Origin of the sequence: Paraburkholderia sp. (assembly GCF_047605525.1) — a bacterium.
GTDB lineage: Bacteria > Pseudomonadota > Gammaproteobacteria > Burkholderiales > Burkholderiaceae > Paraburkholderia.
In genome coordinates, this window is sequence record NZ_JASGFN010000014.1 from 172,324 (window position 1) to 228,600 (window position 56,277).

52 protein-coding genes (2 of these 52 cut by a window edge) are annotated in these 56,277 nt (G+C 64.9%); 29 read left to right on the forward strand and 23 right to left on the reverse strand.

The window, feature by feature from the left end:
• Positions 1-329: the end of an AraC family transcriptional regulator gene (locus QM685_RS21060; protein ID WP_415118913.1), read on the forward strand. Its footprint begins 637 nt before the window's first position; 329 of the gene's 966 nt are visible here — the last part of the coding sequence; its start codon lies off the left edge, out of view; the stop codon is at positions 327-329.
• Positions 330-345: 16 nt separating this feature from the next.
• On the opposite strand, the gene QM685_RS21065 is transcribed toward QM685_RS21060, so the two are convergent.
• The 3 genes from QM685_RS21065 to QM685_RS21075 form a co-directional block, all read right to left on the reverse strand.
• Entirely contained in the window at positions 346-1,107 is a 762-nt protein-coding gene (locus QM685_RS21065; protein WP_415119038.1) for a molybdopterin-dependent oxidoreductase, read from the reverse strand.
• Positions 1,108-1,148: 41 nt separating this feature from the next.
• On the reverse strand, positions 1,149-1,811 hold the full coding sequence (locus QM685_RS21070) for a cytochrome b/b6 domain-containing protein (RefSeq protein ID WP_415118915.1): 663 nt from the start codon (positions 1,809-1,811) through the stop codon (positions 1,149-1,151).
• 112 nt (positions 1,812-1,923) lie between these two features.
• Positions 1,924-2,553 (reverse strand): hypothetical protein, encoded by a 630-nt coding sequence (locus QM685_RS21075; protein ID WP_415118917.1) that lies wholly within the window; start codon positions 2,551-2,553, stop codon positions 1,924-1,926.
• Positions 2,554-2,755: 202 nt separating this feature from the next.
• On the opposite strand from QM685_RS21075, the gene QM685_RS21080 reads away from it, so the two are divergent.
• Together QM685_RS21080 and QM685_RS21085 are read left to right on the forward strand one after the other, a co-directional pair.
• Complete coding sequence (locus QM685_RS21080) at positions 2,756-3,427, forward strand: heavy metal response regulator transcription factor (RefSeq protein ID WP_415118919.1); 672 nt, start codon at positions 2,756-2,758, stop codon at positions 3,425-3,427.
• Entirely contained in the window at positions 3,424-4,824 is a 1,401-nt protein-coding gene (locus QM685_RS21085; protein WP_415118921.1) for a heavy metal sensor histidine kinase, read from the forward strand. The genes QM685_RS21080 and QM685_RS21085 overlap by 4 nt, the downstream gene beginning before the upstream one ends.
• A gap of 112 nt (positions 4,825-4,936) precedes the next feature.
• Here QM685_RS21085 and QM685_RS21090 read toward each other — a convergent pair whose 3' ends face one another.
• Positions 4,937-6,415 carry a diguanylate cyclase domain-containing protein gene (locus QM685_RS21090; protein WP_415118923.1) on the reverse strand — a complete coding sequence of 493 codons (1,479 nt, stop codon included), beginning with the start codon at positions 6,413-6,415 and terminating at the stop codon, positions 4,937-4,939.
• 227 nt (positions 6,416-6,642) lie between these two features.
• Between QM685_RS21090 and QM685_RS21095 the strand changes: the two genes are divergently transcribed.
• Positions 6,643-7,578, forward strand: coding sequence for a 2-hydroxyacid dehydrogenase (locus tag QM685_RS21095; RefSeq protein ID WP_415118925.1), 936 nt, complete (start codon positions 6,643-6,645; stop codon positions 7,576-7,578).
• A 43-nt stretch (positions 7,579-7,621) separates the two neighbouring features.
• On the opposite strand, the gene QM685_RS21100 is transcribed toward QM685_RS21095, so the two are convergent.
• Complete coding sequence (locus QM685_RS21100) at positions 7,622-8,380, reverse strand: GntR family transcriptional regulator (protein WP_415118927.1); 759 nt, start codon at positions 8,378-8,380, stop codon at positions 7,622-7,624.
• 258 nt (positions 8,381-8,638) lie between these two features.
• Between QM685_RS21100 and QM685_RS21105 the strand changes: the two genes are divergently transcribed.
• From QM685_RS21105 to QM685_RS21135, 7 genes are all read left to right on the forward strand, one after another.
• Positions 8,639-8,980, forward strand: a complete 342-nt coding sequence (locus QM685_RS21105; protein ID WP_415118929.1) for a UxaA family hydrolase — start codon at positions 8,639-8,641, stop codon at positions 8,978-8,980.
• Between the two features lie 96 nt (positions 8,981-9,076).
• A complete protein-coding gene (locus tag QM685_RS21110; RefSeq protein WP_415118931.1) occupies positions 9,077-10,252 on the forward strand; it encodes a UxaA family hydrolase in 1,176 nt (391 codons plus the stop codon).
• Positions 10,253-10,425: 173 nt separating this feature from the next.
• Complete coding sequence (gene dctA / locus QM685_RS21115) at positions 10,426-11,796, forward strand: C4-dicarboxylate transporter DctA (RefSeq protein ID WP_415118933.1); 1,371 nt, start codon at positions 10,426-10,428, stop codon at positions 11,794-11,796.
• An 87-nt stretch (positions 11,797-11,883) separates the two neighbouring features.
• Entirely contained in the window at positions 11,884-12,882 is a 999-nt protein-coding gene (locus QM685_RS21120; protein WP_415118935.1) for an Ldh family oxidoreductase, read from the forward strand.
• A gap of 184 nt (positions 12,883-13,066) precedes the next feature.
• Positions 13,067-15,997: a molybdopterin-dependent oxidoreductase gene (locus tag QM685_RS21125; RefSeq protein ID WP_415118937.1), complete on the forward strand. Its 2,931-nt coding sequence runs from the start codon at positions 13,067-13,069 to the stop codon at positions 15,995-15,997.
• A 40-nt stretch (positions 15,998-16,037) separates the two neighbouring features.
• Entirely contained in the window at positions 16,038-16,820 is a 783-nt protein-coding gene (locus QM685_RS21130) for a 4Fe-4S dicluster domain-containing protein (RefSeq protein ID WP_415118939.1), read from the forward strand.
• 59 nt (positions 16,821-16,879) lie between these two features.
• Complete coding sequence (locus QM685_RS21135) at positions 16,880-17,830, forward strand: dimethyl sulfoxide reductase anchor subunit family protein (RefSeq protein WP_415118941.1); 951 nt, start codon at positions 16,880-16,882, stop codon at positions 17,828-17,830.
• Positions 17,831-17,840: 10 nt separating this feature from the next.
• Here QM685_RS21135 and QM685_RS21140 read toward each other — a convergent pair whose 3' ends face one another.
• The 4 genes from QM685_RS21140 to QM685_RS21155 all read right to left on the reverse strand — a co-directional run bounded on the left by QM685_RS21140 (position 17,841) and on the right by QM685_RS21155 (position 23,442).
• A complete protein-coding gene (locus tag QM685_RS21140) occupies positions 17,841-18,806 on the reverse strand; it encodes a helix-turn-helix domain-containing protein (RefSeq protein ID WP_415118943.1) in 966 nt (321 codons plus the stop codon).
• A 263-nt stretch (positions 18,807-19,069) separates the two neighbouring features.
• Complete coding sequence (locus tag QM685_RS21145; RefSeq protein WP_415118945.1) at positions 19,070-20,065, reverse strand: hypothetical protein; 996 nt, start codon at positions 20,063-20,065, stop codon at positions 19,070-19,072.
• A gap of 217 nt (positions 20,066-20,282) precedes the next feature.
• Positions 20,283-22,865 (reverse strand): adenosylcobalamin-dependent ribonucleoside-diphosphate reductase, encoded by a 2,583-nt coding sequence (locus QM685_RS21150; RefSeq protein WP_415118947.1) that lies wholly within the window; start codon positions 22,863-22,865, stop codon positions 20,283-20,285.
• Between the two features lie 289 nt (positions 22,866-23,154).
• The gene (locus QM685_RS21155) at positions 23,155-23,442 is read right to left on the reverse strand and encodes a DUF3331 domain-containing protein (RefSeq protein WP_233835320.1); all 288 of its coding nucleotides are present in this window, start codon (positions 23,440-23,442) and stop codon (positions 23,155-23,157) included.
• Between the two features lie 339 nt (positions 23,443-23,781).
• Here QM685_RS21155 and QM685_RS21160 point away from each other — a divergent pair, with 339 nt between their 5' ends.
• Entirely contained in the window at positions 23,782-24,876 is a 1,095-nt protein-coding gene (locus QM685_RS21160) for an AI-2E family transporter (RefSeq protein ID WP_415118949.1), read from the forward strand.
• Between the two features lie 41 nt (positions 24,877-24,917).
• Here the strand turns inward: QM685_RS21160 and QM685_RS21165 are convergent, their stop codons facing one another.
• Both QM685_RS21165 and QM685_RS21170 read right to left on the reverse strand, forming a co-directional pair.
• The gene (locus QM685_RS21165; RefSeq protein WP_415118951.1) at positions 24,918-25,790 is read right to left on the reverse strand and encodes an alpha/beta hydrolase; all 873 of its coding nucleotides are present in this window, start codon (positions 25,788-25,790) and stop codon (positions 24,918-24,920) included.
• Between the two features lie 67 nt (positions 25,791-25,857).
• Entirely contained in the window at positions 25,858-26,967 is a 1,110-nt protein-coding gene (locus QM685_RS21170) for an OpgC domain-containing protein (RefSeq protein WP_415118953.1), read from the reverse strand.
• Positions 26,968-27,493: 526 nt separating this feature from the next.
• Here QM685_RS21170 and QM685_RS21175 point away from each other — a divergent pair.
• Both QM685_RS21175 and QM685_RS21180 read left to right on the forward strand, forming a co-directional pair.
• Positions 27,494-28,672: a porin gene (locus tag QM685_RS21175; RefSeq protein WP_415118955.1), complete on the forward strand. Its 1,179-nt coding sequence runs from the start codon at positions 27,494-27,496 to the stop codon at positions 28,670-28,672.
• A 498-nt stretch (positions 28,673-29,170) separates the two neighbouring features.
• Positions 29,171-30,070: a peptidoglycan DD-metalloendopeptidase family protein gene (locus QM685_RS21180; RefSeq protein WP_415118957.1), complete on the forward strand. Its 900-nt coding sequence runs from the start codon at positions 29,171-29,173 to the stop codon at positions 30,068-30,070.
• A 417-nt stretch (positions 30,071-30,487) separates the two neighbouring features.
• On the opposite strand, the gene QM685_RS21185 is transcribed toward QM685_RS21180, so the two are convergent.
• From QM685_RS21185 to QM685_RS21220, 8 genes are all read right to left on the reverse strand, one after another.
• Positions 30,488-30,913 (reverse strand): hypothetical protein, encoded by a 426-nt coding sequence (locus tag QM685_RS21185; RefSeq protein WP_415118959.1) that lies wholly within the window; start codon positions 30,911-30,913, stop codon positions 30,488-30,490.
• A gap of 310 nt (positions 30,914-31,223) precedes the next feature.
• Complete coding sequence (locus QM685_RS21190) at positions 31,224-31,880, reverse strand: amino acid ABC transporter permease (protein WP_415118961.1); 657 nt, start codon at positions 31,878-31,880, stop codon at positions 31,224-31,226.
• 2 nt (positions 31,881-31,882) lie between these two features.
• Complete coding sequence (locus tag QM685_RS21195) at positions 31,883-32,635, reverse strand: amino acid ABC transporter permease (protein ID WP_415118963.1); 753 nt, start codon at positions 32,633-32,635, stop codon at positions 31,883-31,885.
• 89 nt (positions 32,636-32,724) lie between these two features.
• The gene (locus QM685_RS21200) at positions 32,725-33,561 is read right to left on the reverse strand and encodes a transporter substrate-binding domain-containing protein (protein ID WP_415118965.1); all 837 of its coding nucleotides are present in this window, start codon (positions 33,559-33,561) and stop codon (positions 32,725-32,727) included.
• Between the two features lie 62 nt (positions 33,562-33,623).
• A complete protein-coding gene (locus QM685_RS21205) occupies positions 33,624-34,712 on the reverse strand; it encodes an ABC transporter ATP-binding protein (protein ID WP_415118967.1) in 1,089 nt (362 codons plus the stop codon).
• Between the two features lie 23 nt (positions 34,713-34,735).
• A complete protein-coding gene (locus QM685_RS21210) occupies positions 34,736-35,629 on the reverse strand; it encodes an ABC transporter permease (protein ID WP_415118969.1) in 894 nt (297 codons plus the stop codon).
• A complete protein-coding gene (locus tag QM685_RS21215; RefSeq protein ID WP_415118971.1) occupies positions 35,626-36,585 on the reverse strand; it encodes an ABC transporter permease in 960 nt (319 codons plus the stop codon). Before QM685_RS21215 ends, QM685_RS21210 begins: the two co-directional genes overlap by 4 nt.
• Before the next feature lie 5 nt (positions 36,586-36,590).
• On the reverse strand, positions 36,591-37,685 hold the full coding sequence (locus QM685_RS21220; RefSeq protein ID WP_415118973.1) for an ABC transporter substrate-binding protein: 1,095 nt from the start codon (positions 37,683-37,685) through the stop codon (positions 36,591-36,593).
• Between the two features lie 492 nt (positions 37,686-38,177).
• Between QM685_RS21220 and QM685_RS21225 the strand changes: the two genes are divergently transcribed.
• Positions 38,178-39,071: a LysR substrate-binding domain-containing protein gene (locus QM685_RS21225; RefSeq protein ID WP_415118975.1), complete on the forward strand. Its 894-nt coding sequence runs from the start codon at positions 38,178-38,180 to the stop codon at positions 39,069-39,071.
• A gap of 45 nt (positions 39,072-39,116) precedes the next feature.
• Here the strand turns inward: QM685_RS21225 and QM685_RS21230 are convergent, their stop codons facing one another.
• Together QM685_RS21230 and QM685_RS21235 are read right to left on the reverse strand one after the other, a co-directional pair.
• On the reverse strand, positions 39,117-40,199 hold the full coding sequence (locus QM685_RS21230) for a calcium:proton antiporter (protein ID WP_415118977.1): 1,083 nt from the start codon (positions 40,197-40,199) through the stop codon (positions 39,117-39,119).
• A 361-nt stretch (positions 40,200-40,560) separates the two neighbouring features.
• Positions 40,561-40,920 (reverse strand): BON domain-containing protein, encoded by a 360-nt coding sequence (locus tag QM685_RS21235; RefSeq protein ID WP_415118979.1) that lies wholly within the window; start codon positions 40,918-40,920, stop codon positions 40,561-40,563.
• 410 nt (positions 40,921-41,330) lie between these two features.
• On the opposite strand from QM685_RS21235, the gene QM685_RS21240 reads away from it, so the two are divergent.
• Both QM685_RS21240 and QM685_RS21245 read left to right on the forward strand, forming a co-directional pair.
• Positions 41,331-41,960 (forward strand): DNA-3-methyladenine glycosylase, encoded by a 630-nt coding sequence (locus tag QM685_RS21240; protein ID WP_415118981.1) that lies wholly within the window; start codon positions 41,331-41,333, stop codon positions 41,958-41,960.
• 283 nt (positions 41,961-42,243) lie between these two features.
• Positions 42,244-42,585, forward strand: coding sequence for a DUF4148 domain-containing protein (locus tag QM685_RS21245; RefSeq protein ID WP_415118983.1), 342 nt, complete (start codon positions 42,244-42,246; stop codon positions 42,583-42,585).
• Positions 42,586-42,871: 286 nt separating this feature from the next.
• On the opposite strand, the gene QM685_RS21250 is transcribed toward QM685_RS21245, so the two are convergent.
• Positions 42,872-43,315, reverse strand: coding sequence for a CBS domain-containing protein (locus QM685_RS21250; RefSeq protein WP_415118985.1), 444 nt, complete (start codon positions 43,313-43,315; stop codon positions 42,872-42,874).
• A gap of 254 nt (positions 43,316-43,569) precedes the next feature.
• On the opposite strand from QM685_RS21250, the gene ribA reads away from it, so the two are divergent.
• Together ribA and QM685_RS21260 are read left to right on the forward strand one after the other, a co-directional pair.
• Positions 43,570-44,220: a GTP cyclohydrolase II gene (gene ribA / locus QM685_RS21255; protein WP_415119040.1), complete on the forward strand. Its 651-nt coding sequence runs from the start codon at positions 43,570-43,572 to the stop codon at positions 44,218-44,220.
• 23 nt (positions 44,221-44,243) lie between these two features.
• A complete protein-coding gene (locus tag QM685_RS21260) occupies positions 44,244-45,116 on the forward strand; it encodes a VOC family protein (protein WP_415118987.1) in 873 nt (290 codons plus the stop codon).
• Positions 45,117-45,142: 26 nt separating this feature from the next.
• Here QM685_RS21260 and QM685_RS21265 read toward each other — a convergent pair whose 3' ends face one another.
• Positions 45,143-46,060: a LysR family transcriptional regulator gene (locus tag QM685_RS21265; RefSeq protein WP_415118989.1), complete on the reverse strand. Its 918-nt coding sequence runs from the start codon at positions 46,058-46,060 to the stop codon at positions 45,143-45,145.
• A gap of 169 nt (positions 46,061-46,229) precedes the next feature.
• Between QM685_RS21265 and QM685_RS21270 the strand changes: the two genes are divergently transcribed.
• The 10 genes from QM685_RS21270 to QM685_RS21315 form a co-directional block, all read left to right on the forward strand.
• The gene (locus QM685_RS21270) at positions 46,230-47,588 is read left to right on the forward strand and encodes an MFS transporter (RefSeq protein ID WP_415118991.1); all 1,359 of its coding nucleotides are present in this window, start codon (positions 46,230-46,232) and stop codon (positions 47,586-47,588) included.
• 21 nt (positions 47,589-47,609) lie between these two features.
• Entirely contained in the window at positions 47,610-48,350 is a 741-nt protein-coding gene (locus tag QM685_RS21275) for an SDR family NAD(P)-dependent oxidoreductase (protein ID WP_415118993.1), read from the forward strand.
• On the forward strand, positions 48,347-49,180 hold the full coding sequence (locus QM685_RS21280) for a sugar phosphate isomerase/epimerase family protein (RefSeq protein WP_415118994.1): 834 nt from the start codon (positions 48,347-48,349) through the stop codon (positions 49,178-49,180). The genes QM685_RS21275 and QM685_RS21280 overlap by 4 nt, the downstream gene beginning before the upstream one ends.
• Before the next feature lie 16 nt (positions 49,181-49,196).
• Complete coding sequence (locus QM685_RS21285) at positions 49,197-50,084, forward strand: amidohydrolase family protein (protein WP_415118996.1); 888 nt, start codon at positions 49,197-49,199, stop codon at positions 50,082-50,084.
• Between the two features lie 19 nt (positions 50,085-50,103).
• Entirely contained in the window at positions 50,104-51,114 is a 1,011-nt protein-coding gene (locus QM685_RS21290; RefSeq protein WP_415118998.1) for a Gfo/Idh/MocA family protein, read from the forward strand.
• Between the two features lie 75 nt (positions 51,115-51,189).
• Positions 51,190-52,551 carry an MFS transporter gene (locus QM685_RS21295; protein WP_415119000.1) on the forward strand — a complete coding sequence of 454 codons (1,362 nt, stop codon included), beginning with the start codon at positions 51,190-51,192 and terminating at the stop codon, positions 52,549-52,551.
• A gap of 697 nt (positions 52,552-53,248) precedes the next feature.
• The gene (locus tag QM685_RS21300) at positions 53,249-54,004 is read left to right on the forward strand and encodes an SDR family NAD(P)-dependent oxidoreductase (protein ID WP_415119002.1); all 756 of its coding nucleotides are present in this window, start codon (positions 53,249-53,251) and stop codon (positions 54,002-54,004) included.
• 268 nt (positions 54,005-54,272) lie between these two features.
• Entirely contained in the window at positions 54,273-55,511 is a 1,239-nt protein-coding gene (locus QM685_RS21305; RefSeq protein ID WP_415119004.1) for an MFS transporter, read from the forward strand.
• Positions 55,512-55,653: 142 nt separating this feature from the next.
• Positions 55,654-55,893, forward strand: a complete 240-nt coding sequence (locus QM685_RS21310) for a hypothetical protein (RefSeq protein ID WP_415119006.1) — start codon at positions 55,654-55,656, stop codon at positions 55,891-55,893.
• Positions 55,894-55,939: 46 nt separating this feature from the next.
• Positions 55,940-56,277: the 5' end (the start) of a CmcJ/NvfI family oxidoreductase gene (locus QM685_RS21315; RefSeq protein ID WP_415119008.1), read on the forward strand. It continues 493 nt past the right edge of the window; only the first 338 of its 831 coding nucleotides appear in the window; its start codon is at positions 55,940-55,942; the stop codon falls past the right edge of the window.

Sequence of the window (56,277 nt, forward strand, 5' to 3'; positions counted from 1 at the left end):
GGACGCTCGACGTCGATACGCTCGCGTCCGAAGCGGGCATGAGCCTCGCGGTATTTCATGCGCAGTTCAAGGCAGTGACGGCGACTTCGCCGATGCAGTACGTGAAGACCACCCGTTTGCATCACGCGCGGCTGTTGATGGTGCAGGATGGCCTGAACGCGGGCGCGGCCGCGGCGCGCGTCGGTTACGAAAGCGCGTCGCAATTCAGCCGCGAGTTCAAGCGGCTGTTTGGCCTGAGTCCCGTCGACGAGGTCAAACGCATGCGCACCGCTCACGATGCGCCGCCGCGCGCGCAGAAGCCGGTGCCGCGTTACGTGACCGTCGTGTAGGACGGCCGGCGGATAGTCAAAGTCCGCTGAACCAGTTGTAGCCCTGGTCTTCCCAGTAGCCGCCGGGATTCGTATTGGTCACGAAGATCGCCGCGATATGCTTCGGGTTCTTGAACCCGAGCTTGGTCGGCACGCGCAGCTTCAGCGGATAGCCATATTTGGCCGGCAGCGGCTCGTTGCCGAAGTCGAGCGTCAATTGCGTTTGCGGATGCAGCGCGGTCGCCATGTCGAGACTCGAGTAATAGCGGTCCGCGCATTTGAAGCCCACATAGCGCGCGCTCAGATCGGCGCCGATCCGTTCGAGGAAGGTGTGAAACGGTACGCCGCGCCATTGTCCGATCGCGCTCCATCCTTCGATGCAGACATGGCGCGTGATCTGCGAGACCTGCGGCAGTGCGCGCAACTGATCGAGATTCCAGTTGCGCTTGTCGGCGACGAGCCCCGACACTTCGAGCCGGTAGGTCGAGCCGTCGATATCCGGCGCGTCGAACTCCGGATAGAACGCGTTGAACGGGAATGGATCGGTGATGTCGCGCGCCGAATAGGTCGGCGCGAGCTTGTCGCGATTGAACAGCCACGCCTGCACGCGATCGTTCCAGCGCGACATCGCCCACAGCACCTTGTCGACGGAATCGTTGTCCTGCATGTTGCAGCCGGAGAGCATCGCGAGCGCGCCGATCGACAGCGACGAGCGCAAAAACAGGCGCCGCTGCAACTGCTCGATCCGCGGCCGATGATCGGCGAGGCTGAGCCGCGGCGCAGTGGACCGGCGCGGCATGTCGTTGGCATCGTCCGTGGTATCGGGTCGTTTCGGGGCGCTCATGCGCGAGTCCTTCCATGTGCTTCGGGCATCCGCTGCGAGGTACGGCGCGCGCGGCCCGTGAACATCGGCGGCAACGTGCGCGGCACCAGCAGCACCAGCGTCAGATGCACGACGACGAAGCCGACCACGCCGGCCATCGCGACGAAATGCACGCGCCGCGCGAAATCGAAACCGCCGAACAGCGCGGTCAGCCACGAGAATTGCACCGGCTTCCAGATCGACAGTCCCGATGCGACGAGCAGCACGCCGAGCAGCAGCACGAGCAGATAGAGCGCGCGCTGCACCGCGTTGTATCCGCCGGTGTCGTGCGGCAATCTGAAACGCAGCGCCAACGCGGCATCGCGCGCCACGTCGCGGGGGCGAACCGGCAGCAGCTTGCGCCGCAGATGTCCGCTCGCGATGCCGTACGCGAGATACAGCAGTCCGTTCGCGCACAGCAGCCACATCGCCGCGAAATGCCACGCGATCGAGCCGCCCAGCCATCCGCCGACCGTCGCCCACACGGGAAATCTGAACGGAAAGATCGGCGACGCGTTGTAGATCGCCCAGCCGCTCATCACCATGCAGACCATCGCGAACGCGTTGATCCAGTGCGTCACGCGTACGACGAGCGGGTGAACAATCACGAATGGTTGAGGCCTGGTTTGCGGCTCGGACATCGGCATCGGCGGAAAATACAGCGTAAAGGTGCGACAAGCGGTGCGACAAGCCGCGTTCTTTCAGCAGAACGCGGCCGCTCGAATGAGATGCGGAAAGAACGCGCGCGTCGCCTTACATCGGCGGCGTCACGCCATGCTCGCCGGCCGAAATGAAGTTCGCCGCCATCGAGCCATCCGCTTCCTTATGCGCGAACAGCACGACCTTCGCGCCCGGCACCAGCAGCGCGCGGCTGCCCGGTTCCAGGCTGACGATCGGCACGTCCTGCGGAATCACGATCTTCTTCTCGCCGTCCTTGTACTTGACGGTGATCGTGCGGCCGTTGCTGACCACCAGCGAGCCGACCGTGCCGTTCGTCATCGTGCTGTTCGCACCGAGATCCCACGGGCGATGGCCTTCGCCGGAGCCGCGCATGCTGGCCGGGAACACGTGCACTTCGAGCGCCTTCAGCGTGCCGTCGGCTTGCGGAATCGCGGCGGTGCCGACATAGCTGTCCGGCTTGATGTCGTTGACGTTGGCGAGCGTGACGCCGCGAATCGGCGTGTCGGCCGCGAGCTTCACGTCGACGTCCTTGCCGTCGCGCGTGTGGACTTTCAGCACGTCGCCGGCCAGCGACGTCACCGTGCCGCGCACGCCGGTCGGCGCCGCGTTCTGGGCCGAAGCCGCTGACATCGCGGTGAACAGGGCGGCGGCGAGCGCGGGGGCGGCGAGTGCGCGCAGCATCCGCGCGGGAACGATCTTCATGAGGCTGCTCCAGGAAGGGGTAACAGAGGTGAATGAAGGGGTGAACGGTGTGGACAGCCTAGCTCCCGCATCGGCTCGTCAGGGTGACGGCAGGATGACAAAAACGTCATGAATGGCGTGCGGCGGCCACGTAGAATGGCCTTTTCCGTCGCGCGCGGCAGTGGCTCGTCGAGTGGAACAGCAGGCAGGAGCATCGAGCATCATGAGCATTCTCGTCATCGAAGACGATCCGAAGACCGGCGATTACCTGAAGAAGGGCCTGCGCGAAAGCGGCTATGCGGTCGACCTCGCGCGCACCGGCACGGACGGTCTGCACATGGCGCTCGAGCAGGAATACGATCTGGTGGTGCTCGACGTGATGCTGCCCGGTATCGACGGGTGGGAAATCATGCGCGCGTTGCGCGCGCGCCGCGATCTGCCGGTGATCTTCCTGACCGCGCGCGATCACGTGAGCGACCGTATCCGCGGTCTCGAACTCGGCGCGGATGATTACCTCGTCAAGCCGTTTTCGTTTACCGAGCTGGTGTTGCGCATTCGCACGCTGCTGCGCCGCGGCGTGATCCGCGAGAGCGACGTGTTCGAAGTGGCCGACCTGAAGCTCGACGTGCTGCGCCGCCGCGTCACGCGCGAGGGCGTCGACATTCCGCTGACCAACAAGGAGTTCATGCTGCTGCATCTGCTGGTGCGCCGCGAGGGCGAAGCATTGTCGCGCTCGCAGATCGCATCGGAAGTGTGGGACATGAACTTCGACAGCGACACCAACGTCGTCGACGTGGCGATCAAACGGCTGCGCGCGAAGATCGATCACCCGTTCGAGAAGAAGCTGATCCACACGGTGCGCAGCATCGGCTATACGTTCGGCGACGGCGCATGAAACTCTGGACCGAACGCTCGCTGACCGCGCGCACCACGCTACTGTTCGCGCTGATCGCCTGTGTCGTGATCGGCTCGCTCGGCGCGTATTTCTATCACTCCGCCGAGGTGGCGCTGAAACGCCGCGCCGATGTCGTGCTGAGCGGCCGCGTCGAGCATTTCAGCCGGCTCGTGCATGATCTTTATTCGGTTAGCGAATTGAAGAAACGGCCGCTGCTGTTCGAGACGATGCTCGGCGCGGAAGAGGACGTGCTGCTGTTTCGCCGTCCCGGCGAAGCACCGTTCGTCGACGTGAATCCGGCCCACATTGCGTTGCCCGCGTTGCCAGCGGGGCCGGCCGGCAACCCGCAGGATGTCGCCGACATCCTGCAGACGCGTCTGCCCGACGGCGTGCCGGTGCATTGGGCGGTCGCCACGGCGAAAGCGCGCGAGGACGACACCGAAGTCGAGGTGATCGCCGGGCATCCGATGACCCAGGAGATGCGCATGCTGGCCGAGTACCGCAACCGCATCGTGCTGGCGACGCTGATCGGCATGCTGGCCGCGACGCTGCTGGCCTACTGCGTGCTGCGCCGCGCGTTGCGGCCGGTGCGCGAGATCGCGACGCGGGCCGCGCAGATCAGTCCGGCGAATCTCGCCGTGCGTCTCGACAGCGCGGCCGCGCCGCTCGAACTGCGCCAGCTCACGCATGCGTTCAACGCGATGCTCGATCGTCTCGCGGACGGCTACCAGCGCCTGCAGCAGTTTTCCGCCGATCTCGCGCACGAGATCCGCACGCCGGTCGGCGCGCTGGTCGGTCAGACCCAGGTGGCGCTCGCGCAACCGCGCGAGATCGACGAATATCAGCAACTGCTCGAATCGAATCTGGAAGAGCTGGACCGTCTGAGCCATATCGTCGAGAACATCCTGTTTCTCGCGCACGCGGACCATGCCGGGTTATCGATCGAGCGCCAGCCGGTCGATCTGCGCGCGGAACTCGTCAGAATCGCCGACTATTTCGAAGGCCTCGCCGACGAGCGCGGGATGCGCTTCGAAGTCGACGCGGCGGGCGTGGCGTCGGCCAATCCGATGCTGTGCCGCCGCGCGATCAACAATCTGGTCGTCAATGCGGTGCGCTACGGCGCGGGCGACACGGTCGTGCGTCTGAGCGGCGCGCAGGACGACGCGGGCGCGACCGTGACGGTCGAAAACGCGGGCGAGCCGATTCCGTCGGCGCAACTGGACCGTCTGTTCGACCGCTTCTATCGCGGCGACGCGGCGCGCAGCGCCTTCACCGAATCGAACGGGCTGGGGCTCGCGATCGTGAAGGCGATCATGCATCTGCATGGCGGCAGCGCGCGCGTCGTCTGTCCGCTGCCGGGCGTCGTGCGTTTCGAGTTGCGCTTTCCGGGCGCCTGAATTGCGGCCGGCGAGTGGCTGGCCGTGCTGGCGGCGAAGCGGCCGGGTCGAGGGGTATGAAGCGTCAACCTGAGTGAGCATCGAAGCTGAACGCGCCACCTGCGGCACGCGCTCATTTACTCGCCGCATTCGCTCCCAACTGACTCTCGTAGTGCGCGCGCTTTTCTTCATACATCAGCAGATCGGCGCGCTGCACGCCCGATTCGAGCCGGTCGCCGCGCTGGCAGGTGGCCGCGCCCATCGAGAAGCTCAGCGGCGAGCCCGGATAGAACTGGTTGTTCATCTCCACCAACTGGCGGATCGCATCGATCATCGCGGCGCCGCCGCGCTCGTCGGTGTCCGGCATCAGGATCGCGAACTCGTCGCCGCCGATACGCGCCGCGTGGAACGGCGGCTCCATCGCCTTCGCGAGCACTTCGCCGGCGCGCCGCAGCAGCGCGTCGCCGGCCGCGTGGCCGAGCTGGTCGTTCACGCGCTTCAGCCCGTTCAGATCGGCCATGATGATCGTTACCGGCCACGGTCCCTTGCGTTCGAGACGGTTCAGCTCATCGACGTAGAACGAACGGTTGCGCAGCTTGGTCAGCACGTCGTGCTTGCCGAGGAATTCGAGGTACGCCTCGGCCTTCTTGCGCGCGGTGATGTCGGTGAGCGCGACCAGCACGAGATCCCAGTTGTTCTCGTGACCGGGCAGCACCGAGAATTGCAGATGCATGTGCACCTCGTTGCCGTCGAGCGAGTAGTTGAGCACCTCGCGCTGCTGGAACAGCTTGTTGTCCCACAGGTCGATCAGTTGCTCACGGAAATGCGGGCGCATGTCGTCGCGGAATACGTCCGCGAGGCGTGCCAACAGCGTTTTCTTGTCTTTCGCGGCGAACATTCCGAGCGTGTGATGATTCACGTCGAGCACGTGAATTTCCGCCATGCAGCGTTCGACGAACTCCGGATGCACATCGGTAAACACGCGGAAATCGTTGATGCCCGCCGCGCGCGCGCCGTCGAGCAGGCGTTTGACCGCGCTGAAATCCTCGACCCACAGCGACACCGGCGAATGCTCGAACAGGCCGCGCGCATATTGCTCCGCGAGCCCGACACGGTGCCGCGCGCCTTCGAGCTCGGTAATGTCTTCGGTCGACACGAGCACGCGATCCCAGCGCTCCTCGTGACCGGGCAGCACCGCGCCCTTGAGCAGCACGTCGAGCCGCCGGCCGCCGAGCGTGTAGTTGACCGTATGGCTCGTGAAGTGCAACTGGCCGGACCACAACTGGCAGAGCTCCTCGAGATGCGTCTTCAGCATGTCGTCGCGGAACACCGACGCCAGATTGTTCGTGAGCGTGTCGAAATCGGCGGCCTCGAACTGTGTGAGGGTCTGGCGATTGACCTTGATCACGCGGATGCTGTGCGCGCACTCGGCGACCCGGTGCGGCTCTTCGGCGAACCAGGCACGCAGATCGGTCACCCCTTCGGCGCGCCACGTCTCGAACAGCGCGCGTAGGCCGCTGAAGTCCTCGAGCCACAGCGAAACGGGCGCGAGTTCGAACATCCCGGAGTCGTCGTTGATGGGCGCGGCGCCGCTCTTCAGGGTATCCAGCATGAGGTTCTCGGGGTCGGAATTGCGGTATTTTATGCCGGGTTGGCCCCGGCCGAAATGAAAGACTTGCGGCGTGTCGTTTTTGCACAGATGTGTCCCGTGAAATAACGGCTGCGTTCACGTGAACTTGAGCGCGCCCTTTCTGCGCGCGCGGCCGAGCCTTGCTACACTCGATCGCCAAAGGTATCACCCAGATTCCGTCTATTCACGCCATCGGGAAAAACGCCGTCATGAAGCCATCCCTGCTGATCCTGATTCATTTGAACGACGCGAGCCGCGCAAGTGTCGATGCCGAGTTCGACGTCATCTACGCCCCCGAACCGGCGCTGCGCGAAGCCGCGATCGCGACGCACGGCGCGGCGATCCGCGCGGTGCTGACGAACGGCACGACCGGGATGGCCGCCGCCGAAATCGACCGCATGCCGCGGCTCGAACTCGTCAGCGCGCTCGGCGCCGGCTATGAAAACCTCCCCGTCGAGCACGCGCGCTCGCGCGGCATCGTGCTCGTCAACGGCGCGGGCACCAACGATCAGTGCGTCGCCGATCACGCGTTCGCGTTGCTGCTCGCGGTGGTGCGCGACGTGCCGCAACTCGACCGCGCGACGCGCGAAGGCGTCTGGCGCGACCGCCTGCCGTTGCGCCCGCAGGTTTCCAACAAGCGTTTGGGGATCGTCGGGCTCGGCCATATCGGCGCAAAGGTTGCGCGGCGCGCGGGCGGCTTCGACATGGAGGTCGGTTATCACAACCGCAAGCCGCGCGAGGATGCGCCGCTGCTGCGTTATTTCGATAGTGTGGAAGCGCTTGCGCGCTGGAGCGACTTCCTGATCGTCGCGACGCCGGGCGGCGCGGGCACGCGGCATCTGATCGATGAAAAGGTGCTGGCGGCGCTCGGCCCGCACGGTTTCCTGGTCAACGTATCGCGCGGCAGCGTGGTCGATCTCGCCGCGCTGGCCCGCGCGCTCGCCACGGAGGCGATTGCGGGCGCCGCGCTCGACGTCTACGAAGGCGAGCCGGAGCCGCCGCGGGCGCTGCTCGAACTGCGCAACGTGGTGCTGACGCCGCACGTGGCCGGCCGTTCGCCGGAAGCGATCACGGCTTCGGTCGACAACTTCCTGAACAACGCGCGGCGGCATTTCGCGGGCGAGCCGGTACTGACGCCGATCTGAAGCCGTGAACTGAAGCCGTGAAGCACGGCTGCTGATTGCGCCGTTACTTTTCCTCGTCGCGCCCCGCGCGCGTGCCGATGTACTCGTACTCCCCGGTGTTGAGCCGCGAAATCCGCAATTCGACCGCGCTGCGGTGATACGAATACGCGATGCGGCGAATCTCGAGCAGCGGCGCGCCAACCTCGACGCCGAGCTGCGCGCTTTCGAGCGGATTCGCGAGCGCGACGCTCACGCGTTCGTCGGTATCGACGACGTTGATGCCGAAGCCGTCCTGATAGAAGTTGTAGAGCGTGTTCGGCCGGTTGCGCAGCTTGCTTTCCGTGAGGCCCGGAAACAGCGCCTCGGGCACGGTGATATGTTCGATCAGCACCGTCTTGCCGTGCAGCGCGAGTCCGTTGACGAACTGCAGCACGCGCGCGCCGGTTTCGATGCCGAGCACGGCGGCCACCTCGCGCGATGCGCGCGCTTTCCTGAACTCGATCAGCGTGACGACGGGGTAGGCCTTGTCGCCGTCGCGCCGCACGACGCGGAAGAAGCGGAAGAAGTGCCGGTCGCGCTGATGCATCGACACGAACGTGCCGAGGCCCTGATGACGGATCAGGATGTTCTCGGCGCATAGTTCGTCGATGGCTTTGCGCAGCGTGCCGATCGACACGCCGAAGCGTTCGGCGAGGCGCTTTTCCGAAGGAATGCATTCGCCGCCTTTCCATTCGCCGGCCGCGAGCGCGGCAAGAATCGCGCTCTTGACTTCCTTGTACCGCGTGCCGCCCAGCGCGGGCGCATTGATCGCGAGCGTGCTCATGAAAACCTCTGGGATACGCGAGTCGTGCCGCTCGCCATGGTTGAACCCGCCCTGATTCTAAACGACAAGATCATCTGGCACATCTGGATGAATCCCGATCTGTCGGCTCGTCGCGACAGTGTTCGAGTCTTCTAACACATATAGATGACCTAGTTGACATCGGGCAGACCGGCGTCTAATATCAGTTCACCGCGGCGCACTTCGCGGCGCTGCCCCGGCGGGCCCCACACCGCATTCAAATCATGAACGGAGACGCTAATGAGCAATCCCACGGCAGACATCAACGACACCTCAGCAGGCGCGTCGGCTGAGCGCAGGACGATCCACATCGTTCTGCATGAAGCAAAGGACACGGTCGGCGTGGCGGTCGTCGAGGGCATCAAGGCGGGCACGCTGCTCAACGCATGGATCATGGACGACGACGAGATCGTCACCGTGCCGGCGAAGCAGGACATCCCGATCGGCCACAAGGTCGCGCTGAAAGACATGGCCGTCGGCGACACGGTGTTCAAGTACGGTGTCGACATCGGCAAGGTGGTCGCGCCGATCAAGGCCGGCGAGCACGCGCACGTGCACAACATCAAGACGAAGCGCTGGTAAGCAACGGCGCGTGCTTTTGCGCGCATTCCCCGCGCATTCCCGCTGCCCGGCATCGAGCCGCCTCACACTTGCATCAACCCGAACGAGAGAGACACCATGAGCGTGATTGACCTGGATACGACTTTCCGCGGCTATCGTCGCGACAACGGCCGCGTGGGCGTACGCAACCACGTGATCATCCTGCCGGTCGACGACCTTTCCAACGCCGCCGCGCAGGCGGTCGAACACAACATCAAGGGCACGATGGCGCTGCCACATCCTTATGGCCGGCTGCAATTCGGCGCCGACCTCGAGCTGCATTTCCGCACGCTGATCGGCGCGGGCAGCAACCCGAACGTCGCGGCGGTGGTCGTGATCGGCATCGAGGAGGGGTGGACCAAGCGCGTGGTCGACGGCATTGCGAAAACCGGTAAGCCGGTGATGGGCTTCGGCATCGAGCTGCACGGCGATCACGATACGATCCTGCGCGCGTCGAAGGCGGCGAAGGACATGGTGCAGTACGCGACGTCGCTCGATCGCGAGGAATGTCCGATTTCGGACCTGTGGGTGTCCACCAAATGCGGCGAGTCGGACACCACGTCGGGCTGCGGCGCGAATCCGACCGTCGGCAATGCGTTCGACAAGCTATACGGGCTCGGCACCACGCTCGTGTTCGGCGAGACCTCGGAGCTGACCGGCGGCGAGCAGATCGTCGCCGCGCGCTGCGCGAACGACGGCGTGCGCGAGCGCTTCCAGTTCATGTTCGACCGCTATCAGGACATGATCAACCGCTGGAAAACGGACGACCTGTCCGAGTCGCAGCCGACCAAGGGCAACATCGCGGGCGGTCTGACGACGATCGAGGAAAAGGCGCTCGGCAACATCCAGAAGATCGGCAAGAAGTGCATGGTCGACGGCGTGCTCGATAAAGCCGAGGAACCGACGCATGCGGGGCTGTGGTTCATGGATTCGTCCTCGGCGGCGGCCGAGATGGTGACGTTGTGCGCGGCATCGGGCTTCGTCGTGCATTTCTTCCCGACGGGCCAGGGCAACGTGATCGGCAATCCGATCGTGCCGGTCATCAAGATCTGCGCGAATCCGCGCACGGTGCGCACGATGGGCGAGCATATCGACGTGGACGTGACCGGCATCCTGCAACGCGAGCAGAATCTCGACCAGAGCGGCGACAAGCTGCTCAGTTGCATGATGGCGACGATCAATGGCCGCTTCACCGCAGCCGAAGCGCTCGGTCATCGCGAGTTCGTGCTCACGCGTCTGTTCGAAAGCGCCTGACGCGGGCGGCTTTACCGCTCCGGCCCGCCGCGCGTCATGTGGCGCGCGGAGCGGCCCCACATTCCCGGCGCGCGCCGGCACGGAGAAATGGCCGAGACGCCTGCCGTGACCCGCAGATCATGGGCAGGGCGCCGGCTCGACATCTGGCAGCAGCGAGTGGAGGAGACACCATCTTGCGCGTGCTCAAACATCTCTATGTGCAGGTCCTGATCGGCCTTGCGGCCGGCATTCTCGTCGGTCATTTCGCACCCGCATTCGGCGTGCAGATGAAACCTCTCGGCGATACCTTCATTCGCCTCATCAAGATGCTGATCACGCTCGTGATCTTCTGCACGGTTTCCGTGGGCATCGCGCGAATGGAAAGCCTCAAGCAGGTCGGCCGCGTCGGCTTCAAGACGCTGCTGTACTTCGAGGTGGTGACGACGATTGCGCTGGTGCTCGGTCTCGTCGTCGCGAACGTGCTGCGTCCGGGGGCCGGGTTGAACATCGATCCCGCGTCGCTCGACGCGCACGCGGTCACGCATTACGTCGAGACCGCGCACACGGCGTCGTCGAGTTTCATCGACATGATCGTGCCGAACTCGGTGGTCGGCGCGTTCGCGCGCGGCGATCTGCTGCAGGTGCTGCTGTTCTCGGTGCTGTTCGGCATCGCGCTGTCGATCATGTCGCAGCGCAGCCGGCTGCTGATGCGCGGCATCGAGCAGTTCGGCGACACGCTGATGCGCATCGTCGAAATGATCATGCGGCTTGCGCCGCTCGGCGCGTTCGGCGCGATCGCATTCACGGTCGGCAAATACGGCATCGGCACGTTGCAGCAGCTCGGCCTGCTGATCCTGTGCTTCTACCTCACGAGCATCCTGTTCGTCGGCATCGTGCTCGGCGCGGCGGCGCGCTGGGCGGGCGTGGGACTGTGGCCGCTGCTCAGGTACTTCCGCGAGGAACTGCTGATCGTGCTCGGCACGTCCACCACGGAATCCGTGCTGCCGCGGCTGATGGAAAAGCTCGAACGCATGGGTTGTCCGCGCGCGATCGTCGGGCTCGTGCTGCCCACCGGCTATTCGTTCAACCTCGACGGCGCGGCGATCTATCTGACGATGACGTCCCTCTTCATCGCGCAAGCCACCAATACGCATCTGACGCTGATGCAGCAACTGGGGCTGCTGGCGATCCTGATGCTGACGTCGAAGGGCGGAGCGGGCGTGGCGGGTGCCGCGCTGGTTGCGCTGACCGCGACACTGTCGACGCACAACATCATTCCGGTGGCGGGCATCACGCTGATTCTCGGCGTCGACCGCGTGCTCAACGAAGTCCGCGCGCTGACCAATATGATCGGCAATGTCGTCGCGACGCTGGTGGTCGCGCGCTGGGAAGGTGCATTCGATGCGCGCGCGGCGCGTGAATTTCTCGCCGCGCCGCGCGAGGTGCAGGCCGAGGCGTTGGCCCAGCCGGCGCGCAAGCCGAAGCCGGCGCAGGCGGGTCAGCGTGGTCTCGAGGAGCGCGGCTTGCCGGGCGGGGCGGCACTGTTCGAGGAAGGGGCCAAGTGAGGATCGGTGCCGGCGGTCGAACTTGAAGCTTCGCGCCGACAATGACAAAGTGATGCGCTGATGACAACGAAACCAGAGGAAGGTTAGATGGCCCGACTGCTTCCCGATGCGCTCACCACGCTTGCCGTCGACGCGCTGCGCCGCGCGGGCGCGTTGCCGGCGATCGCTGAATCAACGGCGCGCGCGCTCGTCTATGCCGACGTGCGCGGCCTGTCGTCGCACGGCGTATCGCGGCTGCCGATGTACTGCGCGCAACTGCGCAACGGCCGCGTCGATCCGGCCGCGCAGCCGGCCATCGTCGCGGATCGCGGCGCGGCGGTGTTGATCGACGGCGCGGACGGTCTCGCGTATCCGGCCTGCGATCTCGCGATCGCGACACTCGCCGCTCGCGCGCGGCAATTCGGCAGCGCGGTGGCGGGCGTGCGGCGCAGCCACCATTTCGGCGTCGGCGCCGCGCATCTGGCCGCGCTCGGCCAGGCAGGCATGGTCGCGCTCGCGTTCAGCAATTCGCCGGCCGCGATGCCCGCGTGGGGCGGCCGCCGCGCGCTGTTCGGCACCAATCCGGTCGCCGCGGTGTTCCCGCGGCGCAACGGCGATCCGCTCGTGATCGACCTTGCGCTGTCGCAGATCGCGCGCGGCAGGATCGCGCTCGCCGCGCGCGACGGCAAGCCGATCCCCGAAGGCTGGGCGACCACCCGCGACGGCCAGCCGACCACCGACGCGCGCGCCGCGCTCGACGGCATGATGCTGCCGTTCGGCGGAGCAAAAGGGGCGATGCTGGCGCTGATCGTCGAATTGCTGGCCGCCGCGCTGACCGGCGCGAACTTCGGCTATGAAGCGGGCTCGTTCCTCACCGAGGAAGGCGAGCGCTCGCGCATCGGCCATCTGTTCTGGGCGATCGATCCAGGCGCGCTCGCCGGCGACGACACTTATCTGTCGCGCGTGGAAGCGTTGATCGACATGATGCTGATGGACGACGACGTGCGCCTGCCCGGATCTCGCAGGGAGCGTCTCGCGGAGACCGCGCAAAAAGAGGGGGTCGAGATTCCGGATGCGCTGCTCGCGCAACTGGCGGGACGCGCTTGAACCCGTGCAACCGGCCACGCCGATAGCAGCCCGCATCGCTGAAAGCCAAACGGAAACTATCGGCATGCCGGATAGTTTCTCTCGAAAATGGCGATTTCCCTTGTGACGCCGACACGAATAGGATGGTCGATAGATACCGTGTCGTCATCGCTTCGGCACACGGGAACAGCGACGGAGATTGCGCATGGAGCACCACGCCCGCACGCAGAACGAACGGCTCGACGTCAAGACCACCACCTGCTACATGTGCGCATGCCGCTGCGGCATCCGCGTGCATCTGCGCGACGGCGAGGTGCGCTATATCGACGGCAATCCGGAGCATCCGCTCAACCAGGGCGTGATCTGCGCGAAGGGTGCGTCGGGCATCATGAAGCAGTACTCGCCCGCGCGTCTCACGCAGCCGCTGATGCGCAAGGCCGGCGCGGAGCGCGGCAGCGCGCAGTTCGAACCGGTGTCGTGGGACGTCGCGTTCGACGTGCTCGAAAAACGTCTCTCCGCGATCCGCGCGACCGATCCGAAGAAGTTCGCGCTCTTCACCGGCCGCGATCAGATGCAGGCGCTGACCGGACTTTTCGCGAAGCAGTTCGGCACCCCCAACTACGCGGCGCACGGCGGCTTCTGCTCGGCGAACATGGCGGCCGGCATGATCTATACGATCGGCGGTTCGTTCTGGGAATTCGGCGGACCGGATCTCGACAGCGCCAAACTCTTCTTCATGATCGGCACGGCGGAGGATCATCATTCGAATCCGCTGAAGATCGCGATCTCGAAGTTCAAGCGCGCGGGCGGGCGCTTCATCGCGATCAATCCGATCCGCACCGGCTATGCGGCGATTGCCGACGAATGGGTACCGATCAAGCCCGGTACCGATGGCGCGCTCTTCATGGCGTTTCTGCACGAACTGATTGCCGCCGATGCGTGGGATCACGAGTTCGTGCAGCGCTATACGAATGCGGCGGAGCTGATCGATCTCGACGAAGGCAGCGAAAACTTCGGCCTGTTCGTGCGCGATCCCGATCGCCCGGTGGGCAATCCGCTGTTTCCTCAGAATCATCTATGGTGGGACCCGCGCACCGCGCGCGCGGTGCCGCATCATGCGCCGGGCGTGACACCCGCGCTCGACGGCCGCTATACGCTCGATGACGGCAAGCCGGTCGCGCCGTCGTTCGCGTTGCTGCGCGAGCGCGTGGCCGCCTGCACGCCCGAATGGGCCGCGCAGATCACCGGCATCGCGGCCGATACGATTCGCCGTCTCGCCGGCGAGATGATCGAGACGAACCGCCGGCACCGCATTACATTGCCGATCCGCTGGACCGACGCGTGGGGCGAAACGCATGACACCGTCACCGGCAACCCGGTCGCCTTTCATGCGATGCGCGGCCTCGCCGCGCATTCGAACGGCTTTCAGTCGATTCGCGCGCTGGCCGTGCTGATGTCGCTGCTCGGCACGATCGACCGCCCCGGCGGTTTCCGTCACAAGTCGCCGTTTCCGCGCGCGGTGCCGCCATCGGCGAAACCGCCGAACAGTCCCGATGCGGTGAAGCCGAATACGCCGCTCGCCACGGGGCCGCTCGGCTGGCCCGCCGCGCCCGAGGATCTGTTCATCGACGAACAGGGCGGCCCGGTGCGCATCGACAAGGCGTTCTCGTGGGAATATCCGCTCGCGGTGCACGGCGTCATGCATAGCGTGATTACCAACGCGTGGCGCGGTGATCCATATCCGATCGACACGCTGATGATTTTCATGGCCAACATGGCGTGGAATTCATCGATGAATACGATGAAAGTGCGCGAGATGCTCGCCGACAAGCATGCGAACGGCGAGTACAAGATTCCGTTTCTCGTCGTGTGCGATGCGTTCCAGTCGGAGATGACCGCGTTCGCCGATCTGATCCTGCCCGACACGACTTACCTCGAACGCCACGACGCGATGTCGATGCTCGACCGGCCGATCTCCGAGTTTGACGGCCCGGTCGATTCGGTCCGGGTGCCGGTCGTGCCGCCTACCGGCGAATGCAAGCCGTTTCAGGAAGTGCTGATCGAACTCGCGTCGCGCCTGAAGTTTCCGGCGTTCACGACGGCGGACGGCGCGCGGCGTTTTCGCGACTATCCCGACTTCATCGTCAATCACACTACGACACCCGATTCCGGCGTCGGCTTTCTGATCGGCTGGCGCGGCAAGGATGGCGACAAGGCGCTGGTGGGCGAGCCGAACCCGAATCAATGGGAACAGTACGCGCGCAACAATTGCGTATTCCATTACCGCCTGCCCGACACGATGCAGTACATGCGCAACTGCAATGGGCCGTATCTCGACTGGTCCGTCAAGAACGGCTTTCGCAAGTTCAGCGAGCCGATTCTGATCCAGCTTTACTCGGACGTGATGCAGAAATTCCGGCTCGCCGCGCAGGGGCGCAGCAGCGGCAGACAACCGCCCGAGCATCTGCGCGCGCGCCTCGAGCGCTATTTCGATCCGCTGCCGTTCTGGTACGCGCCGCTCGAAAGCGCGGCGACGGACCTCGCGCATTTCCCGCTGGCCGCGGTGACACAGCGGCCGATGGCGATGTATCACTCGTGGGATTCGCAGAATGCGTGGCTGCGCCAGATTCACGGCGAGAACTATCTGTATGTGAATCCGCAAACGGCGGCGGCGAGCGGGATTAGCGACGGCGGCTGGATTTACGTCGAATCGCAATGGGGCCGGGTGCGCTGCATGGCGCGTTTCAGCGAAACCGTCGAACCCGGAACGGTCTGGACATGGAATGCGATCGGCAAGGCGGCGGGCGCGTGGAATCTCGGCCCGAACGCGAACGAATCGCAGCGGGGCTTCCTGCTCAATCATCTGATCACCGACGAACTGCCGGGCCGCAATGAAACGGACGCGCGGCTGTCGAACTCCGACCCGGTGACCGGGCAGGCCGCATGGTACGACGTGCGCGTGCGCATCTATCCGGCCGAAGCCGATGCGCGGCACACGCTGCCGCAATTCGCCGCGATGCCCGCGTTGCCGGGCGAGATAGCGCGGGAGGGCGTGGTGTCGCGCATCGTGCAGACCTATTTCGCGGGACGCGGCGAATTCGCGGCCCGTCTGCGCGGCGCGGCCCGGCGCAAGTAACGGTGACGGCAACGATGGCTGAAACGGCAAGGAGCTTCCGATGACCCAGATGGCACTGGTGATCGATCTGAATGTATGCGTGGGATGCCACGCGTGCGTGACGAGTTGCAAGGAGTGGAACACGTCGGGCGAATCGGGCAGTCTCGCCGACTTCAATCCGTACGATGCGGATCCGTCCGGCACGTTCTTCAACCGCGTGCAGAGTTTCGAGGCCGGCAGTTTCCCCGACACGGAAATGATCCATTTTCCGAAGTCGTGTCTGCACTGCGAGGACCCGCCGTGCGTGCCGGTCTGTCCGACCGGCGCGAGCTACAAGCGCAAGGAGGACGGGCTGGTGCTGGTCGATTTCGATCGCTGTATCGGCTGCAAGTATTGCGCGTGGGCATGTCCGTACGGCGCGCGCGAGATCGACGAAGAGCGCAAGGAGATGACCAAGTGCACGTTGTGCGTCGATCGCATCCATGACGAGAATCTGTCGGAGCGCGATCGCCAGCCGGCGTGTGTGCTCGCGTGCCCGACTTCGGCGCGGCTCTTCGGCGATATCCACGATCCCGACTCGGTGGTGTCGCGCGCGATCAGGGAGCGTGGCGGTTATCAGTTGATGCCCGAGTGGAACACACGCCCGGCGAATCATTATTTGCCGCGTGTGCCGACGACGTCCACGGGTTGCGGCAGCGAAGCGTGTTCCTGCAAATCGACCGGTTCAACGATGGATGATTCCGCGGATGACGCGGCGCAATCGTCGGCCTCTCCGGATTCGCAACTCGAAGCGCAACTCGAACGCGGCGAAGTGCGCCTCGCGTCGATCGCGACGCGCATCTGAACGGCTGAACGACCGAATGATTGAGCGATTGAGCGACTAAACGAAGACGGGGCCCCACGATGAATCCGGCATTTTCCGTAGTGTTCTTGACGACGTTGAGCGGCGCCGCGCAGGGCTTGCTGATTGCGCTCGTCGGTGTGGAGAGCGCGGCGCGGCGCGGCTTCGTCGCGCCGCCCACCGCCGCGTTTTATGTCGCGGGGGCCGCGCTCTCGGTACTGCTGGGTGGCCTTGGCCTGATCGCGTCGTTCTTCCATCTCGGTCATCCGGAACGCGCATGGCGCGCGATCGCGATGTGGCGAACCTCGTGGCTGTCGCGCGAATGTCTGTGTCTGCCCGCGTTTCTCGCCTGTGCGTTCCTGTATGGCGTCGCGCACTGGTTCGGCTCGCCGTGGTCGCTCGCGCTCGGTTGGCTCGGTGTGCTGGCGAGCGCCGCGCTGTTCGTCTGCACCGCGATGATTTATGCATGCCTGCGCTTTCTGCAGGAATGGGCAACGCCGCTGACGCTCGTGAACTTCGTGCTGCTCGGCTGCGCGTCGGGCTTCACGCTGGCGACGGCATTGAGTGCGTGGGGAGCGCCCGCGCTGATGGTCGGACTTGCGATCTGCGCGTGTGTGCTGACGCTCGCCGGGTGTGCGAGCCGTTGCGCGTCGCTCGCGCGCAACGCGCGCTTGCGGCCGAAGTCGACCGTGCAGAGCGCGACCGGTATCCGCAATCCGAAGCTCGTGCAGGTGACGCGCGGCTTTACCGCGGGCGCGTTCAATCTGCGCGAGTTTTTTCACGGCAAATCGGCGCGGACGCTGCGGGGCGTCAAGTGGGGGTTTCTTGCGAGTGCGTTCGTCGCGCCGGTCGTGCTGATCGTGCTCGGCGCCGGATTGCAGCCGATCGGCGCGTCGTTCGCGTTGCTGGCCGCGGCGTGTCTCGTGCAGTATGCGGGGCTCGTCGCGGAGCGCTGGTTTTTCTTCGCGGAGGCGAAGCATCCGCAGAATCTTTACTACGCGAGAGTGGGGTGAGCGGCGGCGGCTAGCCTTCGGTTTCATCGGCGGAGCGCGCCGATCGCCGCGCCGTCCGACGCCGCCCCTGCTCGCGCGCGAAGACAGCCGGGGTACAACCGACGTGACGATGAAATCGCCGGGTGAAATGGCTTTGATCGGCAAACCCCGTCTCCAGCGCGATTTCCGCAAGCGGTAGACTGGTTTCGGCAATCAACGCTTGTGCCCGGCGGATCCGGCACTGCTCGACGAAGCAGATCGCCGTGACGCCCACGGTCCGTTTGAAGAGACGGCTCAGATGAAACCGGCTGACGTTCGCAAGGTTCGCGAGGTCGTCGAGGCAGATCGGCCGGTCGAGATTGTCCTCGATGAATTCGGTCAGCCGGGCGATTTCGAGCTTGCTGAGCGAGCGGTCCAGCGTGCGTTCGGGCGTGCCGAAAGCGGAATAGCTGCGCAGCAGATGCGCGGCCAGTGCATTCGAAATCGAATCGGCGATCAGCACCTGAGCGGGGTGCGTCTCGCGGTTCATTTCCATGAGAAGGCTCTGCGCGAGTTGCTCGATTACCGGGTCGCGTACCAGAAAGACATTGCGGATTTCGACGTGAACGCGATGGTGGCCGAGCTGCCCGGCCGCGCGGTCGACGAGTACGGGCGGAATGCGCAACCTCACAGTCCGTCCTGAATTGCCTTCCCACGTCGAGTCGTAGCCGGCCGGCATGATGTACGAGGTTCCGGCGGCAACCACGCCCCGATGAACGGCCCCGGCGCGGCGCTGGACCAGCGTCGCGCTACCGGACGGGCAGTAGCAGACGAGGTGGTGATCGAGCCCGGCATAGCTTTCGGCGCAATCGAAATAGGGGCGATGAACATCGACTGTCACACCGTTCCAGCCGCGCCCGCGCGTGGTTGCGACAGGTTGCTGCGGACGCGCGTGCAGGATTTCGTCGATCGAGATCAGGGGCGGCCGGCCCGGCAGGCGGCGCGCGGTTTCAGCCATTTCGCCGGCTCCAGTCGCGAGGCCGCCGATGAAATCGCCACGCGGTGCTGTGTGATGGAAAGACGATAATCATCCGCGCCTCCGCCCGATGCGATCCGGAAGTAGGGAACGGCGGTGTCCGCCGGGATACTGATGGCGTAGTTTGGCACAACCGCCGCGGCATTTCCGGTCAGCGCGGCATCGCTGCGAACAGGCGGGCGGCGCACGGTTGACGAACACCACGCGCGCCAGCGGGGTGCCAGGGGAGACGAACGTGGGCAGGCTCAGGAGCCGCGGTGCCTGTCCGATCGCGGCGGCCGTTGCACGACGTTCGTCCACAACTGGCGCAGGCTGTCCACGCCGCCGGCCGTCGAACTCCAGAGCGTCGTATCGCCGACGAGAAGGCCGCCGTTGAACGCTTCCGGGCGTGACTGCAGCAGGGCGTCGAATGTGGTGCGTTCGCGCGAGAACGGATGCGGCGGCGCGCCGTCATCGATGCGCTGCCGCGCCAGCACGTCGAGTTTTCCGATCGCTTCGCCGAGTCGCTCGAGTTGCGGCAGATGCGGATGAAGGTTGAAAGTCGTTACGTTTGCCAGAAGGCTGAATCGGTCGAGTGCCGTCTCCACTTCGATTGCGGCAGGCGATCCGTCCGCATTGACGGCGGGCCGCAGTCCGAAGCGGTTTTCCACCGGCACGCCGAGACCCGCAAGAAGAGAACGCGCGAAGCCGCCGAAGCGTTGCCGCGGCGGAATCGTCCTGTCGCCGTGATGTCGATATTCTTCGATCTGATGTTGCAGACGCTCGCTTTCCGGAAGCTCGTCCGGATCCCCAATGTCGTGGTGCGGGCAGACGAACGCCAGATGGTCGGGGTCGCCGAGGAATGTCTGGAGCGCTTCGACTTCGCGGCGCTCAGCCTTTTGCGCTGTCGAAAACGAATCGAAGCTGATGACGATGAGCGTATCCATGCCGTCGAGAACGTCGGCGCTGAGCGGCGTGAGCGTTCCGTCGTCCGCGACCCGCTCCGTCTGCCGGACTTCGTGGCCGGTCAACCCGGACGCCAGCTCGACGAACGTGGTGAAGTTGCGCTTCATGATGTGATCGAGGAAGCCGGCAATGCCCTGGTCGAAGCGCTGCGGGTCCGCGAACTCATGAAATTGAGGGAAGCCCGTCCGGCGGCTTTCGAAGAGCGCCGGGAAGCGATCTTCGATGACATGGAGCGGCGCGCCGCTCTCGGCCGGCCGGCTCCATGCGTAATAAACAAGGACTTTTCGCTGATTCATCGCGTTTGGACCTCCGGGCGGTGCGGTACGCCGGCGAGTGGCGGACGTGTCGTCGCGATGATGCTCCATCGCGCGGCCAGAATACGGAATCGGCAGCGGCGAAGGATTGCACGGTCTTGCGCGATCTGGAAGGAAATTGCGGCCTGCAACCGGTGATGCGAAGGGTCGCGGGCACCCCCGCGCGTCGTAGCGCAACACCAGGTATTTGCGGCAGGCACTACCCGCATGCCCCGACTTCCCCACACGCGGTACAGAAATCGCATCCATCCTTGCGAATCACCGCATTCGCGCCGCACGAACCGCACTTGCGTCCGAGCATCGTATGCAGCCCTTGCGTGCTGTCCGGCTGCGTCAACGTGTCCGTATTGTCGTCGGGATTCGCCCGGATGCCGAAGTCGGCCGATAACGCCGTCTCCGTTTTCATTTGCCCGCGCGGCCGGCGCGTCAGCATCCGCGACGTCACCTGATTGCCTTCGGCATCGAGAAAGCCGCGTCGATACAGGATCTGCTGGATCGCGAACGCGAGCGCGGCGACTTCCGAATCGTGCCAGCGCGGCGCGCGATGTCCGTCGAGACGCTGTACTTCGCCAAGCCGCACCTGGCCACGATCCCACGACACCTTGCGCATGTCCTGCAGATTGCGCGCGACGAAGCCGCCGCGCGCGGCGAGCGACAGCGAACGCATCGTCGCGGTGATCCACTGTTGCGACTCGTCGCGCTGGCCGGTGGGGATAAAGAACTCGATCGGCCGCTCGATCGTCACGTCCTCGCCGCCGAGGCGTCCGGTCACCTCGATGAACGACACCGCGACGTACAGCGATTTCTTGCCGGCTTGGGTCAGATACTCGACCTTCTCGATGATCGCCGGCAATTCGCCTTTGGGCCGATGATCGATCGCGATACGCAGCGGATCGAGATCGCTGTCGGCGAGCGTGTCGTCGGTCTGTGCCGGCGTGACGCTCAGCACCGCGCCGAGCGTGTCGTTCGGGCGATAGGTGGCGAGGCCTTTCAGACCGCTTTTCCACGCGTCGAAATAGAGGCTTTCGAATGCCGCGAACGGATAGTCGGCGGGCACGTTGACGGTCTTCGAGATCGACGTGTCGACGTACGGCTGCACGGCCGCCATCATGTCGAGATGATCGCGCGCCGACATCTGCAATGCGCTGACGAAATAGTCCGGCAGCCGGTTCACGTCGCCGCCGAGTTCGCGATAGAGCCGGTATGCGTAGTCCTCGACGTCGAACGATTCGCGCCCGCCGTCGGCCATCACCTTCATGCGCCGGTAGGTCCACGAGAAGGCGGGCTCGATGCCGTTCGACGCGTTGTCCGCGAACGCGAGGCTCACGGTGCCGGTCGGCGCGATCGACAGCAGATGGCTGTTGCGGATGCCGTCGCGGCGGATCGCCTGCTGGATCTCGTCGGGCAGCCGCGACGCGAAGGTGCCCGCTTCCAGATAATGCGCGGCGTCGAACAGCGGAAACGCGCCGCGTTCCTTCGCGAGTTCGACGGACGCGCGATACGCGTCGTCGCGCATCAGCCGCGCGATGCGCACCGCGAAGTCGCGGCCTTCCTGCGAGTCGTAGCGCAGCCCGAGCATCACGAGCGTGTCGCCGAGGCCGGTGAAGCCGACGCCGATGCGCCGCTTCGCGCGCGACTCGTCGTATTGCTGCGGCAGCGGCCACAGCGTGACGTCGAGCACGTTGTCGAGAAAGCGCACCTGCGTGCGCGTGCGCCGCGCCAGTGCGTCCCAGTCGAACGACGGCTTGCGGCCCTGCAACTGCGCGAACGGATCGACGACGAAGCGCGTCAGATTCAGCGGGCCGAGATTGCAGCAGCCATACGCGGGCAGCGGCTGCTCGCCGCACGGGTTGGTCGCGCGGATCGTTTCGACGGCGCGCAGATTGTTGTCCTCGTTCATCCGCGAAATGAACACGATGCCGGGCTCGGCGATGTCGTACGTCGAGCGCATGATGCGCTCCCAGATCGCGCGCGCCGGATGCTCGCCGTAGACCCACAGCCCGTCCTCGCGCTGCCGGACGTCGCCGGCCGCGCGCAGCGCGGGCGACGGATCGGCGCGATGCACCAGTTGCCACGGCTCGTCTTCCTCGACCGCGCGCATGAATTCGTCGGTGACGCCGACCGACACGTTGAAATTGTTCCAGCGGCCTTTCGAATGCTTGGCCTCGATGAATTCGAGCAGGTCCGGGTGGTTGCAGTCGAGCACGGCCATCTGCGCGCCGCGCCGCGAGCCCGCGCTCTCGACGGTGCGGCACGACGCGTCGAACACGTCCATATAGCTGCACGGGCCCGAGGCCGACGAACTCGTCGTGTGAACCCGCGCGCCCTTGGGCCGGATCGCGGAGAAGTTGTAGCCGACGCCGCCGCCGCGGCGCATCGTTTCGGCCGCCTGCAGCAGCGCGACGTAGATGCCCGGCAGACCCTGCTCGTCGACGCCCTGGATCGAGTCGCCGACCGGCTGCACGAAACAGTTGATCAGCGTCGCGGCGATGCCGCTGCCCGCCGCGCTCATGATGCGGCCCGCGCCGAGCGCGCCGTGCCGCAGATTGTCGACGAACAGCGCCTCGACCGACGCGCGCAGTTCCGGCGGCTCGGCTTCGGCGACGCCGCGCGCGACGCGCCGGAATACGTCGTCGGCCGATTGCTCGTCGCCTTTCGCGTATTTCTCGAGCAGCACGTCGAGCGAGAACTGCTGCGGCGCGATCAGCGGAGCGGGCGGTGCGGAAATGGAGGAGGCGGGGGATGCGGAAGCCGCGCGGGTTTGCGGCGTGTCTTCTGCCATGATGTGCCCTCGAACGGCGCCACGGCGGGCGTGGCGCAGTGGGTGGAAGGCGCGGCGCTCTGATGCCGGGAGCATGCCGGCTGGCGGCCGGCGCTTGAGCGGGCGCAACGGGTTCACCTTAGCGCACGAGGCGAAGGGCGGCAACCGGGGAGCGTGAGGCCGGCGCCGCGCCGTAGCGCAGCGTGCAATGCCGCGGGGGGCCGGGCATGCGGACGCTACGGGCGCGCGGGCAGTAGGGGAGTCAAGGCGGGGTCAAAGCTGGATCACGGGAGGGGGCGTGGCCCGCGCGTCACGCGGCTTCGAGAAGCGGTTCGAGGATTTCAGCGCAGATCATCGCGGAGGCGTTCGATGGCGCCGGACGTTCCGCCGGCTTGAACACGGCGTCGCCGCGGCGGATCTTGCGGCGCGATACCGCGCAGGTTCCGGACGTATGCGCCGAGCGGCGTCGCCAGCGCTGCTCGCCGTAGTGACAGCGGCCGGGCTCGACCCAGCGGATCACCAGCGTCGTGTCGGAGCGCTCGAGAATTTCGATGCGTACGCCATTGGTACCGTCGAGGGGGATGGACTCCAGGGTCATCATCATCGGCTCCGTATTGTGGACAGCCGAATTTAGTACCGCGCGCGACGGAGAGCCATTGTGCCACCGTTGAAACACTGTTCTGCAATCAGCAATAATCGCGTGTGACAGGCGCGATTGGCTGGAATGACGGCTGATGCAGGCTTTTTATGTGATTTTTTAATAATGCCTATTTTTGCAACGCTGTGTTGCCGCCAGCGCGACGAGAAGTGCTGTCCGTAAAGGGCGCCGGCGCTTCCTTTAAGATGTGCGGATAGTGACGAGCCGAGCCGCAAGTGTAGCGGGTTTGATATTTTCAGGTCGGCTCGCGCGCACATCCTCGAAGAAACAAGGGTTTATATGATTTCGCGCCCTCCCGTCGTTCCTCCCGCTTCTCCCGCATCGCCGTCCGCCGCCGCGGAGCGCCTGAAAAAACAGAAAGCCGCGTCGATTGCGCTTTATATCGGACTCGTGCTGCTCGCGCTGTGGGTGGTGCGCGATTTCATCGTGGTGATCGCATGGGCGGGCGTCGTCGCGATCGCGTTGTGGCCGTTGTTGCACAAGGTCGCGAGCAGCCGCTGGTTCGCCGGCCGCACGACCCTGCTCGCCGCGGTGTTCACGCTCCTGATCGCGCTGCTGGTGGTGCTGCCGGTCGGGCTCGGCATCGGGCAGGCGCTGCACGAGGCACACGAGCTCAACGACTGGTTCAGGAACGTGCAGGAGAACGGCATTGCGATGCCGGGCTTTATCGAGCGTTTGCCATTCGGCGTGCAGCAGATCACCGCGTGGTGGCAGGCCAATCTCGCGCAGCCGCTGCGCGACTCGGCCGCGATGAAGGGGCTGCACAGCGACACCGTGATGACGCTGGGCCGCCATTTCGGCGCGCGCGCCGCGCGCGCGGCGATGGTGTTCGCGTTCATGCTGGTCACGCTGTTCGTGATTTTTCAGGCGGGGCCGCGTCTGTCCGGCTCGTTGCTGAAGGCCGCGCGCAGCGGTTTCGGCGACGGCGGCGCGGAACTGGTCCAGCGCATGGCGATCGCGGTGCGCGGCACGGTCTCGGGACTGGTCGTGGTCGGTGTCGGCGAGGGCGTGCTGCTCGGCGTCGCCTATTTCGTGACCGGCGTGCCGCATGCGGCGCTGCTCGGTTTCGTCACGGCGATTGCCGCGATGCTGCCGTTCTGCGCGCCGATCACGTTCGGGCTCGCGGCGCTGTGGCTGCTCGCGCAGGGTTCGCTCGCCGCGGCAATCGGACTCGCGGTGTTCGGCGCGGTCGTCGTGTTCGTCGCCGAGCACTTCGTGCGGCCGGTGCTGATCGGCAACTCGACGCGCCTGCCGTTCCTGCTCGTGCTGTTCGGCATACTCGGCGGCGCGGAGACGTTCGGCTTGCTCGGCATTTTCATCGGTCCGGCGCTGATGACGGTGTTGATGGTGCTGTGGACCGATCTCGTGCAGTAGTCGGGACCGGAGCGCCGGCCGTTCAGCGCCGTTGTGGCCGATCAGGGCCGGTGATTCGACGGATGCTCCTGCGCCGGCGGCTTCACGCAGTCGAGCGTGTATTCGAGCGCGGCCGGCAGTAGCGCGCTCCACACTTCCCACGTATGCCCGCCATCGATAATGCGCAGCGCCGCCGGATTGCCGGCGCGCCGCAGATGCGTGTATAGCAGCGATGCGTCGGCCTGGATATCGAGGTCGTCGTCGCCGGCCGCAATGAACATCGGCACGCGATACGGCCGGCTCATATAGTGATCCCACTGCGCCGGATAGTTGAGTTCGCGCCAGACGCGCGGATCGAACTGCCGTTCGCCGAATACGCCGACGCGCCGTGCCGCCGACGCGCGCGGCGGCTCGTTCACATAGATCGCCGGGCTCAGCAGCAGCGTGCCGCAGAACAGCGCCGGCTGGGTCAGCGTATAGCGCAGCGCGCCGAAGCCGCCCATCGATACGCCGCCGATCATCCGGCCGCCGCGTTGCGTCGACACCGCGTAGCGCGCCTCGATCTCGGGCAGCAGATCGTCGAAGAACGCGGTTTCCATCTTTTCCTTGCGATCGACGTACCAGTCCGTGCCCCCTTGCGGCATCACGATCACGACGGGCGGGATCTCCCTGCGTTCGATCAGCGCGTCCACGGTGCTTTGCAGATGGCCTCGCGTGATCCAGTCGCCGGCGTCGCCGTTATTGCCGTGCAGCAGGTACAGCACCGGCAGGCGCGGGCCATCCGGCCGGTAGGCGGCCGGCAGATAGATCATATAGCTCCAGTCGCGGCCAAGTGCTTCGGAATGGAAACTGCGGCTCGCGACGGTGCTCGCGAACGCGGGCGCGCCGACGGTGACGGCAAGCAGAACGAGGGCGAAATGGAGAAATCGACGCATGTGAGTGGGGAAGGCCGGCTGGTCTTTTGGTGTATCCGAAGCGGGCCACAGGACACGCTCAGCGCACTCAAGACGATGTCCGAAGCCGCGCGGTAACGAAGCGCCCGACGAAGCGCCTGAACGGTTCCACGCCGAGCGCGACCGCGAACAGCGTGCCGACCGCCGCCGTGTCGGCGAGCAGCCCGAGCGGATAGTTCAGATAGCCGTCGGTGGCCGCATACAGAAGCGAGTCGATCACGAGCGAAATGACCGCGCCGGCGATAAAGCACAACAGCCCCTGACGCCCGATCAAGCCGATCCACGGCAGCCGGCGCGCGATTTTCTTCGCCCAGCCGAGTTCGATCAGATTCGCGGTGAGCCACGCGATCGCGACGAAGTTGCCCGCGCGCAGATACGACAGATTCCGCTTGAGGCTCCCGTCCAGCGGCTCATGCATGAGAAAGAGCTTGTAGTACGCGGCGCCCGCGACCACCGCGAACGCGAGCACGCTGACGAGCCAGCCGAGCCGGTGCGCGCTGATCCGCTGATAGACCGGCTGGCAGCGCGCGAGCACGCCGAGCACGAACATCAGTTGCCATGCGAACGGGTTGAAGTCCCATTGCATGTCGGATGCGGCGGGCAGATATTGGCCGATCGCCGGCGCGCCGGCCCACAGCGCGATGCTGCCGGCGAGCAGCAGCCACGGCTTGCCGCGCGCGAGCGGCAGGATCGCCGGCACCAGCAGCGCGAAGAACGCGTACATCGGCAGCACGGAGGCGAGGTAAGGCTGGCGGCGCAGCAGCAGGATGTCGCGCAGCGCGGCGAGCGGCGTGTCGAGCAGATCGTCGAGATCGGTGGTGGCGAGATTCGGGCCGTCGATGCTGAGTGCGGTGAGCAGCGCGCTGACCAGCAGCATGAGCCCGGCGGTCACGAGAAACGCGCGGTAGATTTCGAGCGAGCGCCGCAGGAAGCGGCTGCGCGCGATCGTTTCGTTGCGCCGCTCGGCGAGGGCCGCATAGGCGGTGGCGGTCGCGAAGCCGCCGAGGAACACGAATACTTCGGCGGCATCGCACAACGCGTACGCATGCAGCGTGACGCGCGACAGAATGCTGCCGCCGATGTGATCGACAACGATGATCAACAGAACCAGTCCGCGGAAAAAATCGAGCTCGATCAGACGGGAAGAAGATTGTTGCATTGTTCGAGTCAAAAGAAGCCCCGTGTGACGGCGCGCTGATCCAGCGCGACGGGCGTCTCACAAGGCTTTTTTAGTATGGAATTGGATGCCGCCGCGGCCGGGCGAACCGTACTGGCATCGTCCGCGACCCGTGTCGCCGCCTTCGGCCGGTTCTGCATGCGCGGCGTCGGCGGAGTGTAAAGATGACCCCCGGTGCGACGCGGAGTTCCGGTGCGTCGCAGCAAAGGCGCTCGATTATATTTCTTTTTGTGACCAATCGGCTGCGAGCGCCGCGAGGCGGCGGCCCATTTACCTGAAGCCGCGTCGCCAAAAAAGGGGGGACCGCACGCAGTGGAGAATTAGCAACATTCTCGAATATCGGCGCATCCTCTCATGGACGGCCAGCCTATGTCGTGTGACGATTTCTGAAACGCGCAGCGCCAACGAAGCAGTCTTCAGCACTGCCGGAAACGTCGGAAATAAAGGGCATCGAGAACAAAGCGGGCGGATCGGGTTATCCGATTACTCGAGGTGCAGGGAGATCATCATGAACAAGCAAGTGTTCGCGCTGGCTGTCTCCGTTGCTGCGTCTGCCGCTTTGGTCGCGCCCGCTCGCGCGCAGACCAGCGTCGCGCTGTATGGCGTGATCGACGAAGGGATCAACTACACGAATAACGTCGGCCGCGGCCATGTCTATGAACTCGCGAGCGGCCTGGCGCAAGGCAGCCGCTGGGGCCTGAAAGGCTCCGAGGAACTGGGCGGCGGACTCAAGGCGATCTTTCAGCTCGAGAACGGTTTCGATCTCAATTCCGGGCGGCTCGGGCAGGGCGGGCGGCTGTTCGGCCGCCAGGCTTTCGTCGGTCTCAGTTCACAGCCCTATGGCACGCTGACGTTCGGGCGGCAGTACGATTCCGTCGTCGATTATCTGGCGCAGACCACGGCCAACGGCAGCTGGGCTGGCGAGCTGTTCTCGCATCCCTACGACAACGACAACACCGACAACACGTTCCGCCTCGACAACACGGTCAAGTACACGAGCCCGTCGATCTCGGGCTTCCAGTTCGGCGGCACCTACAGCTTCAGCAACGACACCGGCTTCGCGAACAATCGCGCGTACAGCTTCGGCGGCCAGTACGCGTACAGTGGCCTGCTGGTCGCCGCGGCCTATCTGCAAGCCGACAATCCGGGCAACGGCTCGAACGGCGCGATCACGACGAACGACGCGGGCTTCGTCGCGACGCGCATGCGCGTGTTCGGCGGCGGCATCACCTATACGGTCGGGCCGGCGACGGCCGGCTTCGTCTACAGCAATTCGAACTATCTGCAGCCGACCGCCAACGGTTATCTCGGCATCGAGCCGCTGGTGCCGCTCGTGCCCGTCACGCCGCCGGGCGTGCTGCTGAATTCGCTGAAGTATCAGAACTTCGAGGTGAACGGCAAATATCAGATTTCGCCGATGCTGTTCGTCGGCGCGCAGTACGTCTACACGATGGAAACGTACGACGCGTCGAACGGCGGCGTGAAGCCGCGCATCCACACGTTCGGGCTGATGGCGGACTACAACCTGTCCAAGCGCACCGACGTCTATCTGCAGGGCGAATATCAGCAGGTCACCGGCGATTCCACGCTGTCGATTCTCGATTACGCGTTCATCCCCGGCACGCAGTCGCCGTCGTCGACGTCGAAGCAGGTCGTGGTGCGCGCGGCAATCCGGCATAAGTTCTAGCGCGGATTTGCGCGGCTGGGCTATGCGCTTTTCTCACCCCCGCGGTGCCTGTCCGCTGTTGCCCGCTGGTCTGCACACCACTTCGCAACGGCCGTTCGCCGCGTCTTACGGCGATTCAAGTTCCAGTCGCGTTGGCCGATAAGGCAACTGCCAGCAATTGTGAATTGCTACCCCGGGACGTAGCGTTTTTGCCTTTGTCCGCGCCGAAAGACCGCGCTGCCGTAACCGCCGAAATACCGTTGGTAAGGTTTGTATCAGTGTGTATGGCGCGTGATGTTTTTATTAAAAGGCACTTTACAATTCCGCGAGAATTTTGATGGGCAATCTGGCCCCAATCCGGTTTTCGCTGAATTTGTCCCGGTTTTAATGCGCCGGCAACGAACATCGACACCCGCACGCGAAGGATCGGACGAGGCTGGCCAGACACGGGATGAGCGCCATACGAGGCGGCGCTACGGCATCCAGCCCGTCCACGAACAGGAGCAGGAGTCGAACAGGATGAGAAAACGTTTCGACAGAACGTTGCAGGCCGGTCTCGCGGGCGTCTGGGTCGCGCTGGCGCTCGGCGGTTGCGCGAACGTCGGGCAGCAGGACGCGCAGAACGGCGCGGCAGTGAGCGCCGTCGCCGCATCCGGCGTGCCGGCGGCGAATGCGGGCGCGCCGGCTGACGCCCCGGCGGCAGCCCCGCAACCGCCGATCGACGCCGACCAGAGCGCACCGCCGAAAACGTCGCCGCCGCTCGTCTATCGCGTCAAGCGCGGCGACACGCTTGCGCGCGTCGCGCAGCGTCATCACTGCAGCGTCAAACAGTTGCAGGCGTGGAATGGCCTGAAGGCATCGGCGCGGCTCAAGCCGGGGCAGGTGCTGCATGTCGCGTCGCCGGAAACGGCGCGGGCGGCTGCTGTCACGTCCACGTCCGCACAGGCTTCGACGCAGACGCCGGCACAGCCTTCGACACAAGCCGCGCCGGCTCCCGACGCCGCCGAGGTTCGCGAAGTCATGCAGGAAACCCGCCGGCATGCGAACAGCGTGATGCTCGCGTGGCCTGCGTCGGGCAGCGTGGTCGAAGCATTCCAGCCGGGTGAAACGCGCGGCATCGAAATCGGCGGCAAGCCGGGCGACCCGGTGCGGGCCGCCGCCGACGGCAAAGTGATGTACGCGGGCACCGGACTGAACGGCTATGGCAGTCTGATCATCGTGCAGCACAACAAGGACTTTCTGACCGCGTATTCGCATAACCGCAAACTGCTGGTCAGGATGGGCGACGTGGTTCGCAAGGGACAGCAGATCGCGGAGATGGGCGACGAAAGCAATTCGCGCGTGTCGGTCGGCTTCGAGGTGCGTCGCGACGGCAAGCCGGTCGATCCGCTGCCGTATCTGCCGCGGGGGCGCGGCTAGGATCGGGCGGTCGTCGCTTCGACCTGTGAAGGGATGAGCATGACGAATAGTTCTCTCCCAGGACGTCCCGCAAAAGCTCACCGTTGTTTTAGTCAGCAAGGCCAGGAAATCTGCTCGGCGGCTCATTCGCGTAGTCGTCCGATCGATGAAACCGCAACGCCGCGCACCCGCACTCTTACGGACCGGGTACGAAATGCCTTCAAACAAGGGGGATTCGTGCTGGCGACGAAAGTCGACCCAGGTCATTGACCCGTCATTCATTCATCGCGACAGATGAACCTCGCGTCAAGCGATGGCGCATCGCCGGCGGGAAGCGGCTTTCTCAACGGTGAGAAGATTCAGGAGCCGGCAGCGCATCCGTCGTCATACCGATCTGATCGAACACGCCGCCGCGCTCGTACCCGGCTTGCTTCCGGTTCACCGCGGATCCGTGCCTGATCCTGGCTGCGGCGCCTGCGCGTCGCGCAACAGTCGCGACACCTCGCCGTGGTAATGCAGGATTGCCGGATCGGCCTGCAACAGCGGCAGATAACGCGGCAGAAAAATATTGTTCGGCTGATCGGGTGAGAACAGCCCGACGACGGCCTCGGCCGTCGCGCGTCGATCGGCGGCTTCGGCTTCCGTGTCGTCGAGAATTTCGTCGACGCTCGCGATCACCGTCGACAGCGGCGAGAGCCAGCGAAACCCCGAACCGTTGATCAGCACCTGCAGGAACGCCGCCGGCGTCACCGGGCCGAATTCCTTTTCGTAGATCGCGCGTTCGTGATCGAGAATCGCCTTGTGCAGTGCGAGCAGCGGTTTGCGAATATCCGAGAGAAATTGAGTGCATTGCGAATCGTTCATCGGCGGCTCCTGCGGCTGAAGTGACTCGACGCAATCGTGCGTCGCAATACGATGCGTGGCGGCGCATCGGCTCGCGCCCGTCATGCCGACGGGTTGATGCGTCGATGGTAACGCATCGGTTGGTGTCGCGGTTCGGGCGCCGGGAGGCGCTATGGGATGTGCGGCGAGCCGAGCCCGTCTTGCAACGCGTATTGGCGCGACAGGCGGAACCAGGCCGGCAAGCCTTCAGCGCTGGTTGAAAAAAACGGCAACCGCACAATGCGCACGGTTGCCGTTTTCTTATCGCTCGCGTCGTGCGTGCGCGCTTATTTCATCGATGCTGTCCCACCTTCTGCCGCTTCTCGAGCACCCGCGCATACCACGTGAGCGGAAAGCACATCGCGAAGTAGATCATCGCGACCATGCCGTAGATCGGAAACGGCCGGAACGCGGCGTTGGTAATCATCGTGCCGGTCTTCGTCAGTTCGGTGAAGCCGATGATCGACGCCAGCGCGGTGCTTTTCACGACCTGCACGAGAAAGCCGACCGTCGGCGCGACCGCGATCTTCAGCGCCTGCGGCCACACGATATAGCGCAACTGCTGGTCGAACGTCATGCCCAGACTCGCGCCCGCCGCCCACTGGCCGCGCGGCACCGCCTCGACGCAGCCGCGCCAGATGTCGACCAGGTACGCGCTCGTATAGAGCGTCAGCGTGACCGCCGCCGCGGTCCACGGCGACACGTCGACACCGAGCAGCGGCAGGCCGAAGAACGTCAGAAAGAGCTGCATCAGCAGCGGCGTGCCCTGAAATACCTCGACGTACAGCACGACGATGCGGCGCAGCCAGGCGATCGGCGACACGCGCAGCGCGAGCAGCAGCAAGCCGACGATCCCGCCGCCGACGAACGCGATCAGCGACAGCAGCACCGTCCAGCGCGCGGCGAGCAGCAGATTGTGGGCGATGTCCCACAGCGTGAATTCGACCATGGTCAGCGCTCCGTCGGCAGCGTGCGCGCGCCGCGCCACATCAGGCGGCTGCGCCAGTTGCGCGGCGCGCTGCCGTTGTCGTTGCCGCGCGCGGCGCGACCCGCGAACAGGCTGCGGCCGCAGCGGTTCAGCAGTTGCCGCAGCACGATCGACATCAGCAGATAGGTTGCGGTGATGATCACGTAACTCTCGAACGAACGGAAGTTGCGCGACTGGATGAAGTTCGCCGCATAGGTCAGGTCGGGCACCGAGATCTGCGACACGACGGCCGAGCCGAGCATCACGATCAGCACCTGGCCGAGCAGCGCGGGAAACACGTTGGCGAGCGCCTGCGGCAGCACCACGTGACGGAACACCTGGCGTCCGTGCAGACCGAGCGCCTGCGCGGCCTGCACCTGGCCACGCGAAATCGAATCGATGCCGGCGCGCACGATCTCGGTTGCGTACGCGCCGAGATTGACGGTCATCGCGAGAATCGCGGCCTGTATTTCGTCGATATGGATGCCGAGGCTCGGCAAGCCGAAGAACACGAAGAACAACTGCACGAGAAATGGCGTATTGCGGATCAGCTCGACATAGCTCGCGACCAGCCAGCGCGCCCACTTCGGCCCGGCCGCCGCGATGCTCGCGCCGGCAATGCCGACGAGTCCGCCGAGCAGCGTCGAGACCGCCGTGAGCCCGAGGGTCACGGCGGCGCCGCGCGCGAGCATGCCCGCATAGAGGCCGAAGCCGCTGAAATCGAACGCGTAGGTCATGGCTTGGCGCTCATCGTTGGATCAGACTCCGGTTATCGCCGATGATGGAGAGAGCCCCCAATCGGGCGGCCACCGTCGGCGCGGGAAAGTTAGAGACTGGCCGGCAGCGGCGCGCGCAGCCACTTCTGCGAAATCGCGTTCAGCGTGCCGTCCTTGCGGGCCTTCGCAATCGTTTCGTCGACCTTCGCCTTCAGGCGCGGCTCGTTCTTGTTCAGCCCGACGTGATCGGGCGAGCTGAACAGCGAGAACTTCTGCTCCGGATCGATGGCCGGATGACGCGCGAGAATCGTCGCACCGACGTCGTTGCCGACTACCATCAACTGTACCTGACCAGAAAGAAACGCTGAAATAGCGCCGTTCGGATCGTCGAAACGTTTGATGTTCGCGGTGGGCGGCGCGATCTTCGTGACGCTCAGGTCTTCGAGCGTGCCGCGCGCGACCGAAATCGACTTGCCGGCGAGATCGCCGGCGTTCTTCACGTGCAGCGATTTCGGGCCGAATACCGCGAGGTAGTACGGCGCGTAAGGCTGCGAGAAGTCGATCACTTTTTCGCGCTCCGGTGTCTGGCCGACCGACAGCAGCATGTCGGCCTTGTGGTCGGCGAGAAATGCCATGCGGTTGTCGCCGGTCACCGGCACGAGTTCGACCTTCGCATTGAGCGTCTTGCCGATCAGGTTCGCGACGTCGATGTCATAGCCGACCGGTTTCATGTCCGGGCCGATCGAGCCGAACGGCGGATAGTCCTCGAACACGCCGATGCGCACCGTGCCGGATTTCGCGATGTCGTCGAGCGCGTCGGCGCGCGCGGTCGACGGCAGCGCGCACAGCGCGCCGAGCGCGGTCATCGCCAGCGTCGCGGCGAGCGTGGCGAGCACGCGGCGTGGCTTCGCGCGGCGGGGCGATTGGAGAGCGGAGCGCTGGTTCATGATCTGTTCCTCTGTCGAAAAGCGTCGTTATTGAATTGAGGTGGGTGCGTGACGTGTTCGGCTCAGTGCGCGGCGCGCGCGGCGATCAGCTTGCACGCGTGCGGTGGCAGTTCCGCGAGCACCGGCATGCCGAGCGCGAGTCCCGGCGTTTCGCGCGGCGTGGTCGCGGCGGTCAGCGTGAAGCCGCTGCAATCGATCGTCGCTTCGAGCGACGCGCCAACGTCGCGAATGAACGTGACGATGCCGGGCAGCCGGTTGGGTCCCGCCGTGTCCGAGGCCGCCTTCACGCAGATGTCCTCGGGGCGGATCAGCAGACGGATCGCGTCGCCGGCCTGCGGGCTATCGGCGAGCGGCGCGCGTGGATTTTGCGCGACCGCGATGCGTCGGCCGCCCGGCAGGCTCACGCCGCCCGCGCCGTCGTACTGGACCGGCAGGATGTTGCCGAGGCCGATGAAGTCGGCGACGAACTCGCTGACCGGATCGCGATAGATGTCGAGCGGCTTGCCGACCTGCGCGATACGGCCTTTCTCCATCACGACGATTTCGTCGGCCATCGTCATCGCTTCGCGCTGGTCGTGCGTGACCATGATCGTCGTGATGCCGAGGCGTTGCTGCAGCAGGCGGATTTCGACCTGCATCGCCTCGCGCAGCTTCGCGTCGAGCGCGGACAGCGGTTCGTCGAGCAGCAGCAGTTGCGGCTCCGACGCGATCGCGCGCGCAATCGCGACGCGCTGGCGCTGGCCGCCCGACAGTTGCGTCACCGGCCGGTTCGCCATATGCGGCAACTGGATCAGTTCCAGCAGCTCGGCGACGCGCTTCGTTTGCCGGTCTTTCGCGACCTTGCGCAGCTTCAGCGGATACGCGACGTTCTGCGCGACCGTCATGTGCGGAAACAGCGCGAGCGACTGGAACACCATGCCGAAGTCGCGGCGATTCGCGGGCAGCCGCGTGATGTCGCGGCCGGCGAAATGAATGCTGCCCGAGGTGGGCGTCTCGAGCCCGGCGATCATTCGCAGCAGCGTGGTCTTGCCGCAGCCGGACGGCCCGAGAAAGCACACGAGCTTGCCGTCGGGCACGCTCAGATCGACGTCGTCGACGGCGTGCACCGTGCCGAAACGGCGCGTCACGGCCTGCAAGGTCAGATGGGTCATGGAAGGCTCCGGCACGGGGGAACTCAAAGCGCGACCCCTTCGTCGCCGATCAGCTTTTCGAGCAGCCAGATCAGCGCGAAGTCGATCGCGACGATGACGACGGCGAAACAGAACACGGTCGGATCGAGCGACGACACCGTGCGGCTGTACAGCCACACCGGCAGCGTCATCGTATCGATGCTGTACAGGAAGAAGGTCACCGTGAACTCGTTGAACGACACGATGAACGCGAACAGCATGCCGGCGAGAATGCCGGGGCGCATCAGCGGCAGCACCACGTCGATGAGCGCTCGGCCGGGGCTCGCGCCCATCACGCAGGCCGCTTCCTCGAACTCCGGGCCGATCGACGCGACCGAGGCCGCGCAGTTCTTCACGGTGAACGGCAGCGCGAGGATCACGTGCGCGATGATGAGCCGAAATACGCCGAGCTCGACCGGCAGCACGTTGAACACCAGCAGCAGCGACAGGCCGAGCATCACGAGCGGATAGACGAGCGGCAGCGCGACCAGTTGCTCGACCACCGGCTTGCCGCGAAAACGGTAGCGGCTCAACGCATAGGCGGCGGGCACCGAAACCAGCGTCGCGATCAGCATCGTCGAGAACGCGACGACGAGGCTCGTCGTGAGCGCCGCGCCCATCGAGAGGGTGTCCGTCGAGTCGGGCGACACGAAGCTGTGCCACGCGGCGCGATACCAGTGCAGGCTGTATGCGTGCGGCGGAAATTCGAGCGTGTCGGCCGCGCTGAACGACATCGCGATCATCGTCAGGATCGGCAGCGCGGTGAGAAACAGCACGACGCCGGCGACCAGCGCGGTCGCGCGGCCGAGCTGGCCGGGCATCGTATGCGGCAGGCGCGGCCAGCGTGGCGTGCGCGGCGCCGGTTGCGGCAGATGCGAAACAGGCAGCGGCGTGCTCATGCGTGAGGCTCCCCGGTCAGACGTTGAGTGCGGCGCACGAGCCGTTGCGACAGCGCCATCACGGTCAGCGTCGCGATCATCAGCACGACGCCGGAGGCGGACGCCGCCGGCCAGTTCAGCAGCGGCGCGACCTGATCGTGGACCAGCACCGCGAGCATCGGCACGCGGCGTCCGCCGAGCAGCAGCGGCACCGCGAACGCGCTCGCGTTGTATGCGAACACCAGCAGCGCACCCGACACGAGGCCGGGCATCGCGAGCGGCAACAACACGTGACGCAGCGTTTGCCAGCGCGTCGCGCCGAGCGTCGCGGCGGCTTCTTCATAGGAGATCGACACCGCGCGCATCGCGCTGGAAAGCGGCAGCACCGCGAGCGGAAACGCGGTCTGAATCAGCCCGAGCAGCACGCCATGCTCGCGATACAGCCACAGCACCGGACGCTCGACGAGTCCGCTCGCGAGCAGCGCGTGATTGAGCAGGCCGGCCGGGCCGAGAATCACGAGCCAGCCATAGCCTTGCAGCAGCAGATTGACGAGCAGCGGCAGCAGCACGCCCGCGAGCAGCAGCCGCCGCGCGAGCCGCGACTTCGTGCGCGCCATGGCGAGCGCGACCGGAATCGCCAGCAGCACCGCGAAGATCATGCTCTGGAACGCGAGCCGCAGCGTCAGCCACAACGACCTGATGAAGTAGCCGTCGACCAGGTCCGCGTAGTTCTGCAGCGTGAAGCTGCGCCATTCGTTGCCGGAGCTGCCGAAGCTCATGCGCAGCACGACCAGCGCCGCCGCGCCGAGCACCGCGAGAAACAGCAGGATCGGCGCGAGCAGCAGCCACGGCCGCGCCTTCGCGAGCGCGGTCGCGGCGGGTTCGGCCGCGGCAGCGGCAACCACGGCGCCGGGCGCCGGGCCCGGTGCCGCTTCGTCCGGCATCATCGCGGCACGCCGCGAGAAGCGCGCGAGCATTGCGGTTACGCCGAGAAGATTTCGGTGTAGCGCTTGATCCACGCCGGCTGCACGGCGGCGAGCGCCTTGTCGTCGTGCAGCACGGCCTTCTCGGCGATCTGTTGCGGGCTCGGCACGAACGCGCGGCTTTCGGCCGGAATCACCGCTTTCGAATTGACCGGACCGTTCAGCACGTCGGCGGCCATCCGGCCTTGCACGCCCGCGTCGAGCGAATGATTGATGAACGCATGGATCAGATCGGCGTCGCCCGGATGCGCTTTCGGGATCACCGTGAACATCAGTTGCGTCGCGAAGCCTTCCTTCATCCCGTAGGTCACGCCCATCTTGTACTCGGGCTTGCGGATCTGGTCCGGGAAAAACGCCGGCGAGTAGATGCCGCCGATATCGAGCGAGCCGGTGCGGAACAGGTCGGCAATCTGGTTCGGGTTCTCGCCGAGCGTCATCACGTGGTCCTTCAGTTGCGCGAGCTTTTTGAAGCCCGGCTCGATGTTCTGCTGCGAGCCGCCGTTCATCTTCGCGGCGATGATCGCGAGGTCGACCGCTTCGGCCCATTCGGGCGGCGGCAGGAACACGCGGCCGGTGTATTTCGGGTCCCACAGTGCTTCGTACGAGGCAGGCGCGGTCTTGACCGTCGCGGTGTTGTAGATCAGCCCGTCCGACCACAGCAGATAGCCGATGCCGAAGCCGTTCGCGCCGGTCCGATATTGCGGCGCGACGTCCTTCAGGTTCGGCAGGCGGTCGAGATCGGGCTTCATCAGCAGGCCGGCGTCCGCGAGACCCGACGCGCCGACGCCGGCGAGCGTGATCACGTCGTAGGTCGGCCGCTCGCCGCTCGCCTTGACCTTGGCGACCATGCCGGAGGTGCCGTCGGCGCGATCGGCGATCACCTTCGCGCCGGTCTTCGCGGTGAAGGTCGCGGCGATGTTGCGCAGCGCGGCCGTGCCGGTATCGTCCGACCACGTCAGGATGCGCAGCGTCTTGCCGCTGAAGTTGTGCTCCTGCGCGCGCAGATTGAGAAACGGCATCGGCAGCGCGGATGCCGCGAGCGCCGTACCGATCGTCTTGATGGCCTGCCTTCTACCCCGTTTGATCTGCTGCATGGCGGTCTCCTGTGTTGAACGCCTATTGCCGATGAATTGCCGTGACCGCTGCCGGATATACCGCGCGTGGATGCACTGTAGGTTTGCCAAAATCCCGCGCCAATCGAAATATGCGCATGGAAGGCATGACGTACGCTCATGGCTCGGTGCCGCGGGATGGGCCGGGACGCGCTCGAGACAGGCGGCGGAACGCATAAGGCAATGGCGCATCCGGGTTAACGTCCATATTTCGCCGCTTCGCGCGGCTTGCATCGAGGTATGAGGAAAGCTCGGTTCTGGTGCGGTTGTCGCGCATTTTTCTGCACCACGCCGGTGCAGCGTCGGCCGGACCGCGCGTTTTCGCGTACGCCATGAGCCGAATGCATGCGGTTGTGCCCGCGCGGCGGCTCGTGTAGAGGCGGCCGATCGCGTATCCTGTCGGCTTGACGGGCAGGGCGGCGATGGGCGCCGTTCATGGCCGCGCAATGATTTTTTCTGATCGTGAGTATGCCGATGCGACGCCTTCCGCCGCTCAACGCGCTGCAGATTTTCGAAACCGTCGCGCGCCATCGCAGTTTCACGCGCGCCGCCGACCATTTGTGCCTGACGCAGGGCGCGGTCAGCCGGCAGATCATCGCGCTCGAGGAGTATTACAAGTTTCCGCTCTTCAAGCGTCACGCGAAGGGCCTGACGCTGACCGCCGAAGGCGAAATGCTGCTGCCGGCCGTGAAGGAAAGCTTCGCGCGCATCGAGGAAATGTCGCTGCGCCTGACGAGGCAGCGCACCGATCTCGCGTTGAAGGTGCCGACCTGCGTGATGCGCTGGATGCTGCCGAAAATCATGCGCTTCCAGTCCGAATATCCGGATCTGCACGTGCAGATCACGACGACGTGGCAGCACGACGTCGACTTCCAGAGCGAGCCTTTCGATGCGGCGATCATCTACGGATCGTCGCCGGGCGCGGACGTGCAGGCGGTATCGCTGTTCGAGGAGCGTCTCACGCCGGTCTGCACGCCGGAACTGCTGAAGGACAAGCCGCTCGATCAGGTGGCCGACCTCGCGCGCCATACGCTGCTGCATCCGACACGCGATCATCGCGACTGGAAGACGTGGCTGGCCAAAGTGGCGGAGACGGACGCGGAGGGCGCCGCCGCGATCGACGCCGGGCTCGGCCCGAGCTTCGATACGCTCGACATGGCGACCAATGCCGCGGCGCAGGGCTTCGGCGTCGCGATCAGCGATCTCGCGCTGATCGACGAGGACGTCGCGGCGCGGCGTCTCGTGCGGCCGTTCGATACGGTGCTGAAGACCGGCTGGCGCTATTACTTCGTCTATCCGGATTCAGTCGCGCAGCAGCAGAAGCTGAATCTGTTCCGCGACTGGATCGTCGAGCATTGGGAGGAGTGAACGAGGCGGCGGGGAAGCGAGGCGGCCGTGCCGTGCCGCCCGCCATCACGGCGCAAACGACAGAAACAGATACGCCGCGAACAGCGACAGATGCACCGCGCCTTGCAGGATCGTCGTGCGTCCGGTGCTGAGCGTCAGCGTGCCGACCACGAGCGTGAGCGCGAGCAGCACCATTTCCTTGCCGTTGATGCCGAGCACGATGGGCTGGCCGATGTACAGAAACACGCCGGCGACGGTCGGAATGGTCAGGCCGATACTGGCGAGCGCCGAGCCGAGCGCGAGGTTCAGACTGGTCTGCAGCCGATCGCCGCGCGCCGCGCGCAACGCGGCGAGCCCTTCCGGCAACAACACCAGCGCCGCAATCACGATACCGACCACCGCCGGCGGCGCGCCCGCGTTCAGCACGGCGTTCTCGACCACCGGCGACAGCACCTTCGCGAGCAGCACCACGGCGACGAGGCTCACCAGCAGCAGCGCGCCGCTGATCAGCGCGTCACGGCCGCTGGGCGGCTCGGCGTGGACGTCTTCGTCGGGCACGTCGGCGAGAAAGTAATCGCGATGGCGCACGGTCTGCACGAACACGAACACGCAGTACAGCACCAGCGACGAAATCCCCGCGAACGCCAGTTGCGAACTCGACAGGATCGGGCCGGCGTTCGTGGTCGTGAAGTTCGGCATCACGAGCGTCAGCACCGACAGCGATGCGAGCACCGCCAGCGCCGCCGCCGCGCCGCGGCTCTGGAAGTCCTGTTCGAGATGGCGGATGCCGCCCACCAGCAGACACAGCCCGACGATCCCGTTGCAGACGATCATCACCGCGGCGAACACGGTGTCGCGCGCGAGGCCGGCTTTTTCGGGGCCGGACGTCAGCATCACCGAGACGATCAGCGCCACCTCGATCACCGTGACGGCGACCGCCAGCACCAGCGTGCCGAACGGCTCGCCGATGCGATGCGCGACCACTTCCGCATGGTGCACGGCGGCAAAGACCGCGGCGCACAGCGCCACGCCGACCAGCGAAAGCAGCAACGCGTTGCCCGGCACCGCATAGGCGGCGCCGAGCACGATCCAGCCGACGAATGGCACGACGAGGGTCCAACGGGGCAAAGCGGTCGTGGGCGAAGTCATTCGGGCTTCCTTTCAATACGGGTAGACGACGGGGCGAGGCTGCGCCAGCTCACTTGCGATGCCGGTACAGACTTAAATTTATACTTTAAGTATGCACGGTAAGTTATTAAATTATAAAGAATAATAACGACGGAACGGAGCACCGCCGTGCCACTGCGAGCACGCGTGCGACAGGCGCCGCGAAGCCCCGGCTCGATATGCGGTCCGGCGGCGAATCATTGTGCAACGGAAGAAGCGGTTACGCGCGCGGTTACGCCGTCGTGTTGTGGCAAAGCCGGTGTGAAGCGATGAACTGGCGCCGATGCCATCCGGCCGGACATCGGCGCCAAGGTGTTTCCCTACAGCAACGTCGGAGCCCGGCTTACTGGCCGATTGCGCGGATCGTCAGCGCATTGCGCACCGACTTCACGCCGGCCACGTTTTGTGCGGTCGTGGTCGCGAGCTCGATCATCGGCTGCTCCGGCACCGAGCCCGCCAGCGTTATCGCGCCGTCGCGGGCGCGCACGGTGATGTTCGACACGTTCAGGCCCTTCGTCTTCGCGAGCGCGCTGCGGACCTTGCGGGACAGCGCACGGTTGGCCGCGCGGACCTGCTTGGCGGTCGGCGCGGATGCCGCCGGCGCGGCCGATGCGGCCGCATCGTTGTTTTGCGCGTACGCGTTGAGGGAGGCGAGAACGACTAGCGCGCCACCGATCATCCTGATTACCGGGAATACTTTCATTCGACTTTCTCCTGTTGTCATCGGTACATCGGTTCCCCGGATGGGGACGATGGTTACACCAGCGGGTACAGCGGGATCCGATCTGAATGGCATGGGTACAGCAGTTCTGCAAATACGCGTGGTATCGAGGTCGAGCCGGCCGCGCGGCGCGCGGGCCGGCAAGCCGAAGAGGTCGCGGGGAAGGTGCTGCACGCCGGTGACACACGATACAACAATTAGTGCCATGTTGACTTCGAGGGGGCGTGAAAGTGAGGCTTCGGTACAACGAACAGGCTGATTGGGGCGGAGCGAGGCGTGAGATTGCCCGTCGATGTGTATTCAGGGCGGCGGTTTCCTTGCGCCGGCTTTTGCCACATGCTTCAGACCCGCGCGAGACGTTCAACGACAAGTTCAGGAAAACCGGACGACGCATGCGAAACGAGCTTCTTCCCATCCGGCCACTGCGCCGCGACGATCTGCCGGTCGACACGATCGAACTGGCGCGCTTCATGGTCGGCAAATACCTGGTTCACGATCTGCCCGAAGGCCGCATCAGCGGCCGCATCGTCGAAACCGAGGCGTATCCGGTCGGCGATTCGACGAGCCATGCGTTTATCGGCCGCCGCCCGTACAACGGCTCGATGTTTCTCGCGCGCGGCCATGCGTATGTGCGGCTGACTTATGGCGTGTCGTACATGCTCAACATGTCGGCCGAGGCGGAGGAGGTCGGCGCCGGCATCCTGCTGCGCGCGATCGAGCCGCTCGAGGGACTGCCGCTGATGGAAGCGCGCCGCCCCGGCGTGCCGCTGCGCGATCTCGCGCGTGGACCAGGCCGGCTGACGGTGGCGTTCGGCATCGGCCAGGCGTTCGACGGCCGCGATCTGTGCACAGGGCGCGGACTGTGGATCGGCGCGATCGAGACGGGGCAGGCGCCGGTCGGCGTGACGACGCGCATCGGGTTGTCGCGGGAGATGCATCGGCCGCTGCGCTTTTTCGAGCCGGGCAGCGCGTTCGTCAGCGGACCGCGCAAGCTGTTGCTGATCCCGCATTCGGGAGCATGAAATCGCGGTCGGTTCGCGAGCGTGGATTCCGATCGTTTCTGAGGTCAGACGTATTTCGGAAACCCCAGACGCAAAGGTTACGATCCCGACAATTGTTACCGTATGCTTTATGCATGACAGATGGATTGATGAAAATCCCCTTCATTATTGCGACGTGAACAATTATTTATCTCGTAATTAAGGGTTTTCCCTCGAAAAGCCGGTGACTAGACTGAAATTAATCGCTTCCACAACAGTGTGACAGGCGATGCAGCAGACAAAACCAGCTTGGAGGTAAGTCATCATGAAATCGCTCTTCAAGGCAGTGGCTATTGCAGCAGCTCTCGCCGCACCGGTCGTATCGTTCGCGCAGTCGAGCCAGCAGCCCGTCACCCGCGCGCAGGTCCGCGGCGAACTGATCCAGTTGGAACATGCGGGCTATAACCCGGCGACGTCGAACGACACGAATTACCCGGGCAACATCCAGGCAGCCGAACAGCAGGTCCAGGCGCAGAATCCGACCGTCGCGCAGACGCAGCCGGCCGCCGATACGAGCGGTTACGGCGCGCCGACGAGCGGTTCTTCCCAGTCCGGCGGCATGATGCAGCCGATGAGCGGCGCGCACGGCGTGTATTTCGGTAATTGATCGCGAACTGCGGGCTGCGTAGCCGTGCATGCTGCAACCTTGCACGCACGGCTTCAAATCACCTGGTGTTTGTTTCAATCGGGCGCGCCGCGCGAACGCACTACCAGCGTGTCGTTCGCGCGCGTTGCATTCCTGTTTGAGGGAACCTCCGCTGCCGCAAGGTGGCTTGGCCCAAGCTCTTCGAGGTTTGGGCTTTTTTGCATCGACTTCTTGCATGTGCCGGGCGCGCTCGATGCGTTAGAGATCCATGCTCAGCGGCTCGGCGAAGGGCATGTATGTGTCCGCGCTAGGGCCGTTCGCCGTGGATATAGAACTCGAGTTGCTGGATGGTGAACTGCTGTTCCGCGATGATGTTCTTCACCAGATCCCCTATCGATACCATACCCACGAGCCGGTCGTTCTCGATGACCGGCAGGTGACGCATGCGCCGCTCGGTCATCAGCGCCATGCAGTCTTCGGTCGTCTGGTCGGGGCGAACGAAGCGCACCGCCTTGCTCATGATGTCGCGCACCGGGGTCGCTTTCGACGAACGATCCATCAGCACCACCTTGCGCGCATAGTCGCGCTCGGTGACGATCCCGGCGATGCTGTCGCCGTCCGTCACCACCAGCGCGCCGATGCCCTTTTCGGCCATCAGCCGGATCGCCTCGTAGACAGAATCGTCGGCGCCGACCGTGTAGACGCCGGAGGGGTTCGGTTTTGTTTTAAGAAGCTGTGCAACGCTTGTCATGGAGCGGCTCCGTTTCGCAATGCAGCACGCCGAGATGGCGCGCCGTCGTGAGGGACAGGACAGGCGATTCCAGTATAGGCGTGACGTGCCCCCGAGGTACACCGGGAATACGTGTGGCGGTTCACACGATGCGTGCCGGATCGGTACGGCCGCGAAGGGGCATCCGCGTGCGTCATGCGGATTAGCGGTAAACTCGCACTCCACACCTTATCCCCGGCCTGACCGGGTTCATGTCAGCCCCCTTGTTTAACGCCATGCTCACGTCTCAGGATTCATCGCCGGCAGCGGACGGCGCCGTCACCGGCGAATGCGTCGTTCTCGATGCCACCGCCACGCTTCCCACGCGCTACGGCACGTTCACTTCCTACGTGTTTCGCGTGGTCGACAGCGGCGCGGAGCATCTCGCGCTCGTGATGGGCGATGTCGCCGACAGGTCGTCCGTGCTGACGCGCCTGCATTCGGAGTGCCTGACGGGCGACGTGCTCGGTTCGTATCGTTGCGACTGCGGCGAGCAACTCGATCTCGCGCTGCGCTATATCGCGGCCGAAGGCTGCGGCGTGCTGCTGTATCTGCGCGGGCACGAAGGGCGCGGCATCGGCCTGTCGAACAAGATTCGCGCGTATGCGCTGCAGGAGCAGGGGCGCGATACCGTCGAGGCCAATCTCGATCTCGGCCTGCCCGATGATTCACGCGAATACGATTCGGCCGCGGGCATTCTGCGCACGCTGAAGGTCACGTCGGTGCGGCTGATGAGCAACAACCCGGAGAAGTTTCATACGCTGTCGAAGCACGGCATTCCGGTGTGCGAGCGCGTCGCGCTGGCGATTCCGATGCGCGAGGAAAACGAGCGCTATATCCGCACGAAGCAGTCGAAGTTTGGGCATTACTTCGACGAGAACGAGTAGTTCTGGATCACGACGCAGACGAAATGGAACACATCTACGCAGACGACGATACAGGCAACCTGATCCTGCTCGAGCACGTCAATCTTCGGGTTCCCGACCAGCTCCTCGCCACCACCTTTTACGTCAGCGGACTCGGGCTCACGCGGGACCCGTTCATGATGACCGGTGTCGGCAATATGTGGATCAATATCGGCCGATCGCAGATTCATTTGCCGACCGGAACGGCACAGCGTCTGCGAGGCAGCGTCGGTCTCGTCGTCGGCGAACTGGATGCGCTCGTCACGCGATTGCAGGCTGTTGCGCCGCTGCTCGGCAACACACAGTTCGGATGGGCCGAACGCGCCGACTACGTCGAGGTGACCTGTCCGTGGGGGAATCGCTATCACTGCCTCGATCCCCGGCGCCGGCCGGCCTCGGTTCCGTGGTCGACGATCGATCTGGGAATGGCCTTCGTCAAGCTCGATGTTCCGCTCGGTAGTGCCGCACAGATCGCCGACTTCTATCGGGATGTTTTCAGCACGCCCGTTGAAGTGAAGGACGAGGACGGGGAGCAGTGCGCGGTGATCGACGTCGGAACGCATCAGCAACTGCTGTATGCGGAAACCCCGGAGACGATCCCGGAATACGACGGGCATCACATCGCGATTTACACCGCCCGCTTTTCCGAGCCTTACGCGCGTCTGGTCGGGCACGGCGTCGCATATGGCGAAGAGCCTCACCAGTACCGGTTTGCCAACATCCTGAATCCGGCGTCCGGCGCGCGTTGCTTCGAACTCGAACACGAAGTGCGGAGTTTGCATCATCCGCTTTACGCGCGCCCCCTGATCAACCGGAATCCGCAACAGACCCAGCGTCACTATCAACCGGGCGCCGATTCGCGCAGCGGCACGTTTTGACGCTGCGCGAGCGGGCGAGGTCTGGATCAGGCAGCGGCGCCTGGGAAACTGCCTATCTGACTTCCCAGTTGCCCGGCGCGCTGATAGATGGCCTTCATTAGCAGCATGGCGCTTCTCGGCGGTGGCGAAAACTTCGAATAGACGAAAGTCGAGATCATTTCGAGGTTCTCGACAAGCGGGCGCACGAGGCAATCTCCCTCTTGCGCCGCGAACTCGTCGACGATGGCGAGTCCCAGCCCGCCTCGCACGAGCGCCAGTGCCTGGTCGGCGCGCGTCACGTCGACCACCGACGTGAGATCGACATCCGCTTGCTGGCAGGCCCGCACGATCACCGTACCGAACGGAATGTCGCGGCGAAACAGAATCATCGGTTCCGCCTGGAGGTCGGCAAGCGCAATGCGTTCTTGCGCCGAGAGCGGGTGATTCGGCGGCAGCACGCAAACCATGCGTCCGCGCATGAACGGTACGACTTCGAGATGCTCGTGCTCGATCGGCATCGAAGTCACGGCGACGTCCACGGTTTTACTCAATACCTCCAGTGGCATTTCCGCCATGAGCGTCGTGTGCCAGTCGACCCGCAGCCCCGGCAGCTTGCGCTTGAGCTCCACGATGGCGGGCGCCACGATCGTCGTGGCGAGCGAAGGGCTGCATGCAACGCGCAACAGGCTCGCCGGGCCGAGTGCGAGCGCCCGCGCGAATTCGTCGACGCGCAGCGCCGACTGGTAGACCTGTTCGACTTCGCGAAAGAGCGCCTGGGCTTCCGCGGTGGGAATCAGGCGGCCTTTGGTGCGCTCGAACAGGCGCAGTCCCAGCGTGGTTTCGGTATGGGAGACGAGCTTGCTGATGGCAGGCTGCGAAACGTAGAGCATTTTCGCGGCCGCGTTGATCGAACCGGTGAGCATCACCGCGCGAAACACTTCCATCTGCCGGAGCTTGAAACGCATGTCCCCCTCGGTGCCCGCACCGGGCGATTAACCAAAAGTTATAGGATAGCTGAAACTCGGCATACGACAGCCAGCCAGCAACTCCCTAGTATCTCCATCGAGGAACGCGCCAGTCTGAAGAGGGCTCCAGAACCCGGCGGCGCGCCCGAAGACCAACGATGGAGACGCGATGAACCCGATCCAGACGCCTCGAGCGCCTGCCACCCAGGCCGCTCAGTCCCGCGAGACCACGGCCGCCGCCGCCCGCACCCGCACCCGATTCGGCATCCTCGCGCTGCTGGCGGTCGGCACGACGATCAACTATCTCGACCGGAGCGTCGCGGGCATTGCGGCGCCAGGGATGAGCCATGACCTCGGCCTCACGCCGGCGCTCATGGGCGTGATTTTCTCCGCGTTTTCGTGGACCTATACCGCTTCGCAGATCCCGGGCGGCCTTCTACTCGACCGTGTCGGCACCCGCTGGACCTATTTCTTTGCGTTGACCTTGTGGTCGTTTTTCACCGGGCTGCAAGGGCTCGCGACCGGATTCGTTTCGCTGCTCGTCATGCGTCTTTTGATCGGCGCGGCCGAAGCACCATGTTTCCCGACCAACAGCCGGGTCGTGGCGGTCTGGTTTCCGCAAAGCGAGCGGGCCCGCGCCACCGGTGTCTACACGTTCGCCGAATACGTGGGCCTCGCGTTTCTCAGCCCGCTGCTCTTCTGGCTCGAACAACGCTATGGATGGCGCGCGCTCTTCGGCATGGTCGGCGCGGTCGGCGTTGCCTTCGGCGCGGTCTGGCTGCTGCGCTTTCACGAGCCGCATCAGTCGAAGCGCGCGAACCGTGCCGAGCTCGACCATATCGCGAGCGGCGGCGGCGTTGTCGACGGCAGCCAGCAAGCCACGCGCTTTCGCTGGTCCGATGTCGGCGCGCTGCTGCGCCGCCGCAGCATGTTCGGTATCTGCATCGGCCAGTTCGCCTGCAACTCGACCAACGTGTTCTTCCTCACGTGGTTCCCGACCTATCTCGTCACCGAGCGCCATATGCCGTGGCTGAAGGTCGGCATCGTGGCCGTGCTGCCGTTCATTGCGGCCTCGGTGGGCACGCTCTCGGGCGGCTGGATCTCCGACGCCATGCTGCGCCGCGGCGTCTCGCTGAACTGGGCGCGCAAGCTGCCGGTCATTTCCGGACTGTTGCTCGCGGCGACCATTGCGCTGGCGAACTATGTCGATTCGACCGCGGCGGTGATCGCGATTCTCTGCGTCGCGTACTTCGCGCAAGGGATGTCCGCGCTTGCCTGGATGATCGTTTCCGATATCGCGCCGAAGGGCCTGCTCGGGCTGAGCGGCGGCATCTTCAACCTGTTCGCGAACGCGGCCGGCATCGTCACGCCTCTCGTGATCGGGCTGATCGTCAACGCGACGGGCTCGTTCGTGTACGCGCTCGCCTTCATTTCGGCGGTCACGCTGATCGGCGCGCTCTCATACCTGTTCGTGGTCGGCGACATCAAACGCATCGTCCTCGCGAATACCGATTCCTCCTGTACCTGAACTTCAAAGGAAATGTTTGCCATGAGTCACACTCTCGACGGGCAGGTCGCGATCGTCACGGGCGCCGCACGCGGCATCGGGCTCGGCATCGCGCGCCAGCTCAAAGCGGACGGTGCGCGCGTCGCCGTCTGGGATCTCGATACCGGCGGCTGCGATGCAAAGCGTCTCGGCTTCACGCCGGATCATCTGGCGTCCGTGGATGTTTCCTCGTATGAGGCGGTGGAGCGCGCATTCGAGGCGACGGTCGCCGCGCTGGGCCAGGTCGATATTCTCGTGAACAACGCGGGCATCAACGGACCGGTGGCGCCGAGCTGGGAGTATCCCGTCGAGACCTGGCAACAGGTGCTGGCCGTCGATCTGAACAGCGTGTTCTACACGTGCCGCGTAGCGGTCCCCCACATGCGCAAGCGGGGCGGCGGGCGCATTCTCAACGTCGCCTCGATTGCCGGGAAAGAGGGCGTGCAGTTCATTTCCGCATACTCGGCGGCAAAGGCGGGCGTGATCGCTTTCACGAAATCGGCGGCCAAGGAGCTCGCTCACGACAATGTGCTGATCAACTGCATCGCGCCCGCGATGGTCGAGACGGAACTGTTTCGCGAAATGTCGGATGAACACATTGTCGCGAGCAAGGCGAAGATCCCGATGGGCCGCTTCCTGCAGATCGAGGAGGTCGGCCGGATGGTGAGCTGGGTAGTCAGTCCCGCATGCAGCTTTACCACCGGCTTTACCTTCGACCTCACGGGCGGGAGGGCCACGTATTGAACCCCGCCGAACATATTGCACGCCCGCTTGCCGTCGCGCATTTGACGGTGCTGGAATACGCGCCCGAGCAGTGGGTGCGTCTCGCGGCCAAGGCGGGCTTCAATGGCGTGGGGCTGCGCCTGCATCCGGCCACGCCGGGCGGGGTCGCCTATCCGGTCACCGCGGGAAGCGAAGCCTGTAGAGCGCTGCGCGATACGCTCGACGGGGAAGGCGTCTCAGTCCTCGATGTTGAATTCGTCCCGATCGTGCCGGATCTCGATCCTCGATCTTTCGTGCCGTTGTTCGAAACGGCGGCATCGCTCGGGGCTTCCTGCGTGAGCGTGTCGGGCGATGACTCCGACCAGCCAAGACTTGCCGCGAATCTCGCCGCGCTCGCCGTTCTTGCAAAACCATTCGGTTTGCGAATCGGTCTGGAATTCATGCGCTGGCGGCATGTGGGCACGCTCGCGCAGGCGCGCGCGGCGATTGAATGCGCCGCGCAGCCTAATCTCGCGCTGGTGATCGACGCGTTGCATCTGTCTCGCGCGGGTAGTACGCCGGATGATGTTGCCGCCGTGCCGCCGGAGTCGATCGGTTTCGCCCAGCTTTGCGACGCGCCTGGTGCGCAGCCGGCCAACGACGAGGAAGCAATACGCGAGGCGCGCACCGCGCGGCTCGCGCCGGGCGACGGCGCGTTGCCGCTCGACGCGCTGCTCCGGGCGTTGCCGTCCGATGTCGCGCTGAGCGTCGAGATGCCCATGCCGTCGCTGCCTGCCGAGTCGCGTATCGATCTGGCGTATCGCGGCGCGCGGCGCGTCGTGGATCGCGCGAGCGCCGCCGCAAAGGTCTGACAGGGAGCACAACATCATGACCGTATTCGACGACGACAAGATCGATTGCCATTGTCACGTGTTCGATCCCGTTCGCTTTCCGTATCGCGACGACACCGCTTATCGGCCCGCGCAGCAGGAGGTGGGCACGCCGACGCAGTTCGTGCGCGTCATGGACGCCTATGGTGTGCGCCACGCACTGCTGGTCGGCCCGACGAGCGGATATCGGACCGACAACCGCTGCCTGATCGACACGCTTGAAACCTGGGAAGGACGCTTTCGCGGCGTGGCCGTGGTCGACAACGATATTAGCCGCGGCGAGCTTGCCGCGTTGCGTCGCACGGGCGTGGTCGGGGTGGCGTTCAATCCCGCGATGGAGGGCATCGACCTCGTGACAGGCGCGGGCCCTCTTTTTGGGTTGCTGGCGGATCTCGGCATGATCGCCCAGGTGCAGGTGAGCGGCGACCAGATGAGCGCGCTGGGTCCGTGGCTCGCGCGGCAGCCCGCGGCGATCGTGGTCGATCATTGCGGGCGCCCGAACAGCAAGGACGGGATTGGCCAGGCGGGCTTCGACGCGCTGTTGCGTCTCGCTCAGAGCGGCAGGGTGAACGTCAAGCTTTCGGGCTGGCAAAAATACTCCCGCGCGCCGCATCCCTACGAAGACACCTGGCCCTACGCGCACGCGCTGTTGCGCGCATTCGGACCGGAGCATTGCGTGTGGGGCTCCGACTGGCCGTTTCTGCGCGCACCCGAGCGGCTCGACTATGGCCCGCTGCTGACGCTGTTCGAGGCGATCGTGCCTGATGCGGCGATCCGCGGACAGATCCAGTGGGACACGCCGCGACGGCTGTTCGGTTTCGATGCGCAGCGTCCCGACGGGGATGCGTCATGGCATCGGGACCGCTTCGAATCACTCGCCTCCTAACTTTCCTGTTCAGGACATCATGGAAAATATCAAACCTCTGCGCTTCGGCGTGCTCGGTGCCGCAAAGATTGCTCGCTCGTTTATCGCGGGCGTCGCGCCTTCGTCGCTCGTCGATGTGGTCGCCGTGGCGAGCCGCGATCTGAAAAAGGCCACGCAATTCGCGAGCGAACTCGAGGTGCCGCGTGCCCACGGCTCATACGAGGCGCTGCTCGACGATCCGGATATCGATGCCGTCTACGTGCCGCTGCCCAACACGCTGCACGCCGAGTGGGTCATCAAGGCCGTCGAAGCCGGCAAGCATGTGCTGTGCGAAAAGCCGATTGCCGTTTCGAAAGCCGAGACGCTGGCCATGTTCGACGCCGCGCGGCGCAACGGCGTCTTCCTCGCCGAGGCCTATCCCTATCGCGCGCAGGAGCAGACGCTTGCGCTGCGTCGTTTGCTGGACGAAGGCGCCATTGGGCGGCTGCAAACGATCATTGCCTGCTTTGGCGTGAAGTTCAGCGACCCCGCCAATATCCGGCTCGATCCGCAGCGCGGTGGCGGCGCATTGCTCGACGCGGGTAGCTATGCAACGAACATGGTGCGCATGGTGGCCGGCGAGAAGCCGACGCGGGTGAACGCCATCGCGCGCTGGTCGGAAACGAAGGTCGATCTCACGGTGATCGCGAATCTGGAATTCCCGGGCGGTCTGCTGGGCCAGATCGCATGTAGTTTCAATACGGCCTACCATCGCCACGCGCTGATTGCCGGCACCGACGGCATTCTCGAAACCACGTTCCTCAACAGCCCGCCCGAGGCCGGTCCGCCTGAGATTCATCTGCGCCGGGGCGTGCCGTCCAGCACGCCGAGAGAAACGATTGCGTTTGCGGGCGGCAGTGGCTTTCTCGCTGAAGCGGAGAATTACGCGCGTGCGGTGGCGCTTGGCCGTGAGCATTGGAACGGTAGTACGGAAGCCGAATCGATCGATACCGTCGCGACGCTCGAAGCCATCGCGCGCAGCATTCGCTCCGGCAACTGGGAAAGCGTGTAAGCGGACCCGGCGCGTCCGGTGGTGAACGTAACAGACGCAGCGAAGACGTCTGCACTTTCAATATTGGAGACAAACATGAAAACCGAGGCAACGCTATCGTCCACCGACGATCTGTCGCTCGCACCGGCGCGCCGTTCGCGCACACGCTTCTCGATTCTCGCGTTGCTCGCAATCGGCACCGTGATCAACTACCTCGATCGCACGGTGCTGGGTATCGCCGCGCCGAGCCTCAGCAAAGATCTCGGCCTGTCGGTGGGAATGATGGGTATCGTGTTCTCCGCATTTTCGTGGACTTACACGCTTTCCCAGATTCCCGCGGGATTGCTGCTCGATCGGCTCGGCGCGCGGAAGACCTATTTCATGGCGGTGGCGAGCTGGTCGACGTTTATCGTGCTTAACGGCCTGTCCGGCGGGCTCGTCTCGCTGATGATCTATCGGCTGGGCCTCGGCGTTGCTGAGTCGCCGTGTTTTTCGGCCAATAGCCGCGTGGTGGGCCACTGGTTTCCGCAACGTGAGCGGGCGCGGGCGACCAGCATTTACCAGGTGGGGCAGTATATCGGTCTCGCCGTATTCAGCCCGCTCCTGTTCTGGATCATCGCGGCATTCGGCTGGCGCGCAATGTTCGTGATCGTCGGCGCGGCGGGCCTGGTGTTTGCGCTCGTCTGGTGGCTGCGCTATCACGAGCCGCACGAATCGCCCACGATGAACGACGCCGAGCGCGAGTACATCGGCGCGGGCGGCGGCCTGGCAACGACAGCCGATGCGCGGCGTGCGTTTTCCTGGCACGACGTCGGCAGCCTGCTTCGCCGGCGCGCAATCTGGGGCGCGGCAATCGGGCAGTTCGCGGGCAATTCGACGGTCGTATTCTTTCTCACCTGGTTTCCGACTTACCTCGTCACCGAGCGTCACATGGCGTGGCTCAAGATCGGCTTCTTCGCCATCCTGCCGTTCCTTGGCGCGTCGGTAGGCGTGCTGTTCGGCGGCTGGCTTTCCGATCTGCTGTTGCGGCGCACCGGGCGCGTGAACGTGGCCCGCAAGCTGCCCATCATCACCGGGCTTCTGCTTTCGTCGAGCATCGTGGCGGCTATCTTCGTGAAGAGCGATGCGGCCGTCATCGCGGTCATGTCGCTGGCATTCTTCGGTCAGGGCATGGGCGGGCTGGGCTGGTCGATCGTTCCCGACATCGCGCCGAAGCGGCTGATGGGTCTCACCGGAGGCATCTTCAATTTCACGGCCAACATCGCCGGGATCGTCACGCCGATCGTGATCGGCGCAATCGTGGCGCTGACCGGCTCTTTCTACTGGGGGCTCATGTTCATCGGCGCAGTCGCACTGCTGGGTGCGGCCTCGTATGTCTTTATTCTCGGTGACATCAAGCGTATCGAGCTGCCGGGTGACGTCAATGCAGAGACCACCGCACCGAAACACGCGGCGTGAAGCCGCAAACGCAAGGCGTCGTTCGTACTGAGTGGATCGAAGCCGCCGCACGGGGCCACGTGCGTGTATGTGGTCGACTCCGGGGGGCACTGGGCATGAACGATATCCGCGACCGTTTCCGGGCATTCTTTGGCGAGAGTGGGGACTTGCGAGCAAACACATGCGGTACCGATGGTTGGCGAAGCGGTGGGGTAAGCAACCCGGGAGAGGTTCCGCCCAGGGTGCGAGTCCGGCTCGATCGGCCAGCGCGACGCACCTGGTGGGGATTTCGACAGATTGCGGGCGGCTGCCCGAGCTTGAGTCTGAAATAGTCCGAACCTCTCCAGTATGCGGCCGCTCGCCGGGCTGCGACACTTCGCGGCGGTCGCCGAAATCCTCAGGCGTTACGCGTCCCGCGGAGCGCTCCATTCTGTGCACCTGGAAGGCCGTCCACTCACATTTGGGATCTGGCTCAATCGCCCCGCATCTTGCTTGAGTTTAATCACCGCATAGCCGCGGCGACACGGGACTAAACTGTCGCGACCAGTCAGCAACGGAAATCGGCACATGTCTCATCGGCTTCGCCTCGGCGCCTTCATGTGCCCCACGATTAAATATTTCAACGATCGGCAACTGGCGCCTATGCTGACGTAATGGGCACATGCGCCTGGCGCCGCTACATCTGTCGTGTCGCGGCGACGATCCGAAGGAGAGTGCAATGACCGAATCTGTCCGGGACGACGAGGCGACCGCGCGTGTCGCATGGATTGCCGGGGTGGGCGCGAGCGCCGGATTAGGGGCGGCGCTCGCGCGCCGTTTCGCTCAGGAGGGTTTGCGCGTCGCGGTGACAGCGCGCTCTCGCGAGCGGCTCGATGCGATCGTCGACGAAATCCAGCGTGCTGGAGGGCGGGCCTGTGCGTTGCCCGGCGACGTCACGAGCGAGAGCGATCTCGCCGCCATTGCGGGGCAACTCGCTGGACACGGCACGCTCGAGGTCGCGATTTTCAACGCCGCGGGCGCAACGCGTGCGCCGACGCTCGAACTGAGTGCCGCGCAATTCGAGGCGGCATGGCGTGTTACGACGCTCGGCGGCTTCCTGTTCGCCCGTGCGGCGTTGCGACCGTTACTGGCGGCCGGAGGGGGTTCTCTGCTGTTCACGGGTGCAACTGCGTCGCTGCGCGGCCGACCGCCGTTTGCCGCATTCGCTTCCGCCAAAGCCGGCTTGCGCTCGCTCGCGCAGAGCCTCGCGCGCGAATTCGGTCCGCGGAACATACATGTTGCGCACGTGGTGGTGGATGGCGGCATCGACGGCGAGCGTCTGCGTACCTCCGCGCCGCAACGCGTGGCCGAACGTGGACCGGACGGTTTGCTCCAACCCGAAGACATCGCCGACGCGTACTGGCACCTCCACCGGCAGCAACGCAGCGCGTGGTCGCAGGAAATCGATCTGCGGCCATTCAACGAATCGTTCTAGCGTGATGAGAATGCAGGCAACGGAACCGGCACTCGCAGAGGAAACCACGCCCGGACGGAAATTAGGCCCTACGCACTCGACAAGGCCGACTCCATGTAACGAGCGATCGAGAGCGCTGCAATCGCAGACCGCCCGGTTATCGAATGAGCAAGCAGCCGCCGCGCCCACATTGTTCAGCCACGCCAGCTAGTCTTTTCAGCGGATGATGCTTTTTCCGGGCGGAAACCCTGCCTAGAGTGTCAGGCTTCAACCTGGCATTCGCGTCCTCATGCAAATCGATACATCTACGACTTCAGCCTCTCCGGAGGGAAGTTCAACGTCCACGGGTCAATGGCTATCCGTCATCGCCGTCGCCGTGAGTGCGTTCGCGTTCGTAACGGCCGAGTTTTTGCCGGTCGGACTGTTGCCGCAGATCGCACACGACCTGGGCGTTTCGACCGGTGTCGCCGGTCTCATGGTCACCACGCCCGGTGTCATGGCCGCGATATTCGCGCCGACGCTGATAGTCGGCGCCGGCCGCATGGACCGCCGCTACGTTTTTCTGCTTCTCACCGCGGCGCTCCTGATTGCGAACGTCGTGTGCGCGGTCGCCCCGGACCTTGCGGTCATGCTCGTGGGACGGGCATTGCTCGGCGCCGCGCTGGGCGGCTTCTGGACGCTGGCGACGGCGGCCGCCCCGCGACTCGTGCAGGCAAAAGACGCGGCCAGGGCGACGGCTACCATTCTGACCGGCGTCACCTGCGCAACCGTCATCGGCGTGCCGCTCGGGACCTTTATCGCGTCGTTTGCATCCTGGCGCATGGCGTTCGCCGCCACCGCGGGCCTGGTGTCGCTCGCGTTGCTGGCGCAGGCGTGGCTGGTACCTTCGTTGCCATCGGCATCGGCGTTGCGGATCGCGGACTTCAGGACACTGCTGCGCCGGTCTCGCACGAGGCTGAGCATGCTGATGGTCGCGCTCGTCTTTGGCGCGCATTTTTCGACCTATACGTACATTGCTCCGCTGCTGGAACACGACTTCTCGTTGAATGCCATCACGCTGCTGCTTTTCGGCTTCGGCCTGATCGGCTTCTTCTCCAATGCGTTGACTTCGATGGTGGTGTCGGACCATCTGAAGAAGTCTGTCGCCGCGATGGCATTGCTGTTGCTGGGCGCGATGTCGTCGATGCTGCTGCTCGAGCATTCGCCGATCGGCGAGACCGCGGGGATGCTGCTGTGGGGAATCGCGTTCGGAGCACTCCCGCTCTGCTTCAGCGTATGGATTCAGCGCGATACGGCAGACATGGCCGAAGCAGGGTCGGCCATGTTCGTCAGCGTGATCCAGGTGGCGATTGCGCTGGGGTCGGCAGTGGGAGGCACCATCGTCGACCGCGCGGGAATCCATGCTGACTTCACGTTGGGACTTGGACTCGCTTTGCTCGGCATGGTGACGCTGCAACGGCTTGCTGTGTCGGAACGGCCGGCCAGGGCGTCTTCTCTCGATCCCGCCTGCGACGCGTCGCCCGACTGACGCAAACCGGCGGTCCAGGAACCCTCGCAAAAACGCCGCGCGGACATTGCATCCGCGTCGCAAAGCATTGCACAAATGCTTGTTTGCACAAGCGTGCGCCCGTGACTAGATTCGATGAATGCCACGAGCAGGAGCACGCACGATGTCAATCAACCTCGCATCGATCTGTCGGCGGACCGTGTTCCGCCCCTTCGAAGCCGTGCGACAACGGCTTCATCACGATACGGAGCGGATCGCGGCCCGATCGCGGGACGCGTACGCCGCGCGGCACGACGATCCGGAGCGCCTCGAGCGGATCGCGATTTATGCGCGCGCGGGGTATTTCAACATGGGGTACACGCTCGAATCGTTTCACGTGATCGGGGACATCGCGCCGGATTGACAGTGCGGCCCGGCGCGTTTCGAGCGCACGTGATGGAGCGCAAACCATGAGCGATATCGTCGTCGAACAACCGGGGGTGGTTGAAGCCGACCTGAACTACCTCGTCGCCAACGGCGTAAAACCCGCCACCTATGCATACGATCCGCCCGCCGGTGTGCCGCGGCGCAGTGGCGTTTATCGGACCGAGCGTGTCAAGGTCGCCAATGCGCGGTTGACGCCGCCGCCTGGCGGTCTGTCGCTCGATCGCAACGGCTTCGAACTGCGCCGTCATGCAAGCGCGCTCAACGATTTCTCCGATCCCGCCGCGATCGAGCGCATTTACTATCCGGAATCTGAAGCATTGCTCAGGCGCTGGACGGGGGCGAAGCGTGTCGTCATCTTCGA

What these genes read in the sequence shown, in the direction of transcription:
- QM685_RS21205 (WP_415118967.1), bottom strand. Translation starts at nt 34,712, where the DNA reads ATGACCCATCTGACCTTGCAGGCCGTGACGCGCCGTTTCGGCACGGTG.
- QM685_RS21210 (WP_415118969.1), bottom strand. Translation starts at nt 35,629, where the DNA reads ATGAGCACGCCGCTGCCTGTTTCGCATCTGCCGCAACCGGCGCCGCGC.
- ribA (WP_415119040.1), top strand. Translation starts at nt 43,570, where the DNA reads ATGCTCACGTCTCAGGATTCATCGCCGGCAGCGGACGGCGCCGTCACC.
- QM685_RS21080 (WP_415118919.1), top strand. Translation starts at nt 2,756, where the DNA reads ATGAGCATTCTCGTCATCGAAGACGATCCGAAGACCGGCGATTACCTG.
- QM685_RS21185 (WP_415118959.1), bottom strand. Translation starts at nt 30,913, where the DNA reads ATGAACGATTCGCAATGCACTCAATTTCTCTCGGATATTCGCAAACCG.
- QM685_RS21220 (WP_415118973.1), bottom strand. Translation starts at nt 37,685, where the DNA reads ATGCAGCAGATCAAACGGGGTAGAAGGCAGGCCATCAAGACGATCGGT.
- QM685_RS21230 (WP_415118977.1), bottom strand. Translation starts at nt 40,199, where the DNA reads ATGACTTCGCCCACGACCGCTTTGCCCCGTTGGACCCTCGTCGTGCCA.
- QM685_RS21240 (WP_415118981.1), top strand. Translation starts at nt 41,331, where the DNA reads ATGCGAAACGAGCTTCTTCCCATCCGGCCACTGCGCCGCGACGATCTG.
- QM685_RS21165 (WP_415118951.1), bottom strand. Translation starts at nt 25,790, where the DNA reads ATGCGTCGATTTCTCCATTTCGCCCTCGTTCTGCTTGCCGTCACCGTC.
- QM685_RS21125 (WP_415118937.1), top strand. Translation starts at nt 13,067, where the DNA reads ATGGAGCACCACGCCCGCACGCAGAACGAACGGCTCGACGTCAAGACC.
- QM685_RS21070 (WP_415118915.1), bottom strand. Translation starts at nt 1,811, where the DNA reads ATGTCCGAGCCGCAAACCAGGCCTCAACCATTCGTGATTGTTCACCCG.
- QM685_RS21275 (WP_415118993.1), top strand. Translation starts at nt 47,610, where the DNA reads ATGAGTCACACTCTCGACGGGCAGGTCGCGATCGTCACGGGCGCCGCA.
- QM685_RS21270 (WP_415118991.1), top strand. Translation starts at nt 46,230, where the DNA reads ATGAACCCGATCCAGACGCCTCGAGCGCCTGCCACCCAGGCCGCTCAG.
- QM685_RS21085 (WP_415118921.1), top strand. Translation starts at nt 3,424, where the DNA reads ATGAAACTCTGGACCGAACGCTCGCTGACCGCGCGCACCACGCTACTG.
- QM685_RS21265 (WP_415118989.1), bottom strand. Translation starts at nt 46,060, where the DNA reads ATGCGTTTCAAGCTCCGGCAGATGGAAGTGTTTCGCGCGGTGATGCTC.
- QM685_RS21200 (WP_415118965.1), bottom strand. Translation starts at nt 33,561, where the DNA reads ATGAACCAGCGCTCCGCTCTCCAATCGCCCCGCCGCGCGAAGCCACGC.
- QM685_RS21305 (WP_415119004.1), top strand. Translation starts at nt 54,273, where the DNA reads ATGCAAATCGATACATCTACGACTTCAGCCTCTCCGGAGGGAAGTTCA.
- QM685_RS21105 (WP_415118929.1), top strand. Translation starts at nt 8,639, where the DNA reads ATGAGCAATCCCACGGCAGACATCAACGACACCTCAGCAGGCGCGTCG.
- QM685_RS21285 (WP_415118996.1), top strand. Translation starts at nt 49,197, where the DNA reads ATGACCGTATTCGACGACGACAAGATCGATTGCCATTGTCACGTGTTC.
- QM685_RS21150 (WP_415118947.1), bottom strand. Translation starts at nt 22,865, where the DNA reads ATGGCAGAAGACACGCCGCAAACCCGCGCGGCTTCCGCATCCCCCGCC.
- QM685_RS21250 (WP_415118985.1), bottom strand. Translation starts at nt 43,315, where the DNA reads ATGACAAGCGTTGCACAGCTTCTTAAAACAAAACCGAACCCCTCCGGC.
- QM685_RS21245 (WP_415118983.1), top strand. Translation starts at nt 42,244, where the DNA reads ATGAAATCGCTCTTCAAGGCAGTGGCTATTGCAGCAGCTCTCGCCGCA.
- QM685_RS21180 (WP_415118957.1), top strand. Translation starts at nt 29,171, where the DNA reads ATGAGAAAACGTTTCGACAGAACGTTGCAGGCCGGTCTCGCGGGCGTC.
- QM685_RS21300 (WP_415119002.1), top strand. Translation starts at nt 53,249, where the DNA reads ATGACCGAATCTGTCCGGGACGACGAGGCGACCGCGCGTGTCGCATGG.
- QM685_RS21110 (WP_415118931.1), top strand. Translation starts at nt 9,077, where the DNA reads ATGAGCGTGATTGACCTGGATACGACTTTCCGCGGCTATCGTCGCGAC.
- QM685_RS21190 (WP_415118961.1), bottom strand. Translation starts at nt 31,880, where the DNA reads ATGGTCGAATTCACGCTGTGGGACATCGCCCACAATCTGCTGCTCGCC.
- QM685_RS21295 (WP_415119000.1), top strand. Translation starts at nt 51,190, where the DNA reads ATGAAAACCGAGGCAACGCTATCGTCCACCGACGATCTGTCGCTCGCA.
- QM685_RS21175 (WP_415118955.1), top strand. Translation starts at nt 27,494, where the DNA reads ATGAACAAGCAAGTGTTCGCGCTGGCTGTCTCCGTTGCTGCGTCTGCC.
- QM685_RS21155 (WP_233835320.1), bottom strand. Translation starts at nt 23,442, where the DNA reads ATGACCCTGGAGTCCATCCCCCTCGACGGTACCAATGGCGTACGCATC.
- QM685_RS21310 (WP_415119006.1), top strand. Translation starts at nt 55,654, where the DNA reads ATGTCAATCAACCTCGCATCGATCTGTCGGCGGACCGTGTTCCGCCCC.
- QM685_RS21090 (WP_415118923.1), bottom strand. Translation starts at nt 6,415, where the DNA reads ATGCTGGATACCCTGAAGAGCGGCGCCGCGCCCATCAACGACGACTCC.
- QM685_RS21065 (WP_415119038.1), bottom strand. Translation starts at nt 1,107, where the DNA reads ATGCCGCGCCGGTCCACTGCGCCGCGGCTCAGCCTCGCCGATCATCGG.
- QM685_RS21160 (WP_415118949.1), top strand. Translation starts at nt 23,782, where the DNA reads ATGATTTCGCGCCCTCCCGTCGTTCCTCCCGCTTCTCCCGCATCGCCG.
- QM685_RS21120 (WP_415118935.1), top strand. Translation starts at nt 11,884, where the DNA reads ATGGCCCGACTGCTTCCCGATGCGCTCACCACGCTTGCCGTCGACGCG.
- QM685_RS21100 (WP_415118927.1), bottom strand. Translation starts at nt 8,380, where the DNA reads ATGAGCACGCTCGCGATCAATGCGCCCGCGCTGGGCGGCACGCGGTAC.
- QM685_RS21095 (WP_415118925.1), top strand. Translation starts at nt 6,643, where the DNA reads ATGAAGCCATCCCTGCTGATCCTGATTCATTTGAACGACGCGAGCCGC.
- QM685_RS21130 (WP_415118939.1), top strand. Translation starts at nt 16,038, where the DNA reads ATGACCCAGATGGCACTGGTGATCGATCTGAATGTATGCGTGGGATGC.
- QM685_RS21290 (WP_415118998.1), top strand. Translation starts at nt 50,104, where the DNA reads ATGGAAAATATCAAACCTCTGCGCTTCGGCGTGCTCGGTGCCGCAAAG.
- QM685_RS21260 (WP_415118987.1), top strand. Translation starts at nt 44,244, where the DNA reads ATGGAACACATCTACGCAGACGACGATACAGGCAACCTGATCCTGCTC.
- QM685_RS21140 (WP_415118943.1), bottom strand. Translation starts at nt 18,806, where the DNA reads ATGGCTGAAACCGCGCGCCGCCTGCCGGGCCGGCCGCCCCTGATCTCG.
- QM685_RS21235 (WP_415118979.1), bottom strand. Translation starts at nt 40,920, where the DNA reads ATGAAAGTATTCCCGGTAATCAGGATGATCGGTGGCGCGCTAGTCGTT.
- QM685_RS21225 (WP_415118975.1), top strand. Translation starts at nt 38,178, where the DNA reads ATGCGACGCCTTCCGCCGCTCAACGCGCTGCAGATTTTCGAAACCGTC.
- QM685_RS21170 (WP_415118953.1), bottom strand. Translation starts at nt 26,967, where the DNA reads ATGCAACAATCTTCTTCCCGTCTGATCGAGCTCGATTTTTTCCGCGGA.
- QM685_RS21145 (WP_415118945.1), bottom strand. Translation starts at nt 20,065, where the DNA reads ATGAATCAGCGAAAAGTCCTTGTTTATTACGCATGGAGCCGGCCGGCC.
- QM685_RS21215 (WP_415118971.1), bottom strand. Translation starts at nt 36,585, where the DNA reads ATGCTCGCGCGCTTCTCGCGGCGTGCCGCGATGATGCCGGACGAAGCG.
- QM685_RS21135 (WP_415118941.1), top strand. Translation starts at nt 16,880, where the DNA reads ATGAATCCGGCATTTTCCGTAGTGTTCTTGACGACGTTGAGCGGCGCC.
- QM685_RS21195 (WP_415118963.1), bottom strand. Translation starts at nt 32,635, where the DNA reads ATGACCTACGCGTTCGATTTCAGCGGCTTCGGCCTCTATGCGGGCATG.
- QM685_RS21075 (WP_415118917.1), bottom strand. Translation starts at nt 2,553, where the DNA reads ATGAAGATCGTTCCCGCGCGGATGCTGCGCGCACTCGCCGCCCCCGCG.